45 protein-coding genes (1 of these 45 only partly in view) are annotated in these 57,671 nt (G+C 68.0%); 28 read left to right on the forward strand and 17 right to left on the reverse strand.

Annotated features, from left to right (window positions below):
* Positions 1 to 54: 54 nt before the first annotated feature.
* The 8 genes from msrA to ACTIEF_RS11450 all read left to right on the forward strand — a co-directional run bounded on the left by msrA (position 55) and on the right by ACTIEF_RS11450 (position 8,385).
* Positions 55 to 561: a peptide-methionine (S)-S-oxide reductase MsrA gene (msrA, locus tag ACTIEF_RS11415; RefSeq protein ID WP_439472263.1), complete on the forward strand. Its 507-nt coding sequence runs from the start codon at positions 55 to 57 to the stop codon at positions 559 to 561.
* 65 nt (positions 562 to 626) lie between these two features.
* Positions 627 to 1,646 carry a LacI family DNA-binding transcriptional regulator gene (locus tag ACTIEF_RS11420; protein WP_439472264.1) on the forward strand — a complete coding sequence of 340 codons (1,020 nt, stop codon included), beginning with the start codon at positions 627 to 629 and terminating at the stop codon, positions 1,644 to 1,646.
* Positions 1,647 to 1,740: 94 nt separating this feature from the next.
* On the forward strand, positions 1,741 to 2,889 hold the full coding sequence (locus ACTIEF_RS11425) for a fumarylacetoacetate hydrolase family protein (protein ID WP_439472265.1): 1,149 nt from the start codon (positions 1,741 to 1,743) through the stop codon (positions 2,887 to 2,889).
* Positions 2,886 to 3,644, forward strand: a complete 759-nt coding sequence (locus ACTIEF_RS11430; protein ID WP_439472266.1) for an SDR family NAD(P)-dependent oxidoreductase — start codon at positions 2,886 to 2,888, stop codon at positions 3,642 to 3,644. Before ACTIEF_RS11425 ends, ACTIEF_RS11430 begins: the two co-directional genes overlap by 4 nt.
* 51 nt (positions 3,645 to 3,695) lie before the next feature.
* Positions 3,696 to 5,123, forward strand: a complete 1,428-nt coding sequence (locus tag ACTIEF_RS11435) for a sugar porter family MFS transporter (protein ID WP_439472267.1) — start codon at positions 3,696 to 3,698, stop codon at positions 5,121 to 5,123.
* 107 nt (positions 5,124 to 5,230) lie between these two features.
* On the forward strand, positions 5,231 to 6,673 hold the full coding sequence (locus ACTIEF_RS11440; RefSeq protein WP_439472268.1) for an aldehyde dehydrogenase family protein: 1,443 nt from the start codon (positions 5,231 to 5,233) through the stop codon (positions 6,671 to 6,673).
* A gap of 3 nt (positions 6,674 to 6,676) precedes the next feature.
* Positions 6,677 to 7,540 (forward strand): SMP-30/gluconolactonase/LRE family protein, encoded by an 864-nt coding sequence (locus ACTIEF_RS11445; protein ID WP_439472269.1) that lies wholly within the window; start codon positions 6,677 to 6,679, stop codon positions 7,538 to 7,540.
* Positions 7,537 to 8,385: an aldose 1-epimerase gene (locus tag ACTIEF_RS11450; RefSeq protein WP_439472270.1), complete on the forward strand. Its 849-nt coding sequence runs from the start codon at positions 7,537 to 7,539 to the stop codon at positions 8,383 to 8,385. Before ACTIEF_RS11445 ends, ACTIEF_RS11450 begins: the two co-directional genes overlap by 4 nt.
* A gap of 57 nt (positions 8,386 to 8,442) precedes the next feature.
* Here the strand turns inward: ACTIEF_RS11450 and ACTIEF_RS11455 are convergent, their stop codons facing one another.
* The 3 genes from ACTIEF_RS11455 to ACTIEF_RS11465 form a co-directional block, all read right to left on the reverse strand.
* The gene (locus tag ACTIEF_RS11455; protein WP_439472271.1) at positions 8,443 to 10,227 is read right to left on the reverse strand and encodes an IlvD/Edd family dehydratase; all 1,785 of its coding nucleotides are present in this window, start codon (positions 10,225 to 10,227) and stop codon (positions 8,443 to 8,445) included.
* A 5-nt stretch (positions 10,228 to 10,232) separates the two neighbouring features.
* Positions 10,233 to 10,979 (reverse strand): SDR family NAD(P)-dependent oxidoreductase, encoded by a 747-nt coding sequence (locus ACTIEF_RS11460; RefSeq protein WP_439472272.1) that lies wholly within the window; start codon positions 10,977 to 10,979, stop codon positions 10,233 to 10,235.
* Positions 10,980 to 11,085: 106 nt separating this feature from the next.
* Positions 11,086 to 11,856 (reverse strand): IclR family transcriptional regulator, encoded by a 771-nt coding sequence (locus ACTIEF_RS11465; protein WP_439472273.1) that lies wholly within the window; start codon positions 11,854 to 11,856, stop codon positions 11,086 to 11,088.
* 117 nt (positions 11,857 to 11,973) lie between these two features.
* On the opposite strand from ACTIEF_RS11465, the gene ACTIEF_RS11470 reads away from it, so the two are divergent.
* Positions 11,974 to 13,548, forward strand: coding sequence for a sodium/sugar symporter (locus ACTIEF_RS11470; RefSeq protein ID WP_439472274.1), 1,575 nt, complete (start codon positions 11,974 to 11,976; stop codon positions 13,546 to 13,548).
* 79 nt (positions 13,549 to 13,627) lie between these two features.
* Here ACTIEF_RS11470 and ACTIEF_RS11475 read toward each other — a convergent pair whose 3' ends face one another.
* Together ACTIEF_RS11475 and ACTIEF_RS11480 are read right to left on the reverse strand one after the other, a co-directional pair.
* On the reverse strand, positions 13,628 to 15,604 hold the full coding sequence (locus ACTIEF_RS11475) for a glycoside hydrolase family 97 protein (protein WP_439472275.1): 1,977 nt from the start codon (positions 15,602 to 15,604) through the stop codon (positions 13,628 to 13,630).
* Between the two features lie 29 nt (positions 15,605 to 15,633).
* Entirely contained in the window at positions 15,634 to 17,148 is a 1,515-nt protein-coding gene (locus ACTIEF_RS11480; RefSeq protein WP_439472276.1) for a tryptophan halogenase family protein, read from the reverse strand.
* A 329-nt stretch (positions 17,149 to 17,477) separates the two neighbouring features.
* Here ACTIEF_RS11480 and ACTIEF_RS11485 point away from each other — a divergent pair, with 329 nt between their 5' ends.
* The 4 genes from ACTIEF_RS11485 to ACTIEF_RS11500 all read left to right on the forward strand — a co-directional run bounded on the left by ACTIEF_RS11485 (position 17,478) and on the right by ACTIEF_RS11500 (position 26,954).
* Positions 17,478 to 20,294 (forward strand): TonB-dependent receptor, encoded by a 2,817-nt coding sequence (locus ACTIEF_RS11485; RefSeq protein WP_439472277.1) that lies wholly within the window; start codon positions 17,478 to 17,480, stop codon positions 20,292 to 20,294.
* A 78-nt stretch (positions 20,295 to 20,372) separates the two neighbouring features.
* Positions 20,373 to 22,016 (forward strand): DUF5597 domain-containing protein, encoded by a 1,644-nt coding sequence (locus ACTIEF_RS11490; protein WP_439472278.1) that lies wholly within the window; start codon positions 20,373 to 20,375, stop codon positions 22,014 to 22,016.
* Positions 22,017 to 22,040: 24 nt separating this feature from the next.
* Entirely contained in the window at positions 22,041 to 24,968 is a 2,928-nt protein-coding gene (locus tag ACTIEF_RS11495) for a TIM-barrel domain-containing protein (protein WP_439472279.1), read from the forward strand.
* Between the two features lie 18 nt (positions 24,969 to 24,986).
* A complete protein-coding gene (locus tag ACTIEF_RS11500) occupies positions 24,987 to 26,954 on the forward strand; it encodes a sialate O-acetylesterase (protein ID WP_439472280.1) in 1,968 nt (655 codons plus the stop codon).
* Between the two features lie 57 nt (positions 26,955 to 27,011).
* Here the strand turns inward: ACTIEF_RS11500 and ACTIEF_RS11505 are convergent, their stop codons facing one another.
* Both ACTIEF_RS11505 and ACTIEF_RS11510 read right to left on the reverse strand, forming a co-directional pair.
* Positions 27,012 to 28,646 (reverse strand): alpha-L-fucosidase, encoded by a 1,635-nt coding sequence (locus ACTIEF_RS11505; protein ID WP_439472281.1) that lies wholly within the window; start codon positions 28,644 to 28,646, stop codon positions 27,012 to 27,014.
* Positions 28,643 to 30,901 (reverse strand): WD40/YVTN/BNR-like repeat-containing protein, encoded by a 2,259-nt coding sequence (locus ACTIEF_RS11510; RefSeq protein WP_439472282.1) that lies wholly within the window; start codon positions 30,899 to 30,901, stop codon positions 28,643 to 28,645. Before ACTIEF_RS11510 ends, ACTIEF_RS11505 begins: the two co-directional genes overlap by 4 nt.
* Before the next feature lie 254 nt (positions 30,902 to 31,155).
* On the opposite strand from ACTIEF_RS11510, the gene ACTIEF_RS11515 reads away from it, so the two are divergent.
* From ACTIEF_RS11515 to ACTIEF_RS11540, 6 genes are all read left to right on the forward strand, one after another.
* A complete protein-coding gene (locus ACTIEF_RS11515) occupies positions 31,156 to 32,037 on the forward strand; it encodes a 2-dehydro-3-deoxygalactonokinase (RefSeq protein WP_439472283.1) in 882 nt (293 codons plus the stop codon).
* Positions 32,034 to 32,666, forward strand: coding sequence for a 2-dehydro-3-deoxy-6-phosphogalactonate aldolase (locus ACTIEF_RS11520; RefSeq protein WP_439472284.1), 633 nt, complete (start codon positions 32,034 to 32,036; stop codon positions 32,664 to 32,666). The genes ACTIEF_RS11515 and ACTIEF_RS11520 overlap by 4 nt, the downstream gene beginning before the upstream one ends.
* 90 nt (positions 32,667 to 32,756) lie before the next feature.
* On the forward strand, positions 32,757 to 34,475 hold the full coding sequence (locus ACTIEF_RS11525; RefSeq protein WP_439472285.1) for an alkaline phosphatase family protein: 1,719 nt from the start codon (positions 32,757 to 32,759) through the stop codon (positions 34,473 to 34,475).
* Between the two features lie 93 nt (positions 34,476 to 34,568).
* On the forward strand, positions 34,569 to 36,011 hold the full coding sequence (gene pyk, locus ACTIEF_RS11530; protein ID WP_439472286.1) for a pyruvate kinase: 1,443 nt from the start codon (positions 34,569 to 34,571) through the stop codon (positions 36,009 to 36,011).
* 21 nt (positions 36,012 to 36,032) lie between these two features.
* On the forward strand, positions 36,033 to 37,073 hold the full coding sequence (locus ACTIEF_RS11535; protein WP_439472287.1) for a DNA adenine methylase: 1,041 nt from the start codon (positions 36,033 to 36,035) through the stop codon (positions 37,071 to 37,073).
* A 44-nt stretch (positions 37,074 to 37,117) separates the two neighbouring features.
* The gene (locus ACTIEF_RS11540; RefSeq protein ID WP_439472288.1) at positions 37,118 to 37,372 is read left to right on the forward strand and encodes a hypothetical protein; all 255 of its coding nucleotides are present in this window, start codon (positions 37,118 to 37,120) and stop codon (positions 37,370 to 37,372) included.
* On the opposite strand, the gene ACTIEF_RS11545 is transcribed toward ACTIEF_RS11540, so the two are convergent.
* The 3 genes from ACTIEF_RS11545 to ACTIEF_RS11555 form a co-directional block, all read right to left on the reverse strand.
* Positions 37,369 to 37,992 (reverse strand): ribonuclease HII, encoded by a 624-nt coding sequence (locus tag ACTIEF_RS11545; RefSeq protein ID WP_439472289.1) that lies wholly within the window; start codon positions 37,990 to 37,992, stop codon positions 37,369 to 37,371. The two genes, ACTIEF_RS11540 and ACTIEF_RS11545, sit on opposite strands and share 4 nt — an antisense overlap.
* Positions 37,992 to 38,588 (reverse strand): DNA-3-methyladenine glycosylase I, encoded by a 597-nt coding sequence (locus ACTIEF_RS11550; protein ID WP_439472290.1) that lies wholly within the window; start codon positions 38,586 to 38,588, stop codon positions 37,992 to 37,994. Before ACTIEF_RS11550 ends, ACTIEF_RS11545 begins: the two co-directional genes overlap by 1 nt.
* Before the next feature lie 120 nt (positions 38,589 to 38,708).
* A complete protein-coding gene (locus tag ACTIEF_RS11555; protein WP_439472291.1) occupies positions 38,709 to 39,200 on the reverse strand; it encodes a winged helix-turn-helix transcriptional regulator in 492 nt (163 codons plus the stop codon).
* 181 nt (positions 39,201 to 39,381) lie between these two features.
* Between ACTIEF_RS11555 and ACTIEF_RS11560 the strand changes: the two genes are divergently transcribed.
* Positions 39,382 to 40,236: an acyl-CoA thioesterase gene (locus tag ACTIEF_RS11560; RefSeq protein ID WP_439472292.1), complete on the forward strand. Its 855-nt coding sequence runs from the start codon at positions 39,382 to 39,384 to the stop codon at positions 40,234 to 40,236.
* 40 nt (positions 40,237 to 40,276) lie between these two features.
* On the opposite strand, the gene ACTIEF_RS11565 is transcribed toward ACTIEF_RS11560, so the two are convergent.
* The 3 genes from ACTIEF_RS11565 to mnmA all read right to left on the reverse strand — a co-directional run bounded on the left by ACTIEF_RS11565 (position 40,277) and on the right by mnmA (position 43,560).
* A complete protein-coding gene (locus ACTIEF_RS11565; RefSeq protein WP_439472293.1) occupies positions 40,277 to 41,494 on the reverse strand; it encodes an RtcB family protein in 1,218 nt (405 codons plus the stop codon).
* Positions 41,495 to 41,780: 286 nt separating this feature from the next.
* The gene (locus ACTIEF_RS11570; protein ID WP_439472294.1) at positions 41,781 to 42,356 is read right to left on the reverse strand and encodes a hemerythrin domain-containing protein; all 576 of its coding nucleotides are present in this window, start codon (positions 42,354 to 42,356) and stop codon (positions 41,781 to 41,783) included.
* A complete protein-coding gene (gene mnmA / locus ACTIEF_RS11575) occupies positions 42,349 to 43,560 on the reverse strand; it encodes a tRNA 2-thiouridine(34) synthase MnmA (RefSeq protein ID WP_439472295.1) in 1,212 nt (403 codons plus the stop codon). Before mnmA ends, ACTIEF_RS11570 begins: the two co-directional genes overlap by 8 nt.
* On the opposite strand from mnmA, the gene ACTIEF_RS11580 reads away from it, so the two are divergent.
* Complete coding sequence (locus tag ACTIEF_RS11580) at positions 43,541 to 44,269, forward strand: hypothetical protein (protein ID WP_439472296.1); 729 nt, start codon at positions 43,541 to 43,543, stop codon at positions 44,267 to 44,269. The genes mnmA and ACTIEF_RS11580 overlap by 20 nt on opposite strands.
* A 3-nt stretch (positions 44,270 to 44,272) precedes the next feature.
* Here the strand turns inward: ACTIEF_RS11580 and sciP are convergent, their stop codons facing one another.
* The 4 genes from sciP to ACTIEF_RS11600 all read right to left on the reverse strand — a co-directional run bounded on the left by sciP (position 44,273) and on the right by ACTIEF_RS11600 (position 49,076).
* Positions 44,273 to 44,557: a CtrA inhibitor SciP gene (gene sciP, locus ACTIEF_RS11585; RefSeq protein WP_376861317.1), complete on the reverse strand. Its 285-nt coding sequence runs from the start codon at positions 44,555 to 44,557 to the stop codon at positions 44,273 to 44,275.
* Positions 44,558 to 44,720: 163 nt separating this feature from the next.
* Positions 44,721 to 46,439, reverse strand: a complete 1,719-nt coding sequence (gene flgE, locus ACTIEF_RS11590) for a flagellar hook protein FlgE (protein ID WP_439472297.1) — start codon at positions 46,437 to 46,439, stop codon at positions 44,721 to 44,723.
* 12 nt (positions 46,440 to 46,451) lie between these two features.
* Positions 46,452 to 47,225: a flagellar hook assembly protein FlgD gene (locus ACTIEF_RS11595; RefSeq protein ID WP_439472298.1), complete on the reverse strand. Its 774-nt coding sequence runs from the start codon at positions 47,223 to 47,225 to the stop codon at positions 46,452 to 46,454.
* Between the two features lie 3 nt (positions 47,226 to 47,228).
* Positions 47,229 to 49,076 carry a flagellar hook-length control protein FliK gene (locus tag ACTIEF_RS11600; RefSeq protein WP_439472299.1) on the reverse strand — a complete coding sequence of 616 codons (1,848 nt, stop codon included), beginning with the start codon at positions 49,074 to 49,076 and terminating at the stop codon, positions 47,229 to 47,231.
* Between the two features lie 420 nt (positions 49,077 to 49,496).
* On the opposite strand from ACTIEF_RS11600, the gene flgK reads away from it, so the two are divergent.
* The 7 genes from flgK to ACTIEF_RS11635 form a co-directional block, all read left to right on the forward strand.
* Positions 49,497 to 51,611, forward strand: coding sequence for a flagellar hook-associated protein FlgK (flgK, locus tag ACTIEF_RS11605; RefSeq protein WP_439472300.1), 2,115 nt, complete (start codon positions 49,497 to 49,499; stop codon positions 51,609 to 51,611).
* Positions 51,611 to 52,537, forward strand: a complete 927-nt coding sequence (locus ACTIEF_RS11610; RefSeq protein ID WP_439472301.1) for a flagellin — start codon at positions 51,611 to 51,613, stop codon at positions 52,535 to 52,537. Before flgK ends, ACTIEF_RS11610 begins: the two co-directional genes overlap by 1 nt.
* 64 nt (positions 52,538 to 52,601) lie before the next feature.
* Positions 52,602 to 53,843: a putative DNA modification/repair radical SAM protein gene (locus ACTIEF_RS11615; protein WP_439472302.1), complete on the forward strand. Its 1,242-nt coding sequence runs from the start codon at positions 52,602 to 52,604 to the stop codon at positions 53,841 to 53,843.
* On the forward strand, positions 53,843 to 55,270 hold the full coding sequence (locus ACTIEF_RS11620) for a UdgX family uracil-DNA binding protein (RefSeq protein WP_439472303.1): 1,428 nt from the start codon (positions 53,843 to 53,845) through the stop codon (positions 55,268 to 55,270). The genes ACTIEF_RS11615 and ACTIEF_RS11620 overlap by 1 nt, the downstream gene beginning before the upstream one ends.
* A 118-nt stretch (positions 55,271 to 55,388) precedes the next feature.
* Positions 55,389 to 56,504 carry an MlaE family lipid ABC transporter permease subunit gene (locus ACTIEF_RS11625; RefSeq protein ID WP_439472304.1) on the forward strand — a complete coding sequence of 372 codons (1,116 nt, stop codon included), beginning with the start codon at positions 55,389 to 55,391 and terminating at the stop codon, positions 56,502 to 56,504.
* Positions 56,501 to 57,298: an ABC transporter ATP-binding protein gene (locus tag ACTIEF_RS11630; protein ID WP_439472305.1), complete on the forward strand. Its 798-nt coding sequence runs from the start codon at positions 56,501 to 56,503 to the stop codon at positions 57,296 to 57,298. Before ACTIEF_RS11625 ends, ACTIEF_RS11630 begins: the two co-directional genes overlap by 4 nt.
* A 13-nt stretch (positions 57,299 to 57,311) precedes the next feature.
* On the forward strand, positions 57,312 to 57,671 hold the 5' portion of the coding sequence (locus ACTIEF_RS11635; RefSeq protein ID WP_439472306.1) for an MlaD family protein. Its footprint extends 579 nt past the window's final position; only the first 360 of its 939 coding nucleotides appear in the window; it begins with the start codon at positions 57,312 to 57,314; its stop codon lies off the right edge, out of view.

Genomic DNA, 57,671 nt, shown 5'->3' on the forward strand with positions numbered 1-57,671 from the left:
GCTTATCTGTTCGACGAAACCGCGCCGTTCGGGCGCGAGATGAAAGGGCCGATCATGACCGACACCACCGAGCGCGCCGTCCTTGCCGGAGGCTGCTTCTGGGGCATGCAGGACCTGCTGCGACGCTACAAGGGCGTGATTTCGACCCGCGTCGGCTACAGCGGCGGCGACGTGCCGAATGCGACCTATCGCAACCACGGCACCCACGCGGAAGCCATCGAGATCATCTTCGATCCGAAGGAGCTCACCTATCGCCAGTTGCTGGAGTTCTTCTTCCAGATCCACGATCCGACGACGCTGAATCGTCAGGGAAATGACCTCGGGCTCAGCTACCGGTCGGCCATCTACTATGCCGACGAAGCCCAGAGGCAGACTGCCCAGGAGGTCATCACCGAGGTTGATGCTTCAGGAAAATGGCCGGGCAAGGTCGTCACCGAGGTCGAGCCGGTGGGTGATTTCTGGGAAGCCGAGCCCGAGCATCAGGATTATCTGGAGCGTTATCCGGAGGGCTATACCTGCCACTTCGTGCGCCCGGACTGGACGCTGAAGTCCGCCGCCTGAGACGGCGTTGGCGCTCCGGGCGCTGACGCTCTAGTTTCGCGGGATTCGATGAGCGGGGCAGGGTCGTGAACAAGGCCGTCAAGATCGACGACGTGGCGCGTCTGGCCGGGGTTTCCCCCATGACTGTGTCGCGGGTGATGAACCGCGTTCCGGGCGTGCGTGAGAAAACCCGCGAGGTCGTGCAGGCGGCCATTGAGGAGTTGGGTTATCGGCCCAACGCCGCCGCCCGCAATCTGGCGCGCGCCGGGTCTGGGCGGCTGGGCATGCTCTATTCAAACCCCAGCGCCGGCTACCTGAGCCAGTTCCTGCTCGGCGCCCTTGAGGGCGCGCATCAGGTCGGCGCCCAACTGCTGCTCGAGAAATGCGACGCCGATGGCGACAGCGAGCGCGCCGCCGTCGAGCGGCTGGCCGCGGGCGGGGTGACCGGCGTCGTCCTGCCACCGCCGCACGGCGAAAGCTGGGCCGCCCTCGCGGCGGTGAAGGCCAGGGGGCTGACGGCGGTGGCCGTTGCGCCGGGGCGCTTCAAGTCCGCGGCGCCGGCGATCCGCATCGACGATCTGGCGGCGGCGGCGGAGATGACCCGCTATCTGCTGGAGTTGGGCCACCGACGCATCGGCTTCATCAAGGGCGCGGCCAACCAGACCGCCAGCGCCGAGCGCCTGATCGGCTTTGAAACCGAGGTCGCGGCCTTCGCCGAGCCGGTCGAGGCCCTGATCGAGGCGGGCGAGTTCACCTATCGCTCGGGCTTTGACGCCGCCGAGCGCCTGCTGTCCGCGGATCGCCCGCCGACCGCCATCTTCGCCTCCAATGACGACATGGCCGCGGCGGCCATCGCGGCGGCGCACCGGCGAGGGCTGGACGTGCCGCGCGACCTGACGGTGGTCGGCTTCGATGACACGCCGGTGGCCCAGGAAATCTGGCCCGCCCTGACCACCATCCGCCAACCGGTCGCCGAGATGGCCGAGATGGCGGTGCGCCTGCTCGACGAGAGCGGCGTGACGGAGGACGAGGGCGACACCGGCGCCCAGCACCTGATCCGTCACCAACTGATCGTCCGCGACTCCTCGGCGGTCCCCGCCGCCTGAGCCAGCAAGCGGGGCGCTTGACAGCGTTCGTTTCCGGAAGAATGTTAGCGCTAACATTTGACGCCCCGCACGTATGGGGCGCGAGGGGGAAGCGTTGCGGATAGTGGATCACCTTCCGGCCGATTGGCCTGAAGCGATACTGGCAGGGCGCATGCAGACCGGGGACGGACCGTCGCCCGTGCTGGTTCGCGCCGGACGTCTGATCGACGTCAGCCTGACCGCCCCCACCATGGCTGAGCTGCTGGCGCGTCCTGACGCCGCCTCGGTCGAGGGTGTGGACCTGGGCCCCATCGCCGACATGGATTTCCGCACTGCCTGGGGCGGCGGCGAGATCGAACTGCTGTCGCCGGTGGACCTGCAGTGCATCAAGGCCTCGGGCGTGACCTTCGCTGTTTCGGCGATGGAGCGGGTAATCGAGGAGCGGGCGCGCGGAGATTCGGCCTCGGCCGAAGGCATCCGCGCCGATCTGGCCCGTCGCATCGGCGGCGACCTCCGAGCAGTGCAGCCGGGCTCCGAGCAGGCCCAAGCGCTGAAGGCCGCCCTGATCGCCGACGGCATGTGGTCCCAGTATCTGGAAGTCGCCATCGGCCCGGACGCCGAGATCTTCACCAAGGCCCCGATCCTGTCTTCGGTCGGTTGGGGCGCCGAGGTCGGGGTGCACCCCAACTCGGCCTGGAACAATCCGGAGCCCGAGGTGGTGCTGGTCTGTGACCCGAACGGCCGCACCGTCGGCGCGGCGCTGGGGAATGATGTCAACCTGCGCGATGTCGAGGGTCGCTCGGCCCTGCTGCTGGGCAAGGCCAAGGACAACAACGCCTCCGCCGCTATCGGTCCCTTCATCCGCCTGTTCGACGACGGGTTCGGCATGGACGATGTGCGTCAGGCCGAGGTGCGGCTGGAGGTCATCGGTCCGGACGGTTTCGTCATGGACGGCACCAGCAACATGGCCCTGATCAGCCGCGATCCGGAGGAGCTGGTCCGGCAGGCGGCGGGCGCCAACCACCAGTATCCGGACGGCTTCGCCCTGTATCTCGGCACCATGTTCGCGCCGGTCGATGACCGTGGCGCGCCGGGGCTGGGCTTCACTCACAAGGTCGGGGACCGCGTGCGCGTGTCGTCGCCGAAGCTGGGCGTGCTGGAGAACATTGTGACCACGTCGGACAAGGCGCCGCCGTGGGTGTTTGGAGTATCGGCCCTGATGCGCAACCTCGCGCAACGCGGCCTGCTGGGGGTCAGCGCATGAGTGGAGCGATCTATCCGTCGCTGAAGGACAAGCTGGTGGTGGTGACCGGCGGTGGCTCGGGCATCGGCGCGGCCCTGACCGAGGGCTTCGCCCGGCAGGGCGCCCGCGTGGTGTTCCTGGACATCGCCGTCGAGGACTCGAAGGCGCTGGAGGCCTCGCTGGCCGATCTGTCGCCCGCGCCGGTCTTCCATCACTGCAACCTGACCGACGTCGAGGCCCTGCAGGCTTGTCTGGCGGACATCGCGTCGACCCATGGTCCGGTCGAGGTGCTGGTCAACAACGCCGCCAACGACGACCGCCATGCGCTGGCCGAGGTCACGCCCGCCTATTGGGAAGACCGGATCGCGGTGAACCTGCGTCACCTGTATTTCGCGACCCAGTCGGTGGCCCCGGCCATGCAGGCGGCGGGGCAGGGCGTGATCCTGAATCTCGGCTCGATCAGCTGGCATCTCGGCCTGCCGGAGTTGTCACTCTACGAGACCGCCAAGGCGGGCATCGAGGGCATGACTCGGGCGCTGGCGCGTGAACTGGGCGCCGACGGCGTGCGGGTCGCCTGCATCGTGCCGGGCAATGTGAAGACCCCGCGTCAGATGAAATGGTACACCCCGGAAGGGGAGGCGGAGATCGTCGCGGCGCAGTGTCTGAAGGGGCGGATCGAGCCGCGCGACGTGGCCGCGCTGGCGATGTTCCTGGCCTCCGACGACGCCCGCTTCATCACGGGACATGAGTATTTCGTGGACGCCGGCTGGCGATAGGCCGACGCTCAAAATCAGGGGCCGCAAGAGCCCCATGGAGGAGGATTGAGAATGGCAGGACCGACGGGGGGCTCAGGCCCTGACATCGCGGGCAACGACCGCGTCAATATCGGCTTCATCATCGCCATCGTGGCCGTCGCCACGATCGGTGGTCTTCTGTTCGGCTACGATTCCGGGGCCGTGAACGGCACGCAGGCGGGGCTGCAGGCGCAGTTCAATCTGGACGCCAACGGGCTGGGCTTCACGGTCGGTTCGCTGCTGATCGGCTGTGCCTTCGGCGCCTTCTTCGCCGGTCGACTGGCGGATCTGGTTGGCCGCCGCACCGTCATGATCGTGTCGGCGCTGCTCTTCCTCTTCGGCGCCCTGATCCAGGGCGTGACCGATGTGCACGCCATCTTCGTCGCCGCGCGCTTCGCGGGCGGCATGGCCGTCGGCGCGGCCAGCGTGCTGTCGCCGCTCTACATTTCGGAAGTCGCCCCGGCGAAGATCCGCGGCCGCATGAGCACCGTGCAGCAGGTGATGATCATCAGCGGCCTGACCGCCGCCTTCCTGGTGAACTACTTCCTCGCCCAGAACGCGGGCAGCAGCCTCGGCGAAATCGCCGGAACGACCGCCTGGCGCTGGATGTACCTGGCCCAGGCCGCGCCCGCGGCGGTCTTCCTGCTGGCCCTGTTCCTCATTCCGGAAAGCCCGCGCTATCTGGTCATGAAGGGTAAGGATGAAGCGGCCCGCGTCGTCCTGACCAAGCTGTTCGGCGCCGAGGCGGCCGAGCGCAAGATCGGCGAGATTCGCGCCAGCTTCACCGAGGGTCACCGCCCCAGTTTCAGGGACATCACCGGCAAGTTCGGCTTCCGCCCGATCGTCTGGGCCGGCTTGGTCCTGGCGACCTTCCAGCAGTTCGTCGGCATCAACATCATCTTCTACTACGGCGAGACCCTGTGGCGTCTGGCCGGAGTGTCTGAGGAAGTCGCGCTGGAGCGCAACATCATCTCCGGCGCCGTCTCCATCGGCGCGGTGCTGCTGGCCCTGGCGGTGATCGACAAGATCGGCCGCAAGCCGCTGCTGCTGATCGGCTCGGCCGGCATGGCCGTCACGCTCGGCGCCATGACCTGGGCCTTCAGCGGCGCCGGCGCGGACGCGGCGGGCAATCTGACCCTCGGCGCCACCGCCGGTCTGACCGCCTTGGTCGCCGCCAACCTCTACGTCATCTTCTTCAACTTCAGCTGGGGCCCGGTCATGTGGGTCATGCTGGGCGAGATGTTCCCCAACCAGATGCGCGGCTCGGCCCTGGCCATCTGCGGCCTGGCCCAGTGGGGCGCCAACTATCTGGTCGTCCAGAGCTTCCCCGGCATGGCCGAGGGCATCGGCCTGGTCGGCACCTACGCCCTCTACACGGCCGCCGCCGTGATCAGCATCTTCCTCGTCCGCGCCTTCATCAAGGAGACCAAGGGCAAGGAGCTGGAAGAGATGACCGGCTGACGCTTCTCCCCGAACGGAGTACGGCGGGCGGCGCTTCGGATGCCTATCTGATGCGTCGCCCGTCGGGCTTCGACCTGTACGACCGACTTCTCCAAGGAATGCCTCCCATGACCGACACCCTCGAGCTTTCGCACTGGATCAACGGCGAGCGCGTCGGGGGTGATCGCCCGGCCGAGAGCACCAACCCTTCGGACACCCGCGAGGTCGTGGCCCGCACGCCGGACGGCACGGCCTCGGACGTTGATGACGCCGTCGCCGCCGCCAAGGCGGCCTTCCCCTCGTGGTCTGAAGCCTCGCCGGAAGTGCGCTCGGACGTGCTCGACAAGGCCTCCAACCTGCTGATGGAGCGCAAGGAAGAGGTCGGCCGCCTGCTGTCGCGCGAAGAGGGCAAGACCCTGCCGGAAGGTATCGGCGAGACCGCCCGCGCCGCGCGCATCCTCAAGTATTTCGCAGGCGAGGCCCTGCGCCTGCATGGCCAGAACCTGGCCTCGACCCGTCCGGGCGTGGAAATCCAGACCTATCGTCAGCCGGTCGGCGTCTTTGGCCTGATCACCCCCTGGAACTTCCCCATCGCCATCCCGGCCTGGAAGGCGGCGCCGGCGCTGGCCTTCGGCAATACAGTGGTGCTGAAGCCCGCCGGTCCGACCCCGGCTACGGCCGAGGCGCTGGTCGCCATCCTGCATGAGGCGGGCCTGCCCAAGGGTGTGCTGAACATGGTCATCGGCAGCGGCCGCGTCGGCCAGGCCATCGTCGACCACAAGGACGTCGTCGGCGTCTCCTTCACCGGCTCCCAGCGCGTCGGCGCGGGCGTCGCGGCGGGCGCGGTCAAGCGTCAGGCCCGGGTGCAGCTGGAGATGGGCGGCAAGAACCCGCTGATCGTGCTGGACGACGCCGATCTGGAGCGGGCGGTGAACATCGCCCTGGACGGCTCCTTCTTCGCCACCGGCCAACGCTGCACGGCCTCCAGCCGCCTGATCGTGCAGGACGGCATCCATGACAAATTCGTCGCCCTCCTGGCCGAGAAGGTCGGGGCCCTGCGCGTTGGCGACGCTCTGGATCCCAACAGCCAGATGGGCCCGGCGGTCAGCGAGGCCCAGATGGAGACTTCCTACACCTACGTCGAGGTCGCGCGCGGCGAGGGCGCCCGCATCGTCACCGGCGGCGACCGACTGAAGCTGGACAAGCCCGGCTGGTACGTCCAGCCGACCCTGATCGCCGACACCGCCGCCGACATGCGGATCAACAACGAGGAAGTCTTCGGCCCGGTCGCCTCGACCATCCGCGTGAAGAGCTATGAAGAGGCTCTGGAGATCGCCAACGGGGTCGAGTTCGGCCTGTCGGCCGGCATCGTCACCAGCAGCCTGAAGCACGCTCGCGACTTTCAGCGTCGGGCCAGGGCGGGGATGACCATGGTCAACCTGCCGACCGCGGGCGTCGACTATCACGTGCCGTTCGGCGGGACGAAGTCATCCAGCTATGGCGCGCGCGAGCAGGGCTTCGCTGCGGCGGAGTTCTTCACCTCGATCAAGACCAGCTACAGCGCGGGCTGACCCATGCAGATCGGAACCGAGCCCGTCCTCCTGTGGGACCTTCAGGCCGAACTGGGGGAGGGGCCGGTCTGGGACGACCGTCGCCGCGCCGTCTGGTTCGTCGATATCAAGGGCCGTCGTCTGCACCGCTACGGCGTGGATGGCGGCGCCCGCGACAGCTGGGATGCGCCCGAGCAGATCGGCTTCGCCCTGCCAGCCGAGGACGGCTCCCTGATCTGCGGCGTGCGTGGCGGCCTGCACCGGTTCGATCCGGAGACCGGCGCCTTCAGCCTGATGATCCGGGTCGAGGAAGATCGTCCGCAGAACCGCATCAACGACGGCTTCGTCGCGCCGGACGGCACTCTGTGGTTCGGCACCATGGATGACAGCGAGGCGACCGTTTCGGGCGCCCTCTATCGTTGGCGGGACGGCGAGCTGACCCGTCACGACGACGGCCACCGGGTCACCAACGGCCCGGCCATGAGCCCGGACGGCTCGGTCCTGTATCACCACGATACGACCGAGAAATGCATCTACGCCTTCGACCATGACGACGGCTATCTGGCCAACAAGCGCCTCTTCGCGAAGACCGTGGACGGCTATGCCGACGGCCCGAGCATGGACGCGGACGGCGTGCTGCACGTCGGCCTGTTCAACGGCTGGGGCGTGGCCCGTTTCGCGCCGGATGGTTCGCCGCTGCCCAAGATCGAGCTGCCGGTCCAGACGGTGACCAAGGCGGCGTTCGGCGGGGATGATCTGCAGACCCTGTTCTGCACCACCGCCTGGCTGGGCAATGCCGACAAGCGCGCCGAGCAGCCGACCCTTGGCGGCCTCTACGCCCTGCGTGTCGAGACGCCGGGCCTGCCTCAGGCGCGGGTGAAGCTGTGATCGAACTGCGTCACGGGGACTGGCGTCTGATCCTGCGGCCCGAGGTCGGCGGGGCCATCGGAGCCCTGACCCGTGACGGCGTCGATATCCTGCGGCGGATGCTGGACGGCTCGACCAATGTGCTGGAGGCGGCCTGCTTCCCTCTGACGCCCTACGCCAACCGCATCGCGGGCGGGGCGTTCGCGTTCGAGGGGCAAGAGGTCGCCCTGCCGGTCCAGCCCGCCTTCGCTCCTCACGCCCTGCACGGCGACGGCTGGCTGAGTGTGTGGACGGTCGAGGCTCGGGACGAGACGTCCGCGACCCTTGTCTATCGTCATGCGCCGGATGCCTGGCCCTGGGCCTATGAGGCGCGTCAGACCTTCGGCCTGACCAACGCGGGCCTGTCGGTCGCCCTTTCGATGACCAATATGTGGGACACGCCCATGCCCGCCGGGCTGGGCCTGCACCCCTATTTCCCGGTGACGGACAAGACCCGCCTGCGCTTCGATGCGACGCAGGTCTGGGGCGGGGGCGTCGACGAGGTTCCGACGACCCTGCTGCCGGTCGCGGAGGTTTATGACTGGTCCTGGGGCCCGCGCGTGGCCGAGGCCCCATTCGTGGACCACGCCTATGTCGGCGATGGCGCGGCGGTGCTGGCCGAGCCGGGGCGGACAACGACCGTCACGGCCTCAGCCAACGCATGCTGGCGCCACATCTTCGTGCCGGGCGGCGACTTCTGCTGCATCGAGCCGGTGACGCACCGCCCCGACGCCGCCCGTGCGCCCGCGGACGAGGCCAGCGGCTGGACCGTTCTGGCGCCGGGCGAGACGCTGTCGATGTCGATGGACGTGACCGTTCAGGGCTGAACCCATGTCATCCCGGATCGCGCTGCGCGCGTCCGGGATGACAGGAGGTGTGGAGCCTCAGTGGTTGTCCCGGGCTTCGCCGAACTTGTCGATGATGCGGTGGTACTTCACCGCCGGCTCCAGCACCGCGCCGGTCTCCAGTTCGCCGACCATGCCGCGCTGGATCTCCTGCCACGGGGTCTGGGACGCCGGATATTTGTAGCCGCCGTCGGCCTCGAACGCGGCGCGGCGCTCGGCCAGTTCAGCGTCCGAAATCAGGATGTCCGCGCGGCCGGTGTTCAGGTCTATGCGCAGGCGGTCGCCGGTGCGGATCAGGGCGATATTGCCGCCGGTCGCTGCTTCCGGAGAGGCGTTCAGGATTGAGGGCGAACCCGAGGTGCCGGACTGGCGACCATCACCGATGCAGGCAAGCGCCGTGATGCCCTTTTTGATCAGGTATGCGGGCGGGCGCATGTTCACGACCTCGGCCGCGCCCGGATAACCGACCGGGCCCGCGCCGCGCATGACCAGCAGGGTCTGTTCGGTGATGCCCAGCGCCGGATCGTCGATGCGGTGGTGATAGTCCTCCGGCCCGTCGAACACGACGACCGGGCCTTCGAAGGCGTTCAGGTCGTCGGGGTTGGACAGGTAGCGGTCGCGGAACTCGGGGCTGATGACGCTGAGCTTCATCACGGCCGTCGAGAACAGGCTGCCCGACAGCACCATGAAGCCCGCACGGGTCTTCATCGGGTTGTCGAAGGGGCGGATGACGTCGGGCAGGTCCGAGACCTTGCCGCGGCAGTTCTCGCCCATGGTCTTGCCGTTGGCGGTCATGGCGCCTTCGGCGATCAGGCCCTGTTCGATCAGGGCGCCGACCACGGCGGGCACGCCGCCCGCATGGAAATAGTCCTCGCCCAGATACTCGCCGGCGGGCTGCAGGTTGACCAGCAGGGGCACGTCCAGCCCCTCGTCCTGCCAGGCCTTCAGAGGCACATCGACGCCCGCGTGGCGGGCCAGGGCGGTCAGGTGGATCGGGGCGTTGGTCGAGCCGCCGATGGCCGAGTTGACCACGATCGCGTTATGGAAGGCCTCGCGCGTGAGAATGTCCGACGGCTTCAGGTCCTCGCGGACCATGTCCACGATCCGCTTGCCGGTCTCATAGGCGACCTGCGCCCGCTCGCGGTACGGCGCCGGAATGGCCGCCGAGCCGGGCAGGGACATGCCCAGCGCCTCGGCCAGCGAGTTCATCGTTGTGGCCGTGCCCATGGTGTTGCAGTAGCCGACCGACGGCGCCGACGAGGCCACCAGTTCGATGAAGCCGTCATAGTCGATCTCGCCGGCGGCCATCATCTGACGGGCCTTCCAGATGATCGTGCCCGAGCCGGTGCGCTCGCCCTTGTGCCAGCCGTTCAGCATCGGCCCCACCGACAGGGCGATGGCCGGGATATCGACGGTCGCCGCCGCCATCAGACAGGCTGGGGTCGTCTTGTCGCAGCCGATGGTCAGGACCACGCCATCCAGCGGATAGCCGTACAGGCTCTCGACCAGACCGAGGTAGGCCAGGTTGCGGTCTAGGCCGGCGGTCGGGCGCTTGCCGGTCTCCTGGATCGGATGGACCGGGAACTCCATGGCGATGCCGCCCGCCTCGCGGATGCCTTCACGCAGGCGCTCGGCCAGCACCAGATGGTGGCGGTTGCAGGGGCTGAGGTCCGAGCCCGTCTGGGCGATGCCGATGATCGGCTTGTCCGACTGCAGTTCCTGACGGGTCAGGCCGTAGTTCAGGTAGCGCTCCAGATAGAGCGCGGTCATGTCGGGGTTTTCCGGGTTGTTGAACCAGGCGCGCGAGCGAAGCGGCTTCGTCATCTCAGTCAGTTCCAGCCGCCGTCGACGACATAGTGTTGGTTGGTGATCGCCGAGGCGTCGTCGGAGGACAGGAAGACCACGACGCGGGCGATGTCGTCGGGGACCAGCGGCCGTTTGATGCACTGGTTGGCGTAGATTTCCTTCTCGGTCTCCGGAGTGACCCAGAGCTCGAGCTGGCGCTCCGTCATGATCCAGCCGGGGGCGACGGCGTTCACCCGCACGCCATGCTCGCCGAAGTCGCGCGCCAGCGACCGGGTCAGGCCCAGCACGGCGGACTTGGAGGCGGTATAGGCGGGCATGCCGCCCTGGCCGATGATCCAGGAGCAGGAGCCCAGGTTGACGATCGAGCCCTTCTTCGAGGCGATCATGTCGGGCAGCACGGCCTGCGAGGCGAAGAACTGGTGCTTGAGGTTCACAGCCATGCGGCCGTCCCAGTACTCTTCCGTCACCTCGAGGGTGGCGTGGCGCTCGTCGTGGGCGGCGTTGTTGATCAGGGTGCTGATCGGGCCGAAGCGGGCGCGGACCTGTTCGATGGCGGCCTTCAGGCCCGCGACATCGGTCACGTCGCAGCGGACGAACTCGACCGCCGGGGCCAGGGCTTCGGCCAGCGCTTCGCCGCGTGCGACGTCGAGATCCAGGACGCCGACGCGCGCGCCCTGCGCTACGAAGGCGCGCGTGATCGCTTCGCCGATGCCGCCCGCGCCGCCGGTCACAATGACCGTCGCGTACTCAAGGTCCGGATAGATCGCCATATCACTCCCGCCGCCCCGAGGGGCTGAAGCCAAGATTTTATTCTTGGCTTGATTTTTGTGCGTGAAAAATGACGCCGGGGGAGGGCTTCGTCAACGTCATAAGAGGTCAGGCGGCTGAATGTCCCATCTCGTTGGAGATCGCCGCCGCCGCGCGCTGCAACTGCTCGACGGAATCCGCCATGGAGCCGACCGCGGGCATGCGCTCGATATAGGGGGTGATTAGCGTGGCCAGGATGCCCTCGGCGCCCATGATCGGCGCGACCAGATCGGTGACGCCCTTCACGAAGTCACTGGGACGTTCGGCGTGGCCCTCGGCGGAAGCGGCCTCGGCGGCGGCGATATAGTCGGCGATGCGCTTCTTGCCGTGGCGGGCCGTCAGGATGTCGCGCAGGTGCGCCTGGGTCCGCTCGCTGGCGAAACCGTAGAACAGCAGACCCGAGGTCGCCTCAACGATGCTGCGGCGATAGCCGATGCGCACCGAATAGCCGAGATCGCCGGGCGCCTCGATGCGGGCCACCACCACGATCTGGTCGTCCGAGCGGACCACCAGATGGCAGGACTGCACCGTCGTCTCCGCCAGTTCGCGCATATGGGGCAGGGCGGCCTCGACCAGATCCTTGGCCGGACCGTGGGCGATGCCGAGGGTGAACAGGCGGTTGGTGAGTCGGTAGCCGGACGAGGTCGGCTCGATATAGCCGCGGAACTCCAGCACCTGAATCATGCGGAACAGTTCGCTGACCGACCGGCCCAGCATGGCCGACATCTGCGACGGGGTTAGCGGCGCGCCGTGTTGCGACAGCAGTTCGAGGACATCCAACCCCTTTTCCAGCGCGGGAGCGCGGTACTTACGGCCGTCGTCGTCAACATTGTCCAGCATGGAATCCCCCTCAGGCGTCAAAGTCATGTATTATCACCTGTAAAAGCGATTGCCGATTGTGAAAATTGGACCTAGCGTCCGCGCACTGAGCCGAAGACGGCCGGGGGAAACGATACCATGACGCTGGCGCCAATCGACCTGATCCTGCTCGCCGCCTATGCGGTGTTCATCTTCGCACTGGCCCAATGGGTGTCGCGCGACAAGGGCGGGGCCCAGAAGAACTCAACCGACTACTTCCTGGCCTCCAAGGCCCTGCCGTGGTGGGCCATCGGCGCCTCCCTGATCGCGGCCAATATCTCGGCCGAGCAGATCATCGGCATGTCGGGGTCCGGCTATCTGATCGGTCTGGCCATCGCCTCCTATGAGTGGATGGCGGCCCTGACCCTGCTGATTGTGGGCAAGTGGTTCCTGCCGATCTTCCTCGCCAACAACATCTACACCATGCCCCAGTTCCTGGAGCAGCGGTACGGCACGACGATCCGCAACGTCATGGCGGGCTTCTGGCTGGTGCTCTACGTCTTCGTGAACGTGACCTCGATCCTGTGGCTGGGCTCCATCGCCGTGACCACGGTGACGGGCATGGACCAGATGTGGGCCATCGTCGCCATCGGCGTCTTCGCCCTGGCTTACCAGCTGTGGGGCGGTCTGAAGGCCGTGGCCCTGACGGACATCGTGCAGGTCACTCTGCTGGTCGCCGGCGGCCTGATCATCGGCTTCATCGCGCTGAGCCAGATCGGTGGCGACGCGGGCGTGCTGGGCGGGTTCAGCCGTCTGACCACCGAGTTCCCCGAGAAGTTCGACATGATCCTCTCGCCCGACAGCCCCTACTTCAAGGATCTGCCCGGCATCTCGGTGCTCATCGGCGGCATGTGGATCATGAATCTCAGCTACTGGGGCTTCAACCAGTACATCATTCAACGGGCGCTGGCGGCCAAGTCGGTGCAGGAGGCCCAGAAGGGCATCGCCTTCGCCGCCTATCTGAAGCTGTTGATGCCGGTGATCGTGGTCCTGCCGGGCATGGCCGCCCTGATCCTGGCCCCCGGCCTGCCCAAGCCCGATCAGGCCTATCCGACGATGATGAACCTCCTGCCGATCGGGCTGAAGGGCATCGTCTTCGCCGCCCTGATGGCCGCCGTCGTCGCCTCGCTGGCGTCCAAGATCAACTCCATCGCCACAATCTTCACGCTCGACCTCTACGCCAAGGCCAACAAGGGCGCGTCCGAGAAGCAACTGGTCACGGTTGGCCGTATCGCCGCCGTGGTCGCCATGGTCATCGGCGTCATCGCCGCCCGCCCGCTGCTGGGCGGGTTCGAGCAGGGCTTCCAGTACATTCAGGAGTTCACCGGCTTCTTCACCCCCGGCATCGTGGTGATCTTCATGCTGGGCATGTTCTGGCCCAAGGCCTCGCAGGCCGGCGCCTTGACCGGGGCCGTGTTGTCGGTGGTGCTGTCGGGGGTCTTCTGGTGGCTGCAGTCGACCGGAGCCTTCACCATGCCGTTCATGAACCGCGTGGGTGTGGTCTTCATCGCCTCGCTGCTGGCGGCGATCATCGTCTCCTTCATCGTCCCGCAGAAAGAGACCACCCTGCCGATCAGCTTCGCGGGCGTCAGCTACAAGACGACCATGGGCTTCAACATCGCGGCCCTGGGCGTGATCGCCTTCCTGATCGCGGTCTATTCGATCTGGTGGTGACCGCCGCCGTCTGAGCCAAAGGAAAGCCCCGATCGTCGCAAGACGGCCGGGGCTTTTGCTTTCTGGGCGGAAGTCGCGATCAGCGCGCGGTCAGTCTGACCGCCGCCCCGCCGCTGCCTTTCAGCTCGAGGATCAACACGTCGGTCGAGGTCACCGGACGGTCGCCGATCTCAACGTCCGTGGGCGCCGCGCCGTCCGTATAGCTGGTGGCGGTGAATCGGCCCCGGCCGAGGAAGTCCAGCGGCACGCTGACCGTCCGGCCCTGCTCATTGGTCATGGCCCCGACGTACCAGTCGCGTCCGCTGCGACGCGCCATCACGACCGACTGGCCGATGCCGCCCGACAGGAAACGGGTCTCGTCCCACACCGTCGGAACCTGCGAGATGAAGGCCATCTCCGGCTGACCCGCATAGGCGTCGGGCGTGTCGGCGACCACGGCCAGCGGGCTGTCATAGACGACGAACATCGCCAGCTGGTGCGCGCGGGTGGTCATGACGGTCGGCAGCAGGAAGCGATGCTGGAACGTCTCCGGCGTCACATTGCGGAAGCCGCCGGGCGTATAGTCGATCGGGCCGACCAGCATGCGGGTGTAGGGCAGGGTGACGTTGTGCGTCGCCGTCGCCCGGCTGGACCACTTGTTGTACTCGGCGCCCAGCACGCCTTCCTGCGTCAGGAAGTTCGGATAGGTCCGCGCCAGCCCTGTCGGGTGGAAGGCCCCGTGCAGGTTGACCAGCAGCCGGTGCTCTGCGGCCTGGCCCAGCAGGCGGTGGAACCAGTTGACCATCGGCTGGTCGTCGCAGTCCATGAAGTCGACCTTGATCCCGGCCACGCCCCAGGCCTGATAATGGTCCAGCGCGTCATCGAACTGGGCGTCCAGCGCCTTCCAGTTCAGCCACAGCAGGACGCCGACGCCCCGCGCGCGGCCGTAGGCGACCAGTTCCGGAATATCGATTTCGGGCACGGTCCGGGTGACGTCCACGCCGGGACGAACCACGCCGCCACCGCCCGCGCCGCGATACCAGCCCTCATCGACCATGATGTAGTGCAGGCCGTTGGCGGCGGCGAAGTCGATGAAGGCCTTGAAGGTCGCGGTGTTCATGCCGGAGTTCGGCACGCTTTCGATCAGGCCGCCGTTCCACCAGTCCCAGGCCGATTTGCCGGGCTTCACCCAAGACGCGTCAAAGTCCGGCGCGGGGCTCAGGTCTGTGACCAGCGTCGACTCGATCAGGTCGCCGGCGCTGTCGCCGACCATGATCACCCGCCACGGCGTGGTCAGGGGCGAGCCGACGCGGGTGCGCGCGACCAGCGTCGGCGCGTCCGGATGCGGAGCCAGCTTGGCCTGAACGCCCAGCTCGCCATCGCCGCGCCCGGCCAGATACAGGGCCGGATAGTCATGCAGGTCCGCCTCCGCCAGGGCGAAGGCCGGGCCGTTCGGGGCGGTCTCGCAGACCAGAGGGGCGTCATAGGCGTTGTGATCGCGCAGGCGCGAGGCGGCGATGGGGTCGAACTCGCCTTCGTGGGCGCTGTTGAACCGCCCGAGGTTCAGTCCCCAGCAGGTGTAGTCGGCGGGGAAGGCGAACTGGGTGTTCTCGGTCTTCAGCCCCACGGCCTCCAGACCGCCATCCGTCGGCACGACGTAGCGCAGGGCCACACCGTCGTCGTAGGCGCGGAAGATCAGGCGCATGGCGCGGGCCGGGCGACCGGCGGTCGGCGCCTCGGTCAGGTCGACGCTCATTTCGCGCCACGGATGGTCGATGCGGGAAGCCTTGCCGATCAGGTCGTAGGCGTCCCGGCCTTCGCGCATGGTGGAGTTCGTCACTGTCATCCCGCGACCGAGTTCGCCGCCGATGTCGAGATCGAGCGTCAGCGGCGAGGGCGAGAGGATCGCCTGACCCTCGCGCACGACCGAATAGACCGGCGTGCCGTCGGCCTGCTGGTCGAAGACGATCCGCAGGCGGCCGTCCGGTGACGCCAGCGCCCGCTCCTCCGCCATAGCCGGACCGGCGAACAGAAGGCCCAGCGCCGAACCGGCGATCAGGAGGCGACGAAGGGACATGCGGAAACTCCGGGTCAATCGAGACCAGATCAGGGAAGATTGGGGGCCTTGCAGAACCGGTCGATGAACTGCTGGTGCGTCGGCATGGCCTGCACGGCGTTGCCGATGACCTCGCGCATCCGGCCCAGCTTCATTTCCAGTTCGTCCAGCGGCATTTGGTCGGCCATGGGGTCGTGGCCAGTCGGGGTGATCCCCTGACCCATCATCACGGCGACCCAGCTGGTGAAGGCGAACAGGTCTTCCTGCTTGCCAGAGATGCGGGCGCGGCTGCGGAACAGCTCCACCCGCGCCTTCAGGCTGTCCGGAATGTCCATCGCCGCGACGTGCCGCCAGAAGGCCGAGTCGTCCCGCTGGGTCGCGTGGTAGTGCAGGATCACGAAGTCACGGGCGTGCTCGTACTCTTCCTGGATGATCTGGTTGTACCGATCGATGTCGGCCTGATCGAAGTTCCGATCCGGGAAGAATGACATCAGTGTCGTCACGCCCGTCTGCACCAGATGGATGCTGGTCGATTCCAGCGGCTCGATGAAGCCGGAGGCCAGACCCAGGCAGATGACGTTCTTGTTCCACGCCTTCTTCCGGCGACCGGTGACGAAGCGCAGCATCCGCGGCTCCGCCAGCGCCTTGCCGTCCAGATTCTGCAGCAGGCGTTCGCGGGCAGTGTCCTCGTTGGTGAAGCTGCTGCAGAAGACGTGGCCGTTGCCGGTCCGGTGCTGCAGCTGGATCCGCCACTGCCAGCCGGCCTCGTGGGCGGTGGAGCGGGTATAAAGTGTCGGGGCGCCGACGGCCTCGCACGGCACGGCGAAGGCGCGGTCCATCGGCAGCCATTCCGACCAGTCCTCGTAGCCGGTCTTAAGCGCCTGTTCGATCAGCAGGCCGCGGAAGCCCGAGCAGTCGATGAACAGGTCGCCCTCCATCCGCGAGCCGTCGTCCAGCTTCAGCGCCTCGACGAAGCCGGTCTCACTGTTCAGCTCAACGTCCACGATCTTGCGCTCGTGGCGACGGACGCCGCGCGCCATGGCGATCTCGCGCAGGAAGCCGCCGTACAGGCTGGCGTCGAAGTGGAAGGCGTAGGCCATGCGCGACAGGACGTTGCGCGGGTCGGTGGCCGGGCGGATGAACTTGCCCGCCTTCATCGCCGCCGTGGTCAGCGAATAGTCCTCGAGACCATGCCCCCCGCGCGCGTCGCGCAGGCGCAGCCAGTGATGATGGAAGTCGACGCCTTCCAGATCGGCGCCGTAGATGCCGAACGGGTGCACATATTCATGGCCCAGCCTGCCCCAGTTCCTGAATTGGATGCCCAGCTTGAAGGTCGCCTGGGTGCGCCGGATAAACTCGTCCTCGTCGATGCCGAGCTGACGGTTCAGGGCGAGCAGGGGAGGGATGGTGGCTTCACCGACCCCGACGGTCCCGATCTCCGGCGATTCGACCAGGTCGATCTCGCAGTAGCCCGGCGTCAGGCTCTTCGCGATCACCGTGGCGGCCATCCAGCCCGCGGTCCCACCGCCGACGATGACGATTCTTCTCAGTCGATTGTCCGACATTCCCCGTCCCTCATTTCCTCCCGGCCCTTCAGGGCTCTTGGTTCATATTTGATAGCAAATTTACCGGTGAGAAGCACATTTTCTGCCGCCCTCTGATGGTAGCGCTATCAGAAAACGGTTTTCTTTCCCTGAAACTTGTTGCATCCTTGAAATGCAGACAGGTCCCGCGAACCACGTTCGCCGACTTGTGGCTGCGGGAGGTAACCCTTCGTCAGGCGCCCATAGAGCGTCGTTGGAGGGCACAAACGGGGAGGAACCTGATGTCTCGATCGACTGGCGAGCGGCGGCTCGCGCTTCTGTGCGGCGTATCCATTCTGTCGCTCGGAGCGATGGCCCTTCCTACTCTGGCGATGGCGCAGGCGGTTCCCGCCCAGCAGCCCCAGACGGATCAGGACTCGACCGAGGACACCTCCGACCTGGGGGAAGTCGTCGTCACCGGCATTCGCGCCAGCCTGGCCTCGGCGCAGTCGATCAAGCAGAATTCCGAGCAGTTCGTCGACTCCATCACCGCAGTGGACATCGGCCGTCTGCCCGACGTGAACGTCGCCGAAGCGCTGCAGCGCGTGTCGGGCGTGCAGATCACCCGCAACTACGGCGAAGGCTCGGGCATCGCGATCCGCGGCCTGACCAACGTGCGTTCCGAGCTGAACGGCCGGGACATCTTCTCCGCATCGGGCGGCCGCGGCTTGAGCTGGGAAGAGGTCGGCGCCGACCTGCTGTCCGGCGTGGACGTCTACAAGAACCCGTCCGCCGAAATGATCGAAGGCGGTCTGGGCGGCACCATCAACCTGCGCACCCGCCTGCCGTTCGATGCGCGCGGTCGCGTGGTCTCGGCCAGCGTCTCGGGCACCCACTACGATCTGGCCAACGACACCGGCTCCTCGGCGTCCTTCCTGGTCAGCGACCGTTGGAATACCTCGGTGGGCGAGTTCGGCGCCATGCTGAACGTCTCGTACGGCGAAACCGCCTTCCGTCAGGATCTGGCGGTGGTCGAGCCCTATCTGGTTCGCAACGACGTGCCCGGCTTCCTGGGACAGGAAGTCGCCCTGCCGAACGGCGGCGGCTTCAAGGTCGGCTTCGGCGACCGTGAGCGCTTCAGCGCCGCCCTGGCCCTGCAATGGCGGCCGAGCGACAATGTCGAGTTCTACCTGCAGGCCCTGCGCACGGACTATGCCTTCCGTGACAACGGCATTTCGTTCTTCGCCTACGGCGGCAACGGCACGCCGCTGGATCTGGCTCCGGGCGCGACCTTCACCGTCGAGGACGGCATCGCCACCTCGGGCGCCTTCATCAACCCGGGCGTGGACGCAGTCACCTTCTCGACCGGCCGCGAGACCGACACCACCGACATCTCGATCGGCGGCAAGTGGCAGGTCAACGATCGCCTGAAAGTCAGCGCCGACCTGCAGTACATCGATTCCAACGTCTATCAGGAGACGATGAATCTCACGGCCAGCGTTCTGACGAACACCTCGGGGGCTCAGGACAACGGCGTGCCGATGTTCCCCGGCAACTACATCTTCAACTTCGACACGACGTCCGACATCCCGTCGTTCGGAGCGACCGGCAACTACTACGCCGACATCAACAACTACGGCCTCACCGCCGTCCTGCCGTACCGCGAGTTGAACGACGCCGACAGCTGGGCTGGCCGGGCCGACCTGCAGTGGGACTTCGATGAAGGCGGCGTGCTGCGCGACTTCCGCGCCGGCGTTCGCGCCACTGACCGCTCGGCGATCAACCGTTCGACCACCTACGGCACCTGGACCGCGGTCGGCTCGACCTGCGCCAACTGGTCGGGACCGTGGGGCTGCTATCGCCTGAGCGACTTCCCGGATCAGGCCACCCGTTCGCCCTACACCAACTCGTTGCTGGGCGGCGACGGCTCCAATGTGTTCGGCGACGTCTGGATGTGGGGCCTGAACCAGGTCCGCAATCCGCAGGCCGTGTTCGACATGCTCGGCCAAGCGCCGATCAACCAGACCGTCGGCTTCCGTGACTTCGACGATCCTGCGGCCCAGACCTCCAACATTTCGGAGCAGACCCTGGCCGCCTACGGCGTGCTGCGCTTCGGCGCCACCTCGTTCGGCTTCGACTGGGATGGTAATTTCGGCGTCCGCGTCGTGCAGACCAAGTCGGCCTCGGACGGCTTCCAGACGATCAACTATCGCGATCCGGCCTTCGTGCCGACGCCGGGCGGCCCAGGCGCGCCGACGCTGACGATCGTCACCCCGATCGTGGGCGAGCAGGACTACACCGAGGTCCTGCCCAGCCTGAACCTGCGTCTGCACCTGTCGCCGGAACTGCAGCTGCGCTTCGCCGCCTCGCGGAACATGGCGCGGCCGGACTTCGGCCAGCTGAACGCGACCTTCTCGATCAGCCCGTCCTATACCACGGGCGATCCCTCGCCGGTGCCGGCGCCGGGCGTCCCGGGCACCGGTACGGCCACCGGCAACCCGAACCTGAAGCCGCAGATGGTCAACGCCTTCGACGCGTCGATCGAGTGGTATTTCTCGCGGGTCGGCTTCGTCTACGCGACGGTGTTCCGCAAGGACATCGAGGACCTGTTCTTCACCGAGACCTTCCTCGAGACCTACAACCTGCCGGGCATTGGCGACGTCGACTTCAACATACAGCGCCTGAACAACGTGGATGAGGGCAAGCTGCAAGGCTTCGAAATCGGCGGGCAGCGCTTCTTCGACTTCCTGCCGGCCCCGTGGGATGGCTTCGGGGTGCAGGCCAACTACACCTTCATCGACTCCAACGCCTCGACCATCGCCGCCAACGCCCAGACGGGTGGGGCCGCGATCAGCGTGCCGATCCAGGGGCTGTCGGAGAACAGCTACAACCTCGTCCTGCTGTACGAGAAGTACGGGTTCAACGCGCGTCTCGCCTACAACTGGCGCGATGACTATCTGACAACCACCCAGGGCGTCGGCACCGGCCAACTGCCGATCTTCGGCGCGGCCTATGGCGTGCTGGACGGGTCGATCACCTACGACATCAACGAGCAGGTCGCGATCACCTTCGATGCGCAGAACATCCTGAACCAGGAGTTCCAGACGTATCAGATCACTGAGAACCGCTACCGCGACTATCAGGTCGATGACCGTCGCTTCAGCCTGCGGATGCGTTTCCGCTACTGATAGCGTAACCGGACTGCCGGGCGTCGCCGGAGGGGCGGCGCCCGGTTCTTGTTTTCAGGAGTACAAGGAGGGCCGCCCATGGGCTGGACCAATGTGTTGAGGCGTGTCGGCGCCGGTCTCGGGGTGGTTGCCGCCCTGTCAGCGGCGGGCGCGGCCCAGGCGCAATCGTCCATTCCCCATATGGTCCATCACAATGGCCGCCACGCCCTGATCGTCGATGGCGCGCCGTTCACCATCCTGGGCGCGCAGGTCAACAACTCCTCCAACTATCCGGCCCCCCTGGCCGAGGCCTGGCCCGCGATCGAGTTCATCGGCGCCAACACCATTCAGGTGCCGATCGCCTGGGAGCAGATCGAGCCGGTCGAGGGTCAGTTTGACTTCAGCTTCGTCAACCACGTGATCGAAGAAGCGCGCAAGCACGACAAGCGGCTTGTCCTTCTGTGGTTCGCGACCTGGAAGAACACCGGCCCGGCCTACACCCCCGCCTGGGTCAAGACTGACCGCACGCGCTTCCCGCTGCTGATCCAGCAGGACGGCACGCCAAGCTACGCCCTGTCGCCGCACTCGCCCGAGGGGCTCGCGGCTGACAGCCGCGCCTTCGCCCGCCTGATGCGCCATATCCGCCAGATCGACGAGCGCCAGCGCACCGTCATCATGGTCCAGCCCGAGAACGAGGTTGGAACCTACCGATCGGTGCGTGACTATTCTCCGACCGCCCAGGCCCTGTTCGAAGGTCAGGTCCCGGCGGCCCTGCTGCAGCGGATGAACCGCCAGCCCGGCACCTGGACCCAGGTGTTCGGCGAGACCGCTGAAGAGACCTTTATGGCGTGGTCCATCGGCAGCTACGTCGGTCAGGTCGCGGCCGCCGGCAAGGCCGAGTATCCGTTGCCGATGTACGCCAACGCCGCCCTGGGCGACCCGTTCGAGCGTCCGGCGCCGGGCAGTTACGCCTCGGGTGGACCGGTCTGGTCGATGATCGAGGTCTGGCAGGCCGCCGCGCCGGCCATCGATTTCCTGGCCCCTGACATCTACGACCGCCCCTCGGCGCGCGCCGAGCGTCACCTGGATCGCTATGCGCGGGCGGACAATCCCCTGTTCGTGGCCGAGATCGGCAACGACCAGCCCTACGCCCGCTACCTGTTCTCGACCTTGGGGCGGCGCGGCCTGGGCTTCTCGCCCTTCGGCATCGACTACACCGGCTATGCCAACTTCCCGTTGGGCGCCAAGGAGATCACCGAGGAGACGCTGAAGCCGTTCCGCGACGCCTATCGCCTGATCGCGCCATGGCAGCGGGTCTGGGCCAAGGCCGCCTACGAGGGCGACGTCTGGGGCGTGGCCGAGCCGGACGACCGTTCGGCCCAGACCGTCGACCTGGGCGACTGGACCGCGACCGTCACCTATCAGCAGTGGCAGTTCGGTGCGACCGGTGCGACCTGGTTTGGCGAACTGCCCAAGCCCGAGGCGACCACGGCGCCGAACGGCGGCGCGCTGATCGCCCGTCTGAACCCCGGCGAGTTCTTCCTCACCGCTCATCATGCGCGGGTCGAGCTGTCCCCCAAGGACCCGGCCTCACGTCTGATGATCCTGCGCTACGAGGAAGGCCATTTCGACGCCGAGAACCGCTGGGTGTTCGAGCGCATCTGGAACGGTGACCAGACCGACTACGGCCTTAATTTCACGGATCGCCCGCGCCTGCTGCGCGTGGTCACCGCCACCTACTGATCGACGACGTTACGAGTGATTGCCATGACCCAAGCCCGTCTCCTGAAGTCCGCCGCCATGGCGCTGGTTCTGGCCGCGGGAGCGCCGGTCGCGGCCTTCGCCTCGGCTCCCGTCCAGTCCGTCTCGATCGAGCGCGTCCAGCGCCTGTCGGACGGCGTCATCGTCATTCCGTCGAGCGGAGAGGCGAGGGCGGTCCGGCTGCAGGTCTATGGCCCGCGCACCATCCGGGTCACCGCCTCGCCCGATGACAGCTTCGAGGCTCCGGCCAGCCTGATGGTCACGGCCACGCCGCAGACCACGGGCTTCACGGTCGAGCAGCGCGCCAATGTCGTCCTGGTCAAGGCGGCGGAAGTCACCGCCGAAGTGACCTTGGCCACCGGCGCCGTGCGCTTCCTCGATCCGTCGGGGGAAGTGATCCTGGCTGAGCGGGTGAACGGCCGCGAGATCGCCCCGGTCACCATCGAGGACCAGAACGGCTCGCACCGCTACAACACCGTCCGCCAGGTCTTCGAGCCCGGCGCCGACGACGCCTTCTACGGTCTGGGCCAGCACCAGCAGGGCGTCGCCAACTATCGCGGCCACGACGTCGAACTGGCCCAGCACAACATTGACGTGGGCGTTCCCTTCGTCGCCTCGACCGGCGGCTACGGCCTGCTTTGGGACAACAACTCGATCACCCGCTTCGGCGACCCGCGCGAATACGGGATGCTGGACCAGCGCCTCATCCTGCGCGACGCCACCGGCCGTTTCGGCGGCCTGACCGCCAGCTATTTCCAGAACGATGAACTGAAGGTTCAGCGTCAGGAGCACGAGGTGAACTACGAGTTCATCCGTGACCAGCAGCGCTGGCCCGAGGGCTTCAAGGCCCAGCCCGCCCAGCCGGTTCAGGTCGGCGACATGGGACGCTCCGGTCAGGATGGCGTCCGCGTCACCTGGGAAGGCACCATCGAGACGCCGCACGCGGGCGTGCACAAGTTCAAGCTCTACTCGTCCAACTACGCCCGCGTCTGGATCGACGGCGAACTGCGCATCGACCGCTGGCGTCAGAACTGGAACCCGTGGTTCCACGACTTCGAGGTCGAGTTGCCCGCCAACCGCCAGGTCTCGATCAAGGTCGAGTGGATCCCGGGCGACGGCTATATCGCCCTGCGCCACCTCGACCCGCAGGCCGAGCAGGACCAGCAGGCCCTGTCGCTGTGGTCGCAGGCCGGGACCGACCTCGACTACTACTTCATCCGCGGCGAGAACCTGGATCAGGTGCAGGCGGGCTACCGCGGCCTGACCGGCAAGGCGGTCATGCTGCCGCGCTGGGCCTATGGTTTCTGGCAGAGCCGCCAGCGCTACAACACCCAGGCCGAGGTGGTGGACACCGTCCGCCGCTATCGCGAGCTGGGCCTGCCGATCGATAACGTGGTGCAGGACTGGTTCTACTGGCCCGAGAACGCCTGGGGCTCGCACGAGTTCGACAGCGCCCGCTATCCCGACCCGACCCAGATGGTCCGCGACGTTCACGACATGAACGCCAACGTCATCATCTCGGTGTGGCCGAAATTCTATCCGACGACCGAGCACTACAAGGAGCTTGAGGCCATCGGCGGCATGTACACGCGCAACGTCGATATGGGGGCGCGCGACTGGGTCGGGCCGGGCTACGCCAACAGCTTCTATGACCCCTACCTGCCCGCCGCGCGGGACCTGTACTGGCGCCAGATGTCGGACAGCTTCAAGGGCATGGGCTTCGACGGCTGGTGGCTGGACTCGGTCGAGCCGGACATGCACTCCAACCTCGACATCCCTGAGCGCACCCTGCGCGCGGGGCCGACCGCCGCCGGTCCCGGCGCTCTGGTGTTCAACTCCTATCCGCTAGTCAACGCCGAGGGCGTCTACCAACGCTTCCGCGCCGAACAGCCGGACACCCGCACCTACATCCTGACCCGCTCGGCCTGGGGCGGCCTGCAGCGCACCGGCTCGACCCTGTGGTCGGGCGACGTGGTGGCCCGTTGGGATGACCTGCGCGAGCAGGTGTCGGCGGGCGTCAACGCGGGCCTGTCGGGCCTGCCCAACTGGACCCACGACATCGGCGGCTTCGCGGTCGAGGCGCGCTACTCCAACCCGGCGGGCATGAAGCCCGAAGACAAGGCCGAATGGGAAGAGCTGAACCTGCGCTGGTTCCAGTTCGGCGCCTTCTCGCCGATCTTCCGCTCGCACGGCGAGTTCCCGCTGCGCGAGGTCTACAACCTGGCTGAGCCGGGCACCGATCTGTACGCCGCCTTCGGCGACCAGATGCGCCTGCGCTATCGCCTGATGCCCTACATCTACACCCTGGCGGGCGACAGCTGGCACCGAGACGGCACGATCATGCGCGGTCTGGCCATGGACTTCGCCGACGATCGCAAGGTGCTGGATATCAACGACCAGTACCTGCTCGGCCCGTCGCTGATGGTCGCGCCTGTGCACGAGTACCGGGCTCGCAGCCGCAGCGTCTACTTCCCGGCGGGCGGGGACTGGTACGACCTCTACACCGGCCGCAAGCAGACCGGAGGCCGCGAGGTCACCGTCGAGGCGCCGCTGGACCGCATCCCGGTCTATGTCCGCGCCGGATCCATCCTGCCGACCGGCCCGCAGGTGCAGTACACTGCCGAGAAGCTCGATGGCCCGATCACCCTGACGGTCTATCAGGGCGCGGACGGCAGCTTCGATCTGTATGACGACGCGGGCACGACCTACGGCTACGAGCGGGGCGAGTTCTCGCGCATCCCGCTGCGCTGGGACCAGCGTTCGGGCGTGCTGACCATCGGCGCGCGCGAGGGTTCCTACCCGGGCATGCCGACGACCCGCACCTTCCGCGTCCGCTTCATAAACGGCGCCACCCGTTCGGCGCTGGACTGGGATGCGGCCAATGCGCAGGTGGTTGAGTACACCGGCGCGGCGGTTCAGGTTCGCCGCCGCTAATCCTCGAGGGGCAGTAAAATGTGGAAGCGTTCCGGATCGCTGGCCCTCGGCCTGTTGCTGGCGGCCGGGGCGGCGCATGCCCCGGCTTGGGCCCAGACCCCGACGCCCGCGCCCCTGATGGCGGACGTGTTCCAGGACCACGCGGTCCTGCAACGCGGCGGGCCGGTCCCGGTCTGGGGCCGGGCCCAGCCGGGCGCGACCGTCTCCGTCACCCTCGGCGATCATAGCGCGCAGGCGATCGCCGGCGCTGATGGTCACTGGCGGGCCAACGTCCCACCTCCGGCGGCGGGTGGTCCCTACGTCCTGTCGGCGCGGTCCGGCGGGCAGGTGCAGACCCTGAACGACATCCTGATCGGCGACGTCTGGCTGTGCTCGGGCCAGTCGAACATGGAGTTCGGTCTGCGTCAGGTGACCAATGCCGAGACCGAGGTCGCCAACTCCGCCGACCCCCAGATGCGCCTGCTGCTGGTCAACCGCCGCAGCGAGGCCCGCATCGATGAGGGCGACCTGCCGGCGGGCAGCGTCTGGCGCGCCTCCGGTCCGGCCAGCACCCCGAATTTCGGCGCCGCCTGCTACTTCATGGGGCAGGAGCTCCGTCGGACACAGCAGGTTCCCATCGGCCTGATCTCGGCCTCCTGGGGCGGTTCGATCATCGAGGACTGGCTGAGTGAAGCCTCCCTGCGTCGCGCGGGCGACTATGCCGAGACGCTGGACATCCTCTCTGCCTATGCGACCTCGCCCGAGACCGGCACGGCGCACTGGAACCGGATCTCCGAACAGTGGTGGCGCGCCAACGATCCGGGCCTGAAGGAGACGATCCCGTGGTCCGACGCCCGCTTTGATGACAGCGCTTGGAAGCTCGCGAAGCCGGAGGGCTTCTGGGAGACCGACGGTCCGGCCATCGGCAACTATGACGGCACCGGCTGGTATCGCACTTCGATCCAGCTGACCCGGGCTCAGGCGCGGGGCGAGGCGAAGATCAGCCTCGGGCCGGTCGACGACATGGACGTCGTCTTTGTCAACGGCCACCGCATCGGCGGCATGCAGGGCTGGGACACGCCCCGCGATTACGTCATTCCGGCGGGCGTCCTGCATCCGGGCCGCAATGTCATCGCGGTCGGCGCGCTGGACCTCGGCGGCGGCGGCGGCATGTGGGGACCGGCGAACGCCAAGAAGGTCGAATTGGCTGACGGCTCGACCGTCTCGCTGGCCGCGCCCTGGCGTTTCCGGACCTCGGCGGCGCTGAGCAGCCTGCCCGGACCGCCGCGCGTGCCGTGGATCGGCGGCAGCGGCACGACGACCCTCTACAACGGCATGATCGCCGGGCTGGGGCCGTACGCCCTGACCGGTTTCGCCTGGTATCAGGGCGAGTCCAACGTCAACGACCCGGTCGGCTACAGCCGTCTGCTCACCGGCCTGATGGCTGACTGGCGCGCCCGGTTCGAGACCCCGAACGCCGCCTTCCTCGTCGTCCAACTGGCCAATTTCGGCCCGGGCTGGGGCGAGCCGCACGACTCGGCCTGGGCCGAGTTGCGCGACGTCCAGCGTCAGGTGGTCGAGGCCGATCCGCGCGCGGGCCTCGCCGTCGCCATCGATATCGGCGACCGCTACGACATCCATCCGACCAACAAGCGCGAGGTCGGTCGGCGACTGTCGCTGGAGGCCCGCCGTCTGGCCGGGGACACGACGGTCGCCCGCTCGCCTTCGCCAGTCAGCGCTGTCCGCGAGGGCGACCGCATCCGCATCGACTTCGCCCATGCGGGCACGGGTCTGGTCACGCTCAGCGCTGACGACGCCATCGGCTTCGAGGTCTGCGATCAGGACAAGGCCTGCCGCTTCACGCCGGGAACGGTGCAGGGCGCGACCGTCTGGCTGAACGCTCCGCAGGGCAGCTTCGTGCGCTTCTGCTGGGCCGACAGCCCGGTCTGCAATCTTTACGGCCCGGACAATCTGCCCGCCGTGCCCTTCGAACTGCCGGTCCGCTAGGCGGGCGAACCGATAAAATCAGGGCCGGACGGGAGCGGTCCCGTCCGGCCCTTTTCGCTAGACGAGTCCCACGCCGCGGATGCGGAAGGCGGGTACGAAGGTCACTGGGCGATCCGTCGGCAGGTCGATCACCAGCCCGTCCGCCGTCTGGCTGAAGGGCAGGGCGCCGCCGCCGACCAGTTCGACCCGTTCCACCGTCCGGCCTTCAAGCGGCTGACGACCGAGGGCGCGGATGCGGACCTTGCCGTCCTCCGGCCAGTCCAGCGCGAGGGCGTAGAGGATGCCGGCGCGGGTGGTGAAGCGGATGTCCTCGGCCGTCCACGGCCGGGCGCCGCCTTCGCCGTGCATGCCCGCCGTGACGGCTGTCGGCCCTTCGCCGTAGATGCGCCACGGGCGGCTCCCGAAGATGGCCTCGCCATTGATCCGCACCCAGGCCGCCAGATCGCCGAGGATGGCGCGCTCGTCGGTGTCGATGGAGCCGTCGCCGCGCATCGGAATGCTGAGCAGCAGGTTGCCGTTCTTCGACACCACGTCGCACAGCCGCTGGACCACGTTCTTGGCCGGGACGTAGCTGTGGTTCGTGAAGCGGCTGCGGTTGTAGTGCCAGTCGCCGATGCAGGTGTCGGTCTGCCAGGGCTCGGGCATCAGGGCGTCGTTGAAGCCGCGCTCGACCGTCTCGACGATGCCGCGCCGCTGCCGGGGCTCCAGCCGCTTGCCGTTCACGACCGGCAGTTCACCCCGCCACTCCAGCGAGGCGTTGTAGAGGTAGGCCGTCGCGTCCAGCCCATGCTGGCCCAGCGGCAGGCCGTAGTTGTCGAAATAGACCAGGTCCGGCTTGTACCGGTCGACCAGATCGCGCTGACGGGCCACCCAGGAGCGGGTGAAGGCCGGATTGTTCCCGGGCGGGGTCTCGATCCACTGACCGTCGCGCGCGTCATGCCAAGCGTTCATCTCGGCGATGGAGCCGATGCCGTTGGGCGGCGCGAAGGTCGGGCCGGTATAGAGCTCTTGCGGGTCCAGTCCCTCCCACCATGTGCCGACGCCGTCGGCCCGGGTCAGGGTGGCGGCGTCATAGCGGCGACCGGCCTTCGGGCCCTCGGCGTCATAGCCATAGGCCGTCTGCCACCAGTGCCAGGCGTGGGCGCCGTGGTTGCTGACGCCGAAACGCAGGCCGCGCGCACGCGCCAGCCGCTCCCACGTCCCGACGATGTCCTTGCCCGGCCCGACGCGGGTGCTGTTCCAGGCGTGATGCCTCGAGTCGAACAGGTCCAGATTGTCGTGGTGCTGGGCCATGGCCACGACGTAGCGGGCGCCCGCCGCCTGGAAGAGGTCCATCAGCTCTTCCGGATTCCACGCCTCGGCCTTCCACTGGCCGATGATGTTCAGGAAGCCCGTCTCGCTGGGGTGGCCGTAGTTGGCCAGATGGTGCTCGTAGAAGGGATTGCCCTGGATATACATCTGGCGGCCGTACCAGTCGCCGAACTCGGGCACGCACTGAGGCCCCCAGTGGGCCCACAGCCCCAGCTTGGCGTCGCGGAACCAGTCGGGCGTCGAATAGCCCGCGATCAGCGAGTCCCACGTCGGCTTGAACGGGCCCGAGTCCGCCGCGCCGCCGGTCGTCGCGCATCCCGCGACAGGCAGGGCCGAGGCGGCGAGGCCCGTCTTCAGAAGATTGCGCCGGGTGCTGCTCACGATTGTCCCTCCGGTTCGCCATAGACCACGCCCCGACCGTCCGTGGCGACATAGACGCGCCCGAAAACGCGGGGGTCGCCCGCGATGGCGCGGAAGCGGCGGGCGTATTCGTGCCGGGCGTCGTTGACCCGGATCCAGCTGACGCCCTCGTCGTCCGAGCGCCAGACGCCCCGCACATCGCCGCGCGTGCCGATGGCGAACAGGGCGGGGTAGGTCTTGCCCGGCGGCGAGCGGCCGAAGTCCATCATCTCGACCGACAGGTCCGTCGCAACCCGGTCGAACTGTTGTCCGGCGTTCCGGCTGCGGAACAGGCCGCTGCGCGAGACGAACCACAGATCGCCGTCATGCCGGGGCGTGGCCTTCAGCGGCCAGCTCTGTTCCCGCCAAGTGACCCGGTCGGCGCCAAGGTCGTTGGGCAGGCCCCGGCTGGCGATCTGCACGAAGCTGCGCGCGCCGTCGGTGCTGACGAACCAGCCGCCGTTCGAGAAATCGAGGGCGTAGAGCAACAGCGGATCGACCCGGTCCGCCACGGGACGCAGCAGCAGGGGCAGGCCCTGTGACGGCTTCCAGCCCGCGCCCCGGTCGTCGGAGTACATCACCTGCGGCGTGACCAGCACGAAGGTCGAGCCATCCGCGGTCACCGTGATCGGCGCGTCGCGATACAGGTCCATGCGCGGGTTGGGAGAGGTCTCGGCCTGACCGGTCGGGCGCGGGCGACCCAGCGGCTTCCAGCTTCGGCCCGCGTCCTCGGACCAGGCGATGGTCGAGCCGTCATGACCGCCCGACCCGACGCCCTCATGCGGCGTGCCGCTGCGCACCACGATGTTCGGCGCGCGCCCGGCGTAGTCGATCTGGTTGGTGTTGGCGAAGACCGGGGTGGTGAACTGCAGGTCCGGCGAGCGGTCCAGATCCTCGTGGGCGAAGCCCGAGATGTCGCCGAAGCCGGTCAGCAGCTTCGGCCCGGTCGGCGGGCTGACCAGGGTGATCACCGCCGTCTGCTCGATCCCCTCGACCCACGGCGCCCAGTCGGTGGCGCGTGCGGACAGGTTCGATGTCGCATAGACGGTCGCCCCGGTCGCATAGACCGCCCGCTCCCCATCGAACGGGTCGATGGCCAGGGCCGCGATCCACCAGCCGAAGTCCGGCTCGTCATTGCCCCAGTAGAGGTAGGGAGTCGCGCTGACGTCCCGCCGGGCGCGTTCGCGCAGGCTGCTCCAGTTGCGGCCGTCGTCGATGGACCGCCACAGGGTGTCGCCCGGCTGCCAGCGGTTCATCGTCGAGACCAGGACGACGCCCGGCTTGGTCCGGTCCAGCGCCACGCCCATGAAGCCGCCCAGCGGGCGGGGCGGGGTGATGTCGCGCCACTGATCGGTCTTCGTGTCCAGCCGCCAGACCTGCCCGTCGCTGACGCCGTTCGGACCAATGCCGAGGGTGCAGGTCAGGAACAGGACGCCGCGGTCGTCCAACTCGGCCTTGGCGGCCGACAGTTCGGGGCGAGGCCCGCCCGCGACGGCGGCCCAAGTCGCCCCTGCATCCGTCGAGCGGAACAGGCGCGGTCCTCCCGGATCGGCCGCCCCGACCAGAATTGTGCGCGATCCCGCGCCGGGCGTCCCGCTGGTCGGATCGAAGAGGATGAAGGACAGGCCGCCGTGCGTCGGGCCGTTCAGGTCCATCCCGAGGCCCCGGACGGGGAAGCTCTCGACCCGTCGCCAGTTCAGGCCACCGTCGGTGCTGCGCTGCAGGCCGTCATGGCGCGAGCCGTAGTAGAGGATGCGGGTGTCGTTCGGATCGATGGCCAGCCGTTCGCCCAGCCCACGCCCGTCTTCATTGCCGCCCATACGGAACTCGACCGGTGTCCGCCGCCAGGTGGTCCCGCGATCCTCGGACCGCAGCATGGCCGCCGGAGCATGACGGCTGACGCCGACGGCGGCGTGAACCACGTTCGCATCGACGGGATCGGGCGCGATGCTCTCGACGCCGTAGTCATTGGGGATGGGGGTGTCGTCCTGAAGCGGCAGCCAGCGCGACAGGCCGGCGTCCCAACGATAGGCGCCGCCCATGTCCGAGCGGGCATAGGCCAGATCGCGCTCGACCCGGCTGAACACGATCCCCGGAATGAAGCCGCCCGCACCGACCTTCACGCTGCGCCAGCGATAGGCCTCAGGCGCCTGCGGCAGGGCCGCGCCCGCCAGCAGGGGTGTGGCGGCCAGCGCCGCAGCCTGTCTCCGCGTGAGACCGCTCTTCCCGTTCGTCATCGTCCCTCAAACCGCTTCTGTGTCGGAATGTTAGCGCTATCTAGAATGAGCTTGACGCCTTTGTCACCCATGAAGCATATTGTCGCTGGTGAAAACGTAATCACTGCTGAACTGTCGATTGCCCAACCCTTCGACCCGTTTCCTTCAGCTTTGATCGCGGCGGACCGGCTGTCTCCCTATTACGCCGGGCCGTGAACTTTATATCGGCGCGGCGGTCATCGCCGCGCCGTTCCTTTTTCGCTACTGCGGACTCCATGAGCACAGCGACAGCCCTGATCGGTGTGGACTGGGGGTCCAGCAACCTGCGGGTCTTCCGTATGGCGGAGGGCGGAACGGTGTTGGGTCGGCGCGCCGATGGGCGAGGCGCCTCGACGCTCGCGCCGGGCCAGTTCGCCGATGTCCTGACCGAGGTCGCCGCCGACTGGCTGGCCGAGGATCTGCCGGTCGTGGTCTGTGGCATGGCCGGCGCTCGTGGGCGCTGGCTCGAAGCGCCGTATGCCCCCTGTCCCGCCGGTCTGGCTGATCTGGCTAGCTATTTCGTCCGCCCCATCGACGCGCCCGAGGTTCGCATCCTGCCCGGTGTGGCGGTCTGGCGCGACGGCGCGCTGGACGACGTCATGCGCGGTGAGGAGACCCAACTGTTCGGACTGGGCGCCGAGTTCGACCGCGTCATCGCGCCCGGCACCCACAGCAAATGGGCGCGACTGGACGGCGGACGCATCGTCGACTTCCGCACCCATATGACCGGCGAAGTGTTCGCCGCCCTGGGCGCCAGTCCTTCCTTCCTCGGCGGGACAGCCGGGACGGATGACGCCGCCTTCGAGGCGGGCGTATGCGCCGGTCTGGAGGACGAGCCGTTGAGCCGGAACCTCTTCTCGACCCGGGTCGGCATGCTGGCCGGGCGCGTGGCGCCGACCGGCTTGCAGGACTATCTCTCGGGCCTGCTGATCGGCGCCGAGATCGCGGGCGAGGCCCGCGAAGGCCTGCAGGGTCTGATCGCCCTGCTGGGCGCCCCGGCGCTGGTGGAGCGCTATCATTCGGCCCTCACCCTCGCCGGACTTGAGGATGTTGTGGTCGCGGATGTCGAGGCGGCGACCGCCGCGGGTCTGTGGCGTGCCTGGGAGGCGATGCGATGACGACGGCTATTCTGGATCGACTGGACGCGCTCCCGCTGGTCGCCATCCTGCGCGGGCTGACGCCTGAGGAGGCGGTCGGCGTCGGCGAAGCCCTGCTGGGCGCCGGCTTCACCTGCCTTGAGGTGCCGCTGAACTCGCCGCGCCCGCTGGAGAGCGTCCGGCTGCTGCGCGAGGCGCTGGGCGACCGCGCCGTCGTCGGGGCGGGCACGGTCCTGACGCCCGAAGCGGTGCGCGACGTGGTCGCCGCCAAGGGTCAGATCATCATCTCGCCCAACGCCGACGCCGATGTGATCCGCGAGACGGTCGCCGTCGGCGCTCTGTCCATGCCGGGCGTCTTCACCGCCACCGAGGCTTTCGCGGCGCTGAAGGCGGGCGCGCAGGTCCTTAAGCTCTTCCCGTCCGAGATCGCCGGCCCTGCTGGACTCAGGGCGCTGCGGGCGGTCCTGCCGTCGGACCAGCGGCTGTACGCCGTCGGCGGCGTGACGCCGGACAATCTGACGAGCTGGCGCGCGGCGGGCGCCTCGGGCTTCGGCATCGGCGGCGCCCTGTTCAAGCCGGGCATGACCGCCGACGAAGTGGGCGAGCGCGCCCGCGCCTTCGTGACCGCCTGGAACGCCACGCAGGGCTAGCCTCGACGGTTTGTGGAGCGTAGCAGTCCCGGTCTGTCGCAGGGGTGTCGTGAGTTGGCGGTACCCGGCGGCGACCGCAGGAGACGCCACGTGACCCGAGTCCACACCACCTTCGCCGCCGCAGCCGCCCTTCTGACCCTCGGTGGATGCGCCACCGTCCAGAACTGGCTGCCGAAGGGGGAGGCGGTGGAAGCCGCCCCGGTGGTCGCTCCGGTTCCGGCGTCGGTCGCCGAATCGACCAACCGTCCGACGCTGGTGGTCACCCTGGTCATCGACCAGTTCAGCGCCAACCTGTTCAACCAGTATCGCGATGATTTCACCGGTGGTCTCGCGACCCTGGCGCAGCAGGGCCGCGTCCACGCCAACGGCTTCCAGCAGCACGGTCTGACCGAGACCTGCCCGGGGCACTCCACGGTTCTGACGGGCATGAACCCCGCCCGCACCGGCATTCCGGCCAATGACTGGATCGACGCGACGACGGGCAAGGAGGTCTATTGCCTGTTCTCGCCGGTGAACCATCTGGCTCACGGCGACGACACGACCGACAACGGCGTGGTCGGCACGGAGCAGTTGGAGGCGACGACGCTCGCCGACTGGCTGAAGACCGCCAGCCCGCAGAGCCGGGTCTTCGCCGTTTCGGGCAAGGACCGGGGCGCCATCAACCTGAACGGCCACAAGGGCGACGGCGCCTATTGGTACACGGTGGGCTTCGGCTTCACGACCTATGTCGAGCCGGGTCAGACGGCGGAGGCACGGCTGCAGCCGGTGGCCGGGCTGAACAGCCGGATCGCCGAACGCCTGCGCGCCACGCCGCCGTCGTGGACCTATACCCGTGACGCTTGCCGCAGCCTGGACGGCGAGTGGAAGATCAACGGCCAGACCTTCCGCTCGAGCCTGCCGCCCCAGCGGTTCGAGATCGACACCTCGCCCTTCCTCGACGAACTGACGCTGGAGGCGGCGTCGGAGCTGCTGGAGACGCAGCAACTCGGCCGTCGGGGCACGGTGGACATGCTGGGCGTCAGCCTGTCGGGCACGGACCGCATCGGCCACACCTTCGGCACCCAGGGACCGGAGATGTGCGAGCAGATGTATCGCCTCGACGCCGCGTTGGGCCGCTTCCTCGAGCGCCTGCCGCAAGGCGCCATCGTGGTCCTGACCGCCGACCATGGCGGCTCGGACTTCGTCGAGCGTCTGGCCGAGCGAGGCTATCCGCACGCCCATCGCGCCGATGCCGCCGCCATGGCGCGGATCAACGATACGCTCAAGGCGCAGTTCGGTCTGGACTATGGACCCCTGTCGCTGGGCGGCAGCGGTGTCATGGTCGGTGACGCCGAGCAGAAGGGCCTGCCCGAGCCGCTGCGCGGGCGCATCCTGAACGCCGCGCTGGACCTGCTGCGCGCCAACCCGGATATCGCTTTCGCGGAAAGCCGTGACGTGCTGCTGGCCGAACCCGTGCCGCCGGCGGACCTGACGCCGGACCTGATGACGGTGCGTCAGCGCATGCGCCTGTCGGCGGTGGCGCAGCGGTCGCCGGACATCATCACGGCGCTGAAGGAGAATGTGGTGATGGGCGGCCGGGTCGGCCGGACCATCTCGGGTCACGGCACCCCGTGGGACTATGACCGCCGCGTGCCGATCATCTTCTGGTGGCCGGGCGCGCAGGGGCAGGAGCGCTTCCTGCCGATCCGCACCATAGACATCGCCCCGACCCTGGCGCCGATCATCGGGGTGCCGACGCCCGCCGGTCTGGACGGTCGCTGCATCGATCTGCAGGCCCCCGGCGGTTCGACCTGCCCGGCGCGTCCATAACTTCGTGTTTCCGGGAACCGGAGCGGCCTTACCCGTTCCGCGTTTCATAGGCACAAGGGGCCAACACTCGTAAAAACGACCCAGAGCCACAAGATGAACAGAGCCCGGCGCGCCCGTATTGTCGCCACCCTCGGACCCGCCAGCCGTGCGCCCGGGACCGTTAAGGCTCTGGCCCAGGCGGGGGTGGACGTCTTCCGTCTGAACTTCAGCCACGGCTCGCACGAGGATCATGCCGCGGCCCTGAAGGCCGTGCGCGGCGCCGAGATGGCGCTGAAGCGTCCGCTGGGCGTGCTGGCCGACCTGCAGGGACCCAAGCTGCGTCTGGGCCGGTTCAGGGACGTCGAGATCGATGTGGCTCCGGGCCACAAGATGCGCTTCGACCTGGATCCGACGCCGGGCGACCTGACGCGGGTGCAGATGCCCCACCCCGAAATCTTCCGCGCCCTGCGCACCGGCATGCTGCTGCTGCTGGACGACGGCCGGGTGCGGCTGCGCGTCGGCGAGCGCACCGATGAGTGGGCCGACGTCACCGTCGAGAGCGGCTCCAAGCTGTCGGACCGCAAGGGCGTGGCGGTGCCGGAGGCGGTGGTCCCGGTCTCGGCCCTGACGCCCAAGGACCGCGAGGATCTGGCCTTCGCCCTGCGCATGGGCGTGGACTGGGTGGCCCTCAGCTTCGTGCAGAAGGCCGAGGACATGGCCGAGCTGAAGCAACTGGTGAAGGGCAAGGCCGCCTGCCTGGCCAAGATCGAGAAGCCGCAGGCCCTGGCCCAGCTGGACAGCATTCTGGACTACTGCGACGGCGTCATGGTCGCGCGCGGCGATCTGGGCGTTGAGCTGGAGCCGGAAGAGGTTCCGGTGGCGCAGAAGCAGATCATCCGCGCCGCTCGCCAGCGCGGCGTGCCGGTGATCGTGGCGACCCAGATGCTGGAATCGATGACCAGCGCCCCCGCGCCGACCCGCGCCGAGGCCTCGGACGTCGCCAACGCCGTGTACGAGGGCGCCGACGCCATGATGCTGTCGGCCGAGACCGCCTCGGGCCAGTATCCGCTGGAAGCCGTGGGCATCATGAACCGGATCATCGAGCGGGTTGAAAGCGATCCGTTGTGGCCCAGCCTGATGGACGCCGAGCACGCCGGGATGGAGGAGCACGACGTCGACGCCTTGGTGGCGGCGGCGCGCAAGGCCGCCGAGGCCTCGTCCACCGCCTGTATCGTGGTCTTCACCACGACCGGCGGCACCGCCCGCCGGATGGCCCGCGAGCGGCCGCTGCAGCCGGTGCTGACCTTGACGCCGAACCCCGACACCGCCCGCCGTCTGGCGCTGGTTTGGGGGCTGGAGACCCGGCTGGGCAAGGAGCCGACGTCGCTGGAGGACGTGACAGAGGACGCGGTGACCAGCGCCATGACCTACGGCCTGGCCGATCCGGGGCAGCGCATCCTGATCCTGGCGGGAACGCCCTTCGGCGCGCCGGGGGCTGCGAATCTGCTGCGTCTGGCCCATGCTCCGACCAAGAAGGGCGGCAAGGGGCGCGCCTGATCTCTCGCGAGGGGAGGCGACTTGATCAAGTACATCGGCTCCAAGCGCGCCCTGCTGGGTCAGGTGTCGGCCACGGTCGCCGCCCTGCTGCCGCAGGGCGGAGCGGTGTGCGACCTGTTCTCCGGCTCGGCCCGGGTGGGCCATGCGCTGAAGGGGCAGGGCTTCCGGCTCTGGTCAAACGATCACAATGCCTACGCCCACACCCTAGCCACCGCCTATGTGCAGGCGGATCGGGAGCGGTGGCTGGAGCGGGCCGAGGGGGTGCTGGCTGAGCTGCGGGGCCTGAAGCCCGAGGCGGGGTGGTTCACCAAGGCCTTCTGCGATGACGCCCGCTTCTTCCACCCTGACAACGGCGCGGTCATCGATGCGATGCGGGAGCGGATCGCGACGATGGCGCTCGAGCCCGAGCTGGAAGCGGTGGCCCTGGTCGCCCTGATGGAGGCGGCGGACCGGGTCGATTCCACGGCCGGTCTGCAGATGGCCTATATGAAGTCCTGGGCCCCGCGGGCGCTGAAGCCGCTGGAGTTGCGGATGCCCGACATCCTGCCGGGCGTGGCGGGTGGTCCCTGCAAGGCGACCCACGCGGACGCCGTTCAGATCGCGCCGGAGATCGAGGCCGACCTCGTCTATCTGGACCCGCCCTACAATCAGCATTCCTACCTCGGGAACTACCACTGCTGGGAAAGTCTGGTCCTGTGGGACAAGCCCGAGACCTATGGGGTGGCGAACAAGCGGATCGACGTGAAGACCCGCAAGAGCGCCTTCAACAGCCGGCCTGGCATCGGTCCGGCGCTGGAGGCCGTCATCGCCGGTCTGAAGGCTCCCAATCTGGTCGTCTCCTTCAATGACGAGGGCTATCTCAGCCGGGAGCAGCTGGTGGCGATGCTCTCCACGCGGGGCGAGGTGCAGGTCATCGAGATCGCCCGGCCCCGCTATGTCGGCGCCCGGATCGGCATCCACAATCCGAAGGGCGAGAAGGTCGGGGCGGTCGGGCGGCTGCGGAACGTGGAATATCTGTTCGTGGTCGGAGAACGCCGGATCGAGCTGGCCGACGCCGCGTAAGGGAACGGCCTGACTCCCGGCCCGTTGTGTCCGGCATGGAACAGATGACCATGACCCCCTCGCGCCGCATGGATGGCGTCCGCGCCTATGACCGGGCCGCCGATGCGTTCGGCGTCGTTGCTTGGAAGGCGCCCGGACCTCGTCGCTTCGACAACCGTCCCGCCAATGACACGCCCGAGACCGCTGAGCCGACCGTGGGCGAGATGGTTCGCGCCATTCCCGGCTGGGTGGTGGTGGTCGGCGGCGGGGTTGTCGCCGCCCTGATGGGCGCCATGCTGGGCGGGGCGCTGCACATCTAGTCCTCCAGAAGCGCCTTGACGGGCCCCCAGGTGCGCCGATGCTCGGGGCAGGGGCCGTGGAGCCTGAGCGCCTCGGAGTGGACCGGGGCGTTGTAGCCCTTGTGGCGTGCGAAGCCGTAGGCGGGGTAGAGGGCGTCCATCTCGATCATGATCCGATCCCGCGCCGTCTTGGCGAGGATGGAGGCCGCGGCGATCGATAGCGACAGGCCGTCGCCGCCGACGACCGTCTGGATCGGACAGGGCAGGCGGAATTTGTAGTTGCCGTCGACGAGGGCCGCGACCGGCTGGATCGCCATGGCCTCGATGGCGCGACACATGGCAAGACCGGTGGCGCCGAGGATGTTCAGTTCCTCGATCTCACGCGCCGAGGCGAAGCCGACGCCCCAAGCGAGGGCGCGGGCCTTGATCTCGGGCTCCAGAGCTTCGCGGCGTTTCTCGGTCAGGGCCTTGGAGTCATCGATGCCCGGCGGCAGGTCGTCGGGATTGAGGATCACCGCCGCCGCCGAGACCGGACCCGCCCAGGGGCCGCGTCCCGCCTCGTCCACGCCGCAGACCAGCCCGCCGGCGGACTGGGCCAGCAGGGTCTCAAGGGCGAGGGTGGGGAAGGCGCGGTCCGACATTATCGGCGGGCCATCGCACGAACCTCGGCCTGACGAAAGCACGACCGTTGGTGATCGTTGACCATGCCGACCGCCTGCATGAAGGCATAGACGATGACCGGGCCGCAGAAGTTGAAGCCGCGCTTCTTCAACGCCTTGGCCATGGCTTCGCTCTCGGGCGTCTTGACCGGGGCCTCGCGGAAGTCGGACCAGTCGTTCTGGATAGGCGCGCCGCCGACGAAGGACCAGAGCCAGGCCGAGAAGTCTTCTCCGTTGTCGCGCATCTCCAGCCAGATCTGCGCGCCGCGGATGGCGGCGTTGATCTTGGCGCGCGAGCGGATGATGCGCGGGTCGGCCAGCAGCCGCTCGATATCCGCCTCGCCATAGGCAGCGACCTTTTCAGGATCGAAGCCGTCGAAGGCGTCGCGGATGCCCTCGCGTTTTCTGAGGATGGTGATCCACGCCAGCCCGGCCTGGAAGCCGTCGAGGATCAGCTTCTCCCACAGGGCGCGGGCGTCATACTCGGGCACGCCCCACTCCTCGTCGTGATATGCGATGTAGAGCGGGTCGGTGGTCCCGCACCAGCCGCAGCGGCCTTCAGCATGTGAGTCGGTCATGCGGTGAGGATAGCGTGATTGGGGTGTGGGGTGTGGGGCATCGGGCGTACCCTCTCCCGATGGGAGAGGGTTGCGATGATCCTTTCCCCTCCCTCTCCCGATGGGAGAGGGGGCGGAATCTCAGGCCACCTCGTCCTTGGGCATGACTTCGCCGACCGTGGGGCGGGTGCGGTCGTGGATGAGCTGGATGTCGCGGGGACGGACGATCTCGTTGCAGTGGCCGCAGGCGATGCGGGGGGAGAGGTCGTGGCCGCACTCCTTGTGGACCATCTTCAGCCCTGCGTTTTCCTCGCCATAGACGTGCTTGGCGCCCCAGGCGTGCAGGGTGACCAGGACGCCATACAGGTCCTTGCCCTTGGCGGTCAGGATGTATTCGTTGCGCGGCGGACGCTCGGAATAGAGGCGGGGCTCGAGCACGCCGTGCTGGACCAGGGTCTTCAGCCGGGCGGCCAACACATTGCGGGCGACGCCGAGACGCTCCTGCCACTGTTCGAAGCGGCTGACGCCGTTGAAGGCGTCGCGGATGACCAGCATCGTCCACGGATCCCCGATCACCTCAAGGGTGGCGGCCACCGTGCAGCTTTGTCGCGAATAATCGGCTGTGCGTCCCATGTGGACAAAGGTGACGCCGCGTCAGGGGTTTTGCAAGAGGGTTGCCAATCTGAACGCACTAAGTCAGTCTTGTTTCGCTACGGACACGTTCTGACTTCTGTCAGGCGTTTCCTGGTCCCTTGAACTCCGGGCGGAGGGCGCAGGTCTTCCGTCCGCCCTTTCCTGCCGATAGATCGACCGCATGACGCTGCAGACACTCGATGAAGCCCTGACCCTGACCGAAGACGGCGAGGGCGGCCAAATCGCGCCGATGACCGGGTCGTTCTCGAACGCGCCCCTGTCGTGGCCGGCGGAGAAGGGTTCGCCGTTCGGGGGGCTGATGGCGGCGCTGGCGGCCAAGGCGGCGCGCGAGACGCTGAATATCGCGGCGCCTGTGCGGACCATCGCGACCCAGTTCCACATCGGGGCGAAGTTCGAGCCGATGACGATCACCAGCGAACTGCTGCGCGGCGGCCGTTCCGCCTCCTACGCCTCGGTGCGGGCAGGGCAGGGCGATCGGCTGGCGATGAGCGGGCTGGTCACCTTCGGCGCGGCGGGCGACGGGCCGGAGCTGCGCGCCGCCTCGATCACCCCGCCGCCGCTGCTGGAACAGCCGCTGACCCCGATGGACCCGCAATTCGGGCCGCATTTCATCCAGCATGTCGAGCATCGCTTCGTCGGCGGCATAAAGCTGTTCGGGCGCAATGACACCGACCGGATGGGGGTGTGGATGCGCACCGTCGATGGCAAGCCGCTGGACGAGGCGCGTCTGGCCTTCCTGCTGGACGCCACCTTCCCGGTCTACTGGACGATGCTGCCGCCGCCGCCCGCGGTCTCGGCCACGGCGGATCTGCGGTATGACTTCTTCGGCCCGGTGCCGGAGGACGCCGCCCCGGACGGCTGGACCTATTTCGAGTTCGTCTCGCGCGACAGCCACGGCGGCTGGACGGTCGAGGACGCCACAGCCTGGGCGCAGGACGGGCGACCGCTGGCGGTGGGCCGCCAGTTGAGGAAGGTGCTGGCGTCGCGGGCGCCGAAGGCCTCGGCGGAGGGCTGAACGACGAAAGCCGGCCACGCTTGCGCGCGACCGGCCTCCGTCATCCCTTGACGCACACCACCTGACGCAGGGTGTGCACGACTTCGATTAGCTCGGACTGGGCCGCGATCACGGCGTCGATGTCCTTGTAGGCCATCGGCGTTTCGTCGATCACGTCCGCGTCCTTGCGGCATTCGACGCCCTGGGTGGCGCGGACGTGGTCCTCCACCGTGAAGCGGCGCTTGGCCTCGGTCCGGCTCATGGTCCGACCGGCGCCGTGCGAGCAGGTGCAGAAGCTTTCCGCATTGCCCTTGCCGCGCACGATGAAGGACTTGGCGCCCATCGAGCCGGGGATGATGCCCAGTTCGTCGAGCTTGGCCGACACCGCGCCCTTGCGGGTCAGGAATACGTCCTTGCCGAAGTGGCGCTCGTTCGAGACGTAGTTGTGGTGGCAGTTCACCGCTTCCTGCGTCGTCTCCAGATCCGGCCAGAACGCGCGCAGCACGTTCAGGACGCTGTCCATCATCACCTCACGGTTGGCGCGCGCGTACTTCTGCGCCCACGACACCGCGCGGATGTAGTCGATGAAGCCCTCCGACCCTTCCGGGAAGTAGGCCAGGTCCTGATCCGGCAGGTTCAGGAACCAGCGACGCGCTTCATATTTGGCCCGCTCGATGAAATAGGTCCCGAAGCGGTTGCCGACGCCGCGCGAGCCCGAGTGCAGCATCACCCACACGTCGCCCGCCTCATCGAGGCAGAGCTCGATGAAATGGTTGCCCGTGCCCAGCGTGCCCAGGTGGCCGAAACCACGCGGGTGCGCCGCCTTGGGGTGCTTTTCCACCACGGCGTCGTAGCCGGCCTTCAGCGCCTCCCAGCGGGAATGCGCCGAGAGGGGCGGCTCGTCGGCCCAGGCGCCCTTGTCGTTGCGCCCGCCGTTGTCGGTGCGGCCGTGCGGAACGGCCGCCTCGATGGCGGAACGGATGCCCGACAGGTCGTCCGGCAGGTGCTCGGCGCGGATCGAGGTCCGCACCGCCATCATGCCGCAGCCGATGTCCACGCCCACGGCCGCCGGGATGATGGCCCCCACGGCGGGGATCACCGACCCCACGGTCGCGCCCTTGCCCCAGTGCACGTCGGGCATGACCGCGATGTGCTTATGGATGAACGGCAGCGAGGCCACGTTCTTGAGCTGCTTGAGCGCGGCGTCCTCGATCGGCACGCCACGGGTCCACGCCTTGATGGGCGCGCCCGGGCTTTCGATCACGTCATAGTCGCGCATGAGTCTCCTTTCTTTCGTCTGATCCTTCCGGACCGGCGGGAGAGTTCTCTTGCGGATACAAGAAACCCCTCCGGCCGGCGCCAGGAGGGGTTGCTTGAAAACCGAAGCCGTTGCGGCCCTGTCGTTCCCTACACACCCTCCGCGCACGCGCCATTGGTCTCGACCGTCTGGCGGTCGAGCTGCATGGGCAGCGGCAAGGTGGCGTAGCAGGCGAACATGGGTCGTCTCGATTTCGGGAGGGCGCTGATATCCGAACCTTCGCCGGAGCGCCAGCCCCGATTTTCGATCAATGCGGCAGGCCGCGCAGGTGGATCAGGGGGATGACGATGTCCTCCTCATCCTCCAGATGGCGCAGCAGCAGCGGGGCGCCCGCATCCAGCGCATCTCCCAGCCGGGCGGCTCTGTCGGCGGCGTCGAGGGCGTTGGACGACACCGCCTGATGGAAGGCGAGGCCCGACTGGAACAGGGTTTCCAGCTGGGCGTGGATGACGTCATGGTCCCGATCCAGCAGGTCGATGCCGTGTTCGATCCTGGGCTCGATCTTGCGCATCATGGGGAAGTACTGGCCGCTCTCGATGCGGTGGTGGCCGTCCAGATGCTGGAGGAAGGACTGCAGCGCCGGGATCAACTGGCGGTGCAGGGCGCGGATGTCGCCACCCGCGCGCCACTGGCTGACCAGCCCGTCCATGTGGGCCTGATGCCCCCGGAAGGAGCCGTGCATCTGCAGCCAGAAGGCGGCGGTCTGGTCGAGGCCCGCCTCGCTCCAGCGGTCGCGGGGGTAGTCCTCGCGCAGATACAGCATCTCGACCGGCAGGCCGTGCCGGGTGGCGAGCGCCAGCGCGTCAGGGGAGGGATCAGACAACAGCGGTGGTCGCGGTGATGAAGCCGCCGCCCAGCAGGCGCTCGTCGTCGACGGGATCGTAGAGGGCGCAGGCCTGACCGGGGGCGACGCCTTCCTCGCCCGTGTCGAAGACGACCGAGACGACGCCGTCCTGCATCGCCAGACGGGCCGGGGAGGGGGCGCGGGTCGAGCGGACACGGGCCAGCACCGGCGCGCCTTCGAGGGCGGCCGCTTCGATGGAGGGCTGGTCACCCAGCCAGTTGGTCTCGTCCAGCGTCAGGGAGGCGGTCAGCAGGGCCTCGCGCGGGCCGACGATGACGTGGCGCTTCACCGGATCCAGCTTGGTGACGAACAGGGGCTCGCCGACGGCAACGTTCAGGCCCCGGCGCTGGCCGATGGTGTAGTCGGTGATGCCCGCGTGCATGCCGAGGGTGCGGCCGTCCATGTGGACGATCTCGCCGGCTTCGCGGCCTTCGGGGCGCAGCTTGTCAATCAGCGAGCGATAGTCGCCCGACGGCACGAAGCAGATGTCCTGGCTGTCCGGCTTTGCCGCGATGCGCAGGCCGAGCTCCAGCGCCACGCCGCGAACCTGCGGCTTCTCAAGATCGGCCAAAGGGAATCGCAGGTAATCCAGCTGCTCCGGCGTGGTGGCGAACAGGAAGTAGGACTGGTCGCGCGAGTGGTCGATGGCCTTGCGCATCTGGGCGCGGCCGTTAACGACCGCGCGGCGGACGTAGTGGCCCGTGGCCATGGCCTGGGCGCCCAGGTCGCGGGCGACGTCGAGCAGGTCGCGGAACTTGACCGTCTGATTGCAGCGGATGCAGGGGACCGGCGTCTGGCCCTTCAGATAGGAGTCAGCGAACTGGTCGATGACGGCGTCGCGGAAACGGCTTTCGTAGTCGAGGACGTAGTGCGGGATGCCGATGGTCTCGGCGGCCAGGCGGGCGTCGTGGATGTCCTGACCGGCGCAGCAGGCGCCCTTCTTCTTCAGCGCCGCGCCGTGGTCGTAGAGCTGGAGCGTCACGCCGACGACGTCATAGCCCGCCTTGTGCAGCAGGCCGGCGACGACGGTGGAGTCCACGCCGCCGGACATGGCCGCGACAACGCGCGAGCCGACCGGCAGGCCGACCGCCTTGCGCGCGCTCTCGATCGCCGCGTCCATGTCCTGCGGAGAGGCCATGGGGGCGATGTTCGGAACGGGGCAGATGTCCTCGGCGAAAGTCATGGGCGGCCATTTAGTGCGTGATGCGCGCGATTTCGAGGCGTCAGTCCAGATGAGCCCGCATATCCATGCGTTCGTGCAGTACGCGCAACACGGTGACCACGCCGTCCTTGTGCTGGAAGGCGAGGAAATGTCGGGGACGGCGCACGGGTGCGACCGGCATCTGAACACTCCTGAGGGCGTACAGAAGCATGATCTGTTTGCGGGTGTGGACCAGACGAACGCCACGCCGAAAGGGATCGGCGCGGATGTCCTGAAGCGCCCGGATCAGCAAGGTGCGGTAACGATCAGCCGCATCTTCACCGAAGACTTGGGTACTGCGCCTCAGGATGGCGTTGATGTCGCGTTGGGCGCGGGTGGTGAGCCGAAGCGTCGCCAAGGGTCAGTCACGGCCGAGGCCGTCAATCCACGCCGGGATGTCGTCGACCTCCATGACGTGACCGGCGGCAACGTCATCCAAACCTTCCTGAAGGGCGTCCTCGAAAGGCTGGGCCAGTCTGTCCCGGCGCTCCATGGCGTTAAGGGCTTGGGCCAGTACTTCAGAGCGATCTCGGAACGCGCCGGAGCGGACCTTCTCGTCCACGAAGGCTTCCATGCGGTCATCGAGCTCGACGGAGACCATGGTCATACCGGGAGATTAACACGGCGACCTGAAACGACAACGGCCGCTCCGTTTCCGGGGCGGCCGCTGCAGGCGTTACGCGGGGAGTAACTCTTAACCGCGGTAGTGCTGGATCCGCGTGGTCCGCAGACCCTGCATCCCCCATTTGTCGATCGCCTTCTGCCAGGCGATGAACTCTTCCGCCGTCAGGCGATACCGGGCCAGCGCGTCTTCCAGGCTGATCAGACCCCCGCGGACAGCGGCGACCACCTCGGCCTTGCGACGGATCACCCAGCGATCCGTATTGGCCGGCGGCAGGTCACGCAGCGTCAGCGGCGTGCCGGTCGGACCGACCACGTATTGTTCACCCGAGGTATTCAGGCGTCGCTCTTGCAACATGGGCTTATGCCTCATTCACCACCACCATTGAGCGTGCAAGGTAGCGCTGGGCCGCTAAGGGCCGTTTAAGCGTCGTGGTGAAGGAAACGATAAAATTCCCTCCGACCACGCCCCCTGTATTCAACGAAGTCTTCATTGAGACTAACCGTCAGTTACCTGAATATCAGCGTTTGATATTGATCAGCTCGGCGAGCATTTCGTCCGCGGTGGTGATGATCTTGGACGAGGCGGAGTAGGCGCGCTGGGTGGTGATCAGGCCGGTGAACTCTTCCGACAGGTCGACCGCCGAGGCCTCGAGCTGTCCCGAACGGATGAAGCCCGAACCGCCGGTGCCGGCCGTCTTGAGGTTGAAGGTGCCCGAGCCCTGGCTGACGCGGTAGGCGTTGCCGCTGACCTCGGTCAGGTTGTCCGGCGACGGGAAGGTGGCCAGGGCGACCTGGGCGATCTTGCGCATCACGCCATTGTCGAAGATGGCGGTGACGAAGCCCTTCTCGTCGATCTTGATCTCACTCAGGTTACCGAAGGCGGTGCCGTTGGTGATCGTCGACAGCACGACCGAAGGGGTGTTCAGCTGGCTGAGACCGCCCGCGGAGGTGTTCAGGTCAAAGGTGATGACCTGGTTGTCGATGCCCAGGCCGGTGGCCCATTTGGCTTCACCGGCGCCCGGAGCGGCGCCGTCGGAGGCGCCGAAGCTGATGGTGGCGTTCGTCGGATCATCGAACAGGCCCGTGCCGGCCGGCCAGGTCTGCATCTTGGCGATGTCCAGACGCCCGTCCTGGGTGAAGGCCAGGCGACCGGTGCGCAGCTGACCGTTGGTCAGGCCGGTTCCGGTCTCGACGTCCGAAGCGGGGACGGCGCGGATTTCGGCGTACCATTCGTTCGGGGTGTCGCTCTTCAGGAACGAGATCGCGACGGTGCGCTGGCCGCCCTTGGAGTCCGAGACCGGGATGGTCAGCTCGAAGTCCGGCTTGACGCCCTTCGGCGGCGTCGCGTCCGGATCCCACATGGCCATGGCGTTGGTCGCCGGGTCGTAGCGGGCCTTGGCGTCGGCCGAGGTGGTCAGACCCAGGCCGGACAGCGGCACGGTCACGGCGGGCGGACCGGCGCCGATCTGCAAGGTGGTCAGCGAACCGCCCGGGAGGGTGCTGGCGGTCAGGTTGCCCGCTGCGTCATAGGTCACGGTGCCGGTGATGGCGGGGTTGCTGCCCTCGCGGATCGTCACGTTCCACTGATTGGCCACGCCGGTCGGCTCGTACTGGACGCGGTAGTCGTGCTGGACCACCGGGGTGGCGCTGTCGTTGATGTCGTTCTTGGCGACCGGGGCGACGTAGGGCGAGACGGGCTGGCTGTCCCACAGGTTGGCGTTCAGCTGAACGCGGGTGGTCGGCTCGGCGGTGCCGCCGACGGTGCCGATGTTGATCGAGCGCAGACGGGTCAGGTCGGACGGGTCGGTCTGGATATTGCCGTCCGAGTCGACCGGCCAGCCCTGCAGGTAGAGACCGGCGGTGTTGCGCAGGTAGCCCTGGTTGTCCTTGGTGAAGGCGCCCGCGCGGGTGAACAGGCGCGAGTCCGTGGCGGTCAGGTTGTCGGCCTTTTCGGTGACGACGAAGAAGCCCTGGCCGCTGACGCCCAGGTCGGTCGAGGAGACCGTGCGGGTCAGCTGGCCTTCCTGGCTGATGAAGTGGCGGGCGGTGGTGGCGACGCCGCCGGCGGCGTAGCCCGAGCCGCGCGTCTGGCTGTTCATCACGGTCGAGAACTCGCCCGCGACGCGCTTGTAGCCGACGGTGTTCACGTTCGCGATGTTCTGCGAGATCGCGGCGAGGGCGGCGGAGTTGGCGCTCAGACCGGCGACGCCGGCTTGCATGGCGCTGTTGATGCTCATGTCGGAAGCTCCTTAGGAAAACAGTTTGAGGGGATTGAGCGTCGACGCGAGCGAGGCCATCAGGCTCTGCTCCTCCGCGTCGTCGCCGGAAGTGTCGGGGGTGGTAGTGGGCGGCGTGGTCGTCGTCCGGGTTTCTTCCAGAGCGATCACCGTCGACAGCGGCAGGATGGAGTTGCCGACCGTCAGGTAGGGCTGGCCGTCGTACATCTCGACGCCGGTGACGCGACCGCGGGTCAGGACCTGGGAGTCGACGGCCTGGTTGGCGGTGTCCTTGGCCACGACCTTCAGGCTGTAGACAGAGCCTTCCGTGGCGTTGGCGCCGGAGGTGGTCTTTCCATCCCAGGTGAATTCGTGGACGCCGGTCGTCTTGTTCGGCGCGTCGCCTTCCCAGACCACGCGGCCGTTGCTGTCCAGCACCTGCAGCTTGGCGGTGGCGGCGTTGCCCGCCAGTTCGTAGCTCCAGTTCGCCTTGCCGTCGGTGAACTTGGTGGCGCTCCAGGCGGCGGTGGCTTCCTTGCCGATATAGTTGGACGCGCCCGCCAGGCCGCCCGAGTTCTGGGCCGCGAGCAGGCTGGTCAGCAGGTCGTTGGTCAGCAGCTGCTGCTCGACGCCGGCCATCTGGGTCAGCTGGGCGGTGAACTGGTTGGAGTCGACCGGCGACAGCGGGTCCTGGTTCTTCAGCTGCGCGGTGAGCAGGCTGAGGAAGGTCTCGAAGTTCGAGGCCAGGGTTGCGCCACCGGAGTTGATCCGGCCCGCGGCGTTGGCGGTGGAGACGGCGTCAACCATTGATCAGACCTTCATATCCACGCCCGTGGGCGTGAGGGACAGCGCCTGCCAGCGGGGGGGTTGGGCTGCGGTGTCGGCTTCGGCGTTCAGGCGAGAGGCGGCGGCGAAGGCGCGCGACTGGCCGCGCTCCTGGTTCTGGCTGCCCTGACCCCGGTCGAAGGCGCTGGAGCCGCTGTCGCGCTGGGTGAATTCAAAAGCGTCGTCCGCGACGTGGAAGCCCTGTTGCTCCAGCTGGCGGCGCAGTTCGTCGGCGCGGCCGCGCAGGTCGGCGGCGGCGGCGGGATTGTCGAAGGCCAGACGGGCGGCCAGGCGACCCTCGGCGTCGATGTCCAGCTTGACGTCGATGCGGCCCAGCTCATCGGGCGTCAGGGACATTTCAAAGCGGGTGGACCGGCCTTCCAGACGCTTGATGATCTGGGCGGCGATCTGGGCGGTGGCTTCCACCGAGGCGCGCGACAGGGTCGGCGGCAGGGCCTCGCGGGTCGCGCTGGCGGTCTGGGCCGAGGGGGCGGCTTCCGGCGCCGGAGCCTCGACCGGCGCGTCGCTGGTGGTGTCGGCGGCCTCGACGACCGTATCGGCGGCGGCGGCCATTTCCGGACGCGGCGCCGAGGCTTCAGCCATCGAGGGCGAAGCGCTTGCGGCGCTCGCGGTCGAAGCCGGGGCGGCGGTGGTCGCGGTCGTGGCGTAGGTCGCCGGAGCGGCGGTGTCGACGGCGGCGTTGGTCTCGGTCGAGCGGGCGGCGCGTTCGGCAAGGCCGCGCAGCGACGGGGTCTCGGCCTGCGGGCGCGCTTCTTCCGTCCTGCGCTCCGCCTCGGGGACCGGCGGGGCGACGTATCTGGTCAGTTCGGGCGTCTCGCCCTTGCCCGGCGCCTCGAGCGGCTTCATCGCGGCGGCGACGGCCTGCTCGACCTCGGCGGGGACAGCGGGCTGCACCGGCGGCCGGGCGGCGGCCTCTTCCATGACGGCGGGAGCGGGCGGCAGGACCTCGGGCGCGGCGGCCTTGGCCAGCGTGGGGGCGGGAGCCGGGGCGAACGTTTCAGCCGGGGCGACGTCGGTGGTCGCCGTCAGGGGACGAGCGACCTCGACCATGGCGGTGTCGGCCAGACGGGTCTGCGCCATGTCCACGACCAGACGGTCAGCGGTCTCGACAGCCGGGCGACCTTCAGCGGTGAGGCGGCCTTCGACCGGCGCGGGCGGCAGAACTTCCGGAGCCTCGACCTCAGCCTTGGCTTCGGTGGGCGGGGCGACCGGCAGAACCTCGGGCGCGTCGGTCACGGGGGTCTTGATGGCAGGGCGGACCAGAGGCTCGGCGTCGGCGGTCTTGCCGGTCGGGGCCTTGTCCACCGGACGCGGCGTCGTGGCGACGGGGGCGGGCTTGGCCGCGGGTTGCGCGACCGGGAGCGGCGCGGCCTCGACCGGAGCGTCCACGGGCGCCGCCTCGGCGACCGGCGGCGGGGCGGGTTGAACCGGGGCGAACACGACCGGAGCGGTCGGCGTTTCGCCGGTCGGGGCTTCAGCGGAAGGCGTTTCGACGACCGGCAGGGCGGTGTCGGCGGTCTCGACCGGCGCCGCTTCGACGCTCAGGTCCAGGTCGCCGATCAGCAGGATCGGTTGCGGCGCGGGCGGAAGAGTCTGGGCCGGAACGACGGCGGCGGCCGTGGCGGCGTCGGTCGCGTCGGTCTTTTCAATAGAGGGAGCGGCTTCGGCGTCGTCGCCGTCCGCCGTCATCTCGCCGCCCATCATCGACGCCAGCAGACCCTCGAACGCGGACGCGTCAACCGTCGACGACCCTTGCGGGGTCGCCGGGGCGGCGGGCGCGATCATCGAGAGCAGGGCGGAAGCGGTCGACATGGGGTCCAGGCGAAAATCGCCGAGGCGGGGGTAGCGAGGGCGCCTGCTGCGCCGAACATTCGGACCCTCCGGCGCAAGTCGCGGGCCACTCGCGATTTTCCCTGCAGAAGGCTGATATTGCTGGGTTTTGGTGTAAGCGCCCGGAGGCGGCCTGCGGTGCTGTCAGGTCGAAACTTGCCGCGTGCCGACGTTTCTTGCCCGGCGCCATCCGCCCGGTAGGCGCCCGGTGATCGCGCCCGGTCAAACAGGCCGGGTCGAACTGGCCCGTCCTTTGCGCCCCTTGCTGGTCATGACACAGGCGCAAAATGCGATGTTGATAGATTTCAGTGACTTGGCCGGGCGGCATGCTGTCGCCGCCGGGCAAAAAGCGCGTGGCGGATGGCAGGGCTTGCCGGGCGCCCGTGGCATGGAGGCTGGCGCATGTCGCTGACGACCATCCTGAACACGGCCAACTCGGGCCTGATCGCGGCGCAGACCCAGCTGCGCGTGGTGTCGGACAACGTCGCCAACATCAACACGCCCGGATACGTGCGCAAGATCGCCGACCAGAGCACCCTGGTCAGCGCGGGTGTCGGCACCGGCGTCGAGGTCACGCGCATCCGTCTGGCCACCGACCGCTTCCTGCAGGCGGCCAGCTTGAACGCGGGTGCGGAGTCGGCGCGGCAGGGCGTGCGTTATGAATTGTATGACCGCATCCAGTCGCTGTTCGGCGACCCGGGCGGCACGGCGGGCTTCTTCGCCCAGGTCGACGGCGTGTTCGCCGCCTTCTCGGCCAGCGCCGAGGACCCGACCTCCTCGCCCCGGCGGCAGGACGCCCTGTTCAAGACCCAGGCCCTGTTCGACGAGGCCACCCGCATCTCGACCCAGATCCAGGCCGTGCGCGAGGACGCCGACGGGCGCATCCAGAGCGCGGTCGAGAAGGCCAACACCCTGCTTCAGCAGATCGAGGGGCTGAACAAGGAGATCGCGCGCGCGACCGTGGTCAACGGCGACGCTTCGGGCGCCGAGACGGCGCAGTCGGCCCTGATCAGCCAGCTGGCCGAGCTGATGGATATCCGGGTGACCGGGCGGTCGGTGGGCGGGGTCTCGATCCGCACCGGCAACGGCAGCCTGCTGGCGGGCGAGGGCGCGGCGACGCTGAGCTATACCCGCACCGGCACGGTAACGAGCGAGGCCGCGTTCAACGAAATCTGGATCACCGAGCCGGGCGGCATCAAACGCCCGCTGCTGGAAAGCGTGAACTCGGGCGAGATCAAGGGACTGGTCGAGCTGCGCGATATCGAGGCGCCCGCCGCCGCGGCGCGTCTGGCCGAGCTGATCACCCATGTCGCCGATGAGCTGAACCGCGCGCACAACGCCAACTCGTCGGTTCCGGCGCCGAGCAAGCTGACCGGTCGCAATGTCGGCCAGTCGATGGAAAGCGCCATCGCGGGCTTCACCGGCCGCACGACCATCGCCGTCACCAACAGCGCGGGCGTGATCCAGACCCGGGCCGATATCGTGTTCAGCGGCGCGACGATGACGGTGAACGGGGTGGCGGCGGACCCGACCACCTTCCTGGCCACGCTGAACGCCCAGCTGGGCGGCGCGGCGACGGCGACCTTCAGCGACGGTCAACTGTCCATCTCGGCGAGCGGCGGCAACGGCGTGGCCATCGCCGATGACGCGGCCGCGCCCTCGAACAAGGCCGGGCGCGGCTTCTCGCACTATTTCGGTCTGAACGATCTGGTCTCGACGGATCGCCCGGCCCTGTACGACATCGGGCTGACCGCCGCGTCGCCGCACGGCTTTACCGCCGGCGAGAAGATGACCTTCCGCTTCACCGGGATGACCGGGGCGAAGATCCGCGACATCGAGGTGGAGGTTCCGCCGGGCGGCACGGTCGGGGATCTGCTGGCGGCGCTGAACGACTCGGCGACGGGCGTGGGCCGCTACGGGACCTTCACCTTGGGCGCCAACGGGGCGCTGACCTTCAACGCCAACGGCAGTCCGCCGCCGGTGATGAGCGTGCTGGCCGACCGCACGACGCAGATTCCCTCGGGCATTTCGGTGACCGAGCTGTTCGGCATCGGGACCGGGGTGCGGGCGTCGCGCGGCGACGGCTTCTCGCTGCGCACGGACATCCGTCAGGCTCCGTCGAAGCTGGCGCTGGCGCAACTGAACCTGTCGGCGGCGGCGGGGACGGCGGCGCTGAGCACCGGCGACGGTCGCGGGGCCCTGGCCTTGGCCGACGCGGGCGAGCGGACGGCGAATTTCCAGCCCGCGGGCGATTCCAGCGGCGGGACCATCTCGGTGTCCCGCTACGCCTCGGAACTGGCCGGCGACATCGGCGGCAAGGCGACGGCGGCTAAGAACCGCAAGGACAGCTCGGCCTCCCTGTACACCGAGGCGACCGCGCGGCAGCAGTCGCACGAAGGCGTGAACCTGGATGAGGAGCTGGTGCTGATGACCACCTATCAGCAGGCCTTCAATGCGTCGGCGCGGCTGATCCAGGCGGCCAAGGACATGTATGACACCCTGCTGGGGATGACCTGATGACCCGTATCGCGACCTTCGCAAACTATCAGTCCGCCCTGCTGGACCTGATGACCGCCCAGGCCCGCGCCGCCGAGGCGCAGGAACGGGTGTCGACCCAGAAGAACGCCACCGACCTGACCGGCTTCGGGCGGCAGTCCGAGACGCTGACAGCGCTGAAGGGCTCGCAGAGCCGCATCCAGGGCTTCCTCGACACCTCCGAGGCGGTGTCGGCGCGGCTGACGACGCAGGATCTGGCGCTGACCCAGATCGGCGACGGGGTCGAGGCCCTGCGCGCGTCCATCGGCAATGCGCTGGCCTCGGACTCGGCCGGCTCGTTGATGCTGGAGATGGAGGGCCAGTTCCAGGCCATCCGCGGCGGGCTGAACATGCGGCACCAGGGCGGATACCTGTTCGCCGGGGCGCAGGTGAACACCGCGCCGATCGACGTGGCCAACCTGTCCGAGCTTGCCGCCGCGCCGAGCGTGCCCTCGATCTTCCACAACGACACCCTCAAGACCGCCAGCCGCGTGGCCGAGGGCACGACGCTGGAGACCGGCTTCCTGGCCAATGAGGTCGGCAACGATACGATGGAGATCCTGCGGGATATCCAGAACTATCACACCGGGCCGAACGGACCGCTGACCGGCAAGATGACGGAGGCCCAGAAGACCTTCCTGACCACCCAGCTGTCGCGGCTGGAGAAGGCCGGGCAGGCGGTGATCGACAAGACCGCCACCACCGGCTCGCTGGCCAACCAGGTCGAGAGCGTCTCCAAGAGCCACGAGGCCCAGCTGAAGTCGCTGGACGAACTGGTCTCGAACCGGACCGACGCCGACATGGCCAAGGCGGTGACCGACCTGCAGCTGTCCCAGATCGCCATTCAGGCCTCGGCCCAGGTGATCAGTCAGCTCAGACAGGTGTCGTTGCTCAACTTCCTGACCTGACGGAAGAAATTCCGCAACGGCCACGCTGGACAGGCGTTCTCGCTATGGAACATAGTGGGAACAAATGGCGCAACTCGATCTCCGACAGAAGCTGTCCGTCCTCGCCGACGCGGCCAAATACGACGCCAGTTGCGCCTCGTCCGGGACGACGAAGCGCGACTCCATGGGCGGCAAGGGCGTCGGCTCGACCGAGGGCATGGGCATCTGTCACGCCTACACGCCGGACGGGCGGTGCGTGTCACTGCTCAAGATCCTGCTGACCAATTTCTGCATCTACGACTGCGCCTACTGCATCAACCGGGCGAGCTCGAACGTGCCCCGGGCGCGGTTCAACGTTCAGGAGGTCGTGGACCTGACGCTGAACTTCTACCGCCGGAACTATATCGAGGGGCTGTTCCTCTCGTCGGGCATCATCCGGTCCGGCGACTATACGATGGAGCAACTGGTCCTGGTGGCGAAGAAGCTGCGCGAGGAGCACGACTTCCGCGGCTACATCCATCTGAAGCTGATCCCCGAGGCCGATCCGAAACTGGTCGAGGAGGCCGGGCTGTATGCGGACCGGCTGTCGGCCAATATCGAACTGCCCCGCGACGAGGCCCTGCAGCGGCTGGCGCCGCAGAAGGACGTCGGCGTCATCAAGAAGGCGATGGGGCAGGTGCGGCTGGGCGTCGAGGCCGCCAAGCCCGAGAAGCGCGACCGCATCAAGCCGCCGAAATTCGCGCCGGCGGGCCAGTCGACCCAGCTGATCGTCGGGGCGGACGGGGCGCCGGACACCGAGATCATCGACCGGTCGGCGTCGCTGTACGGCGGCTATGGCCTGCGCCGGGTCTATTATTCGGCCTTCAGCCCGATCCCGGATGCGTCGTCCAGCCTGCCGCTGTCCAAGCCCCCGCTGATGCGCGAGCATCGCCTGTACCAGGCCGACTGGCTGATGCGGTTCTACGGCTTCGCGCCGCGCGAGATCGGCGAGGCGGCCAAGGACGGGATGCTGGACCTGGCCATCGATCCCAAGCTGGCCTGGGCGCTGAACCGGCGTGAGCAGTTCCCCGTCGATGTGAACACCGCCCCGCGCGAGATGCTGCTGCGGGTGCCGGGGCTGGGGGTGAAGTCGGTGGACCGGATGATTTCCGTGCGGCGCTACCGGACCCTGAGGCTGGAGGATGTGGCGCGGCTGTGCCGGGGCATCGACAAGGTGCGGCCCTTCATCACGACGCTGGACTGGACGCCCGGCGGACTGACCGATGCGGCAGACCTGCGTGCCCGCATCGCGCCGGACCCGAAGCCGATGCAGATGAGCCTGTTCTGATGCAGGTCGCGACGCTGGCGAACGAGACGGACTTCGACGGCTGGCGTCAGGCGGCGCGGCGGTTCCGGGCGGCGGGGGTGAGGCCGGAGGCGGCGAGCTTCCGGGTCGGCGCGGGCGAGGGCGGGCTGTTTGACGACGTGGCGCCGGTTGGGGAGGCGGGGCCCCAGTTTCCTGTTCCTCGCGCCTTCGTGGAGCTGGCTGAGAACGTGATCCTGCACCGGTCCGCCGACCGGTTCGATCTGCTGTACCGGCTGCTGTGGCGCCTGGAGCGCGAGCCGGACCTGATGCGGGTGGTCAGCGACCGCGATGTCGCCGACGCGATGGAGCGGGCGAAGAACGTCAACCGGGCCAGCCACAAGATGAAGGCCTTTGTCCGCTTTCGTCTCGCCGAGGCGGAGGGGGAAGAGCACTGGATCAGCTGGTTCGAACCGGCGCATCGGGTTGTGGAAAAGACCGCGCCCTTCTTCGCGCGGCGGTTCTCGACCATGCGGTGGTCGATCCTGACGCCGGACGGCTCGGCCTTCTGGGATACGGAGCGGCTGACCTTCGGCCCGGCCGCCACGCGCGACATGGCCCCCGCCGAGGACGAGATCGAGGACTTCTGGAAGACCTATTACGCCTCGACCTTCAATCCGGCGCGGCTGAAGACGAAGACCATGCAGGGCGAGATGCCCAAGCGGTACTGGGCCAATCTGCCGGAGGCGGCGCTGATCCCGGAACTGGTGGCGGCGGCGAATGGGCGAGCGGCAGCAATGGTCGCCGCTCCGGCGCCGGAGCCCAATCCCAGGCTGGCCAAGACCCTGTCGCGGATGGGGCGGGACCATGCGTTCGAGGAGGGCTTCGTTCCGTCCAGCCTGGAGGAACTGGGCCATGCGGTGCAGGCCTGTCGTCGCTGCCCCCTGTGGCGCGACGCGACCCAGGGCGTGTGCGGGCAAGGGCCCAAGGCGGCGAAGCTTATGATTGTCGGCGAGCAGCCGGGGGATCAGGAGGACCTCGCCGGACAGCCCTTCGTCGGCCCGGCGGGGCAGGTGCTGGACGCGGCCCTGAGCGAGACGGGCATCGACCGCGACGACGTCTTCGTCACCAATGCGGTCAAGCATTTCAAGCATGAGCCGCGCGGCAAGCGCCGCATCCACCGCACCCCGGCCGCCAGCGAAATCAGCGCCTGCCGCTGGTGGCTGAACGCCGAGCGGGCGTTGGTGAAGCCGAAGGTGATCCTGACGCTGGGCTCGACGGCGGCGCTGGGCGTGCTCGGTCGCAAGGTGGCGGTGACACAGGAACGGGGCCAGCCTCTGGCCCTCCCGGACGCGACCGCCCTGCTGACGGTGCACCCGTCCTATCTGCTGCGCATCCCGGATCGGGAGGCGGCGGAAACGGAACGTGAGCGCTTTGTGGCCGACCTGAAAGCGGTCCATCGTTTGCTTTGAAGCGTAAATGCCTGAAAGCGTGGCTGAACGAATACGGTATGGCTGCGTTCTGATATGGGCCTGAGCTTTGCCGTAGAGCAGTCATAGGCAACCGGGACGGGGCGATTTAGGTAGGGGCATGGCCGCAGCGGATTTCCAGATCGATGAAGGCGGGCAGGGGCTGACCCTGCGCCTGACGGGCGACTGGACCGCGACCGAGCTCGGTCGGATTTCGCGTCGGCTGGACGAAGGCCTGCATGGACGTGAGATCACGGCGGTGGATCTGAGCGATCTGGGTCGGTTCGACACGGCCGGCGCCTTGGCCATCGTGCAGGCTGGACACTGCCAGTTGCCTTCGTCCGCCTGGACCCAGCGTCCCGAGGCCGGGCGCACCTATGCCATGGTCGAGAAGCTGGAGCGCGAAAGCGCCGGCCCGCCCAAACGCTCGCCCGGCTGGATCCGGGGCTTCGCCAAGGTCGGGCGGGGCATGCACGACATCCTGGCCGAGACGACGCTGTCGATGGCCTTCCTCGGGCGGCTGGTGACGGCCACCGGTTCGACCGCCAAACACTGGGACAAGATCCGCTGGCCCGCCTGGTTCAGCCAGGGCGAGCGCGCCGGGCTGGACGCCATTCCGATCGTGGCGGTGACCAATTTCTTCATCGGCGCCGTCATCGCCTTCCTCGGCGCCAATCTGCTGACCCAGTTCGGGGCCGGGGTGTTCACGGTGCAATTGGTCGCGGTGGCGACCCTGCGCGAACTGGCGGTGCTGATCACGGCCATCCTGCTGGCGGGCCGTTCGGCCTCGTCCTTCGCCGCCGAGATCGGCTCGATGCGGATGAACCAGGAAGTCGACGCCATGCAGGTGATGGGGGTGAACCCCTTCCAGGCGCTGGTCATTCCGCGACTGGCCTCGATGATCGTGATGATGCCGATCCTGACCTTCATCGGCATGATCGCGGGCCTGTTCGGCGGTCTGCTGGTGACCTGGAGCCAGCTCAGCTACGGGCCGAACTTCTTCATCCAGCGCATCAGCGAAGACCCGATGATGGGCACCCACCTGATGGTCGGGATGATCAAGGCGCCGGTGTTCGCCATCGTCATCGCCGCCATAGGCTGCCGTCAGGGCATGGCCGTGGCCGGGGACGTCGAGAGCCTGGGGCGCCGGGTGACGGCGGCGGTGGTGCAGGCGATCTTCGCCATCATTTCGCTGGACGCCGTCTTCGCCCTGATCTTCCTGGAGCTGAACCTGTGACGGCTCCGAACATCCCGACCTTCGACAAGGCGCCCGAGACCCTGATCGAGGTGCGCGGCCTGCTGAGCCAGTTCGGCGAGCGGGTCATCCACCAGGACCTGAACCTGGATGTCGAGCGCGGCGAGGTGCTGGGCGTCGTGGGCGGGTCCGGCACCGGCAAGACGGTGCTGTTGAACACCATCATCGGCCTGAAGGAGCCCGAGGGCGGCACGATCAGCGTGCTGGGTCATGACCGGGCGACCATGACCAAGGCGCAGGAGGCGGACATCGAGCGCCGCACCGGCATCCTGTTCCAGCAGGGCGCCCTGTTCTCGTCGCTGAGCGTGATCGACAACGTCGCCTCGCCGCTGGTGGAGCACACCAGGCTGTCGCGTGAGGTGATCCGCGAACTGGCCGAGATGAAGATCGCCATGGTCGGGCTGGGGCCGGAGGCGCACCACCTGAAGCCCGCCGAACTGTCGGGCGGGATGCGCAAGCGGGTCGGCTTGGCCCGGGCGCTGGCGCTGGACCCGGAACTGCTGTTCCTCGATGAGCCGACGGCGGGGCTGGACCCCATCGGCGCCGCCGCCTTCGACGACCTGATCCGCCAGCTGTCCGACGATCTGGGCCTGACGGTGTTCATGATCACCCACGATCTCGACAGCCTGTACGCCATCACCGACAAGGTGGCCGTGCTGGCCGACAAGCATGTGGTGGCCAAGGCCCCCGTGCAGGAACTCGAGAAGTCCGAGCATCCCTGGATCAGGGAATACTTCCTGGGGCCGCGCGGTCGCGCGGTCCACAAGGCGGCTTGAGGAGAGCCGGAGAATGGAAAGAGACGCCCACTACGCCGCCGTCGGCATCGCCACCGTCGCCCTTCTGGCGGCGCTGGCCGTGTTCACGATCTGGCTGGCCCGCCTGCAGTTCAACAGCGAGTACGATGTCTATGACATCGTCTTCTACGGACCGGTGCGCGGCCTGTCCGAGGGCGGGGAGGTGCATTTCAACGGCATCCGCGTCGGCGAGGTGACGGACCTCAACCTGGACCCGAACAAGGGGGATCAGGTCATCGCCCGCATCCGCATCGACGCCACCACCCCGGTGCGGGTGACCAGCCGCGCCCAGTTGGAGCCGCAGGGCATCACCGGGCTGAACTACATCCAGATCACCGCCGGCAATCCGAGCAGC

It is taken from the genome of Brevundimonas sp., assembly GCF_051858995.1.
GTDB lineage: Bacteria > Pseudomonadota > Alphaproteobacteria > Caulobacterales > Caulobacteraceae > Brevundimonas.

Coding starts and splice junctions, on each gene's coding strand:
- ACTIEF_RS11510 (WP_439472282.1), bottom strand. CDS start 30,901: ATGACGAACGGGAAGAGCGGTCTCACGCGGAGACAGGCTGCGGCGCTG.
- ACTIEF_RS11560 (WP_439472292.1), top strand. CDS start 39,382: ATGACGCTGCAGACACTCGATGAAGCCCTGACCCTGACCGAAGACGGC.
- ACTIEF_RS11565 (WP_439472293.1), bottom strand. CDS start 41,494: ATGCGCGACTATGACGTGATCGAAAGCCCGGGCGCGCCCATCAAGGCG.
- ACTIEF_RS11555 (WP_439472291.1), bottom strand. CDS start 39,200: ATGGGACGCACAGCCGATTATTCGCGACAAAGCTGCACGGTGGCCGCC.
- ACTIEF_RS11595 (WP_439472298.1), bottom strand. CDS start 47,225: ATGGTTGACGCCGTCTCCACCGCCAACGCCGCGGGCCGGATCAACTCC.
- ACTIEF_RS11485 (WP_439472277.1), top strand. CDS start 17,478: ATGGCCCTTCCTACTCTGGCGATGGCGCAGGCGGTTCCCGCCCAGCAG.
- ACTIEF_RS11580 (WP_439472296.1), top strand. CDS start 43,541: ATGTCCTCGGCGAAAGTCATGGGCGGCCATTTAGTGCGTGATGCGCGC.
- ACTIEF_RS11490 (WP_439472278.1), top strand. CDS start 20,373: ATGGGCTGGACCAATGTGTTGAGGCGTGTCGGCGCCGGTCTCGGGGTG.
- ACTIEF_RS11600 (WP_439472299.1), bottom strand. CDS start 49,076: ATGTCGACCGCTTCCGCCCTGCTCTCGATGATCGCGCCCGCCGCCCCG.
- ACTIEF_RS11470 (WP_439472274.1), top strand. CDS start 11,974: ATGACGCTGGCGCCAATCGACCTGATCCTGCTCGCCGCCTATGCGGTG.
- ACTIEF_RS11495 (WP_439472279.1), top strand. CDS start 22,041: ATGACCCAAGCCCGTCTCCTGAAGTCCGCCGCCATGGCGCTGGTTCTG.
- ACTIEF_RS11615 (WP_439472302.1), top strand. CDS start 52,602: ATGGCGCAACTCGATCTCCGACAGAAGCTGTCCGTCCTCGCCGACGCG.
- ACTIEF_RS11620 (WP_439472303.1), top strand. CDS start 53,843: ATGCAGGTCGCGACGCTGGCGAACGAGACGGACTTCGACGGCTGGCGT.
- ACTIEF_RS11515 (WP_439472283.1), top strand. CDS start 31,156: ATGAGCACAGCGACAGCCCTGATCGGTGTGGACTGGGGGTCCAGCAAC.
- pyk (WP_439472286.1), top strand. CDS start 34,569: ATGAACAGAGCCCGGCGCGCCCGTATTGTCGCCACCCTCGGACCCGCC.
- ACTIEF_RS11545 (WP_439472289.1), bottom strand. CDS start 37,992: ATGTCGGACCGCGCCTTCCCCACCCTCGCCCTTGAGACCCTGCTGGCC.
- ACTIEF_RS11465 (WP_439472273.1), bottom strand. CDS start 11,856: ATGCTGGACAATGTTGACGACGACGGCCGTAAGTACCGCGCTCCCGCG.
- ACTIEF_RS11500 (WP_439472280.1), top strand. CDS start 24,987: ATGTGGAAGCGTTCCGGATCGCTGGCCCTCGGCCTGTTGCTGGCGGCC.
- ACTIEF_RS11550 (WP_439472290.1), bottom strand. CDS start 38,588: ATGACCGACTCACATGCTGAAGGCCGCTGCGGCTGGTGCGGGACCACC.
- mnmA (WP_439472295.1), bottom strand. CDS start 43,560: ATGACTTTCGCCGAGGACATCTGCCCCGTTCCGAACATCGCCCCCATG.
- ACTIEF_RS11480 (WP_439472276.1), bottom strand. CDS start 17,148: ATGTCGGACAATCGACTGAGAAGAATCGTCATCGTCGGCGGTGGGACC.
- ACTIEF_RS11540 (WP_439472288.1), top strand. CDS start 37,118: ATGACCATGACCCCCTCGCGCCGCATGGATGGCGTCCGCGCCTATGAC.
- ACTIEF_RS11460 (WP_439472272.1), bottom strand. CDS start 10,979: ATGGCGATCTATCCGGACCTTGAGTACGCGACGGTCATTGTGACCGGC.
- ACTIEF_RS11435 (WP_439472267.1), top strand. CDS start 3,696: ATGGCAGGACCGACGGGGGGCTCAGGCCCTGACATCGCGGGCAACGAC.
- flgK (WP_439472300.1), top strand. CDS start 49,497: ATGTCGCTGACGACCATCCTGAACACGGCCAACTCGGGCCTGATCGCG.
- ACTIEF_RS11445 (WP_439472269.1), top strand. CDS start 6,677: ATGCAGATCGGAACCGAGCCCGTCCTCCTGTGGGACCTTCAGGCCGAA.
- sciP (WP_376861317.1), bottom strand. CDS start 44,557: ATGTTGCAAGAGCGACGCCTGAATACCTCGGGTGAACAATACGTGGTC.
- ACTIEF_RS11475 (WP_439472275.1), bottom strand. CDS start 15,604: ATGTCCCTTCGTCGCCTCCTGATCGCCGGTTCGGCGCTGGGCCTTCTG.
- ACTIEF_RS11430 (WP_439472266.1), top strand. CDS start 2,886: ATGAGTGGAGCGATCTATCCGTCGCTGAAGGACAAGCTGGTGGTGGTG.
- ACTIEF_RS11520 (WP_439472284.1), top strand. CDS start 32,034: ATGACGACGGCTATTCTGGATCGACTGGACGCGCTCCCGCTGGTCGCC.
- ACTIEF_RS11610 (WP_439472301.1), top strand. CDS start 51,611: ATGACCCGTATCGCGACCTTCGCAAACTATCAGTCCGCCCTGCTGGAC.
- ACTIEF_RS11625 (WP_439472304.1), top strand. CDS start 55,389: ATGGCCGCAGCGGATTTCCAGATCGATGAAGGCGGGCAGGGGCTGACC.
- flgE (WP_439472297.1), bottom strand. CDS start 46,439: ATGAGCATCAACAGCGCCATGCAAGCCGGCGTCGCCGGTCTGAGCGCC.
- msrA (WP_439472263.1), top strand. CDS start 55: ATGACCGACACCACCGAGCGCGCCGTCCTTGCCGGAGGCTGCTTCTGG.
- ACTIEF_RS11455 (WP_439472271.1), bottom strand. CDS start 10,227: ATGACGAAGCCGCTTCGCTCGCGCGCCTGGTTCAACAACCCGGAAAAC.
- ACTIEF_RS11440 (WP_439472268.1), top strand. CDS start 5,231: ATGACCGACACCCTCGAGCTTTCGCACTGGATCAACGGCGAGCGCGTC.